Raw genomic sequence first — 55967 nt, 5'->3', positions numbered from 1 at the left:
TGCAAATCATCCGCGTGGCCGATTTCGACAGCGCCATCGACGCCGCCAACAACACTTCGTTCGGCCTGGCCTCGGCGCTGATCTCGAACGACGAAAACCTGTGGAAGATTTTCCAGGTGCGCGCCCGTGCCGGTATCGTCAACTGGAACCGTCCGACCACCGGCGCCGCCAGCAGCGCGCCGTTCGGCGGCGTGGGCCAGTCGGGCAACCATCGTCCAAGCGCCTACTACGCGGCGGACTACTGCGCCTACCCGGTCGCATCGATTGAAAACAACGTACTCGAAATGCCTGCGAAGCTGTCGCCGGGCATGCACTTCTAAGGGCCGCATCCATGTCAGCACGCGAATTCAACTTCGACGGCCTCGTCGGTCCATCGCACAACTACGCCGGCCTGTCGTTCGGTAACGTGGCCTCGTTCAGCAACGTCAAGAGCGCATCCAATCCCAAGCTGGCCGCGCTGCAAGGCCTGGCCAAGATGCGCGCGCTGGCGTCACGCGGCTTCGGCCAGGCGCTCTTGCCGCCGCAGGACCGTCCGAACTTCCGCCTGCTGCGCAGCATCGGCTTTACGGGCACGGATGCCGAGGTGCTGGCCAGGGCCGCGAAAGAGTCGCCGGTGATCCTGGCGTGCGCGTATTCGGCATCGCCGATGTGGACCGCGAATGCGGCCACTGTCAGCCCATCGGCCGACAGCGCCGACGGTCGCCTGCATTTCACCGCGGCGAACCTGAACAACAAGCTGCATCGCGCTTTCGAGCATGAGCAGTCGTCCCGCGCGCTGCGCGCCATCTTCAAGGACGCGAAGCACTTCGCCGTGCACGATGCGCTGCCCGGCACGCCGGCCTTCGGCGATGAGGGCGCGGCCAATCACACGCGTCTGTGCAAGGACCACGGCAGCGCCGGCGTCGAGATGTTCGTCTACGGCCGCATCGAGTTCGACGCCTCCGCAAGCGCGCCGAAAAAATACCCGGCGCGCCAGACGCTGGAAGCATCGCAAGCCGTGGCGCGCCTGCATGGCCTGTCGGCCGAGCGCACCGTCTACATCCAGCAGAACCCCGACGTCATTGACCAGGGTGTGTTCCACAACGACGTGATCGCGGTAGGTAACGCCAATGCCCTGTTCTACCACGAACAGGCGTTCGCCGACGAAGCCGGCGCGCTCGATCAGCTGCGCCGCGCGATGGCCGGCGTGGGCGCGGACCTGAACGCGATCCGCGTCGATACCGCCAGGGTGCCGGTGGCCGATGCGGTGGCGAGCTATCTGTTCAACAGCCAGCTGCTGAGCAAGGACAATGGCAAGATGGCACTGGTGATTCCGCAGGAATGCCAGGAAGTCGCATCCGTGGCATCCTATCTGGATGGCCTGGTGGCCGGCGGTAGTGTTATCGATGAGCTGATTCACTTCGACCTGCGCCAGTCGATGCGCAACGGCGGCGGCCCTGCGTGCCTGCGCTTGCGCGTGGCGCTGACCGATGCCGAAGCGGCGGCCATGCACCAGGGCGTGGTGATGACCGAAGCGCTGTATCACACGCTGGTGGCGTGGGTGGAAAAGCACTACCGCGACCGCCTGGAACCTGCCGATTTGGCAGACCCGCAACTGGCAATAGAAGTGCATAATGCGCTGGAAGAGTTGAGCCGCATTCTTGGCCTGCCGGGACTCTACGATTAACTAGCCGCGCAGCCACAAGCCGGCGCGGCGTTTTGCAACACAAATACCTATAACGTATTGGAGAAGCGAAGATGAAACAAACCCCACAAGACCTGCGCAAACAGGCGCTGGACCTGGTCAATGCAAGCAAGTCGCCTGGCGACGATAGCCAGGTTGCCGCGCTGATCGCCGCCTGGTTGAACTCACTGGACGATGACGATCTGGCCGGCACCGCGCCCGACAGTCTGGCGCCGGTGCTGTGGGGTGGTTTCACACAGACTGCGCTGCGTCGCGGCAGCGGCGCGCAGATCGCCAGGCTGCGCTATGCCGATGGCCGCGGCGGCATGGCCACCGCGCTGCTGATCCTGAACGACGACATGCCGTACCTGGTGGACTCCATCGTGATGGCGATGCGCAAACTGCGCGTCACCGCCAACGGTGTGCTGAACGCCGTGCTGCCGGTGACGCGCGATGCGGATGGCGCGGTAACCGCCGTCGGCGAAGCCGGCGCCAAGCTGGAATCCTACGTGCTGGTGCTGCTGACCGAAGACTTGCCGGAAGCCGAAATCGGCATGCTGGTGGAACGCATCGAGATGGTGTCGCGCGACGCCGCCGTGGTGCGCCGCGACCGCGCCGCGATGCTGGAACACTTCAGCCGCATCGGTGCCGAAGCCGCAGCGCATGGCGAAGAAGGCAAGGAAGTCGCCGCCTTCCTGGAGTGGGCCAAGACCGAAGGCTTCGAGCCGTTCGGCTACGCCTACTACGCCGTCAAGCCTGGCGTGCGTGAACTGGAACGCGATATCCCGAGCCGCATCGGCGTGCTGCAGGATACCTCGCATCCGGTGTACGGCACCTGCCTGGCCAACATCCCTGGCGATTTCGATACGCTGTCCAAGCGCGGTCACACCCTGTCCATCGTCAAGGCCGACGTGGAAGGCACGCTGCACCGCGACCAGCAGCTGGACTTCATCGGCATCCGCCGCACCGACGCGCAAGGCGCGATCCTCGGCGAATACTGCTTCGTCGGCCTGTTCACCCGCGCCGCCACCTCGACCCCGCTGAACCGCCTGCCGTTCGCGCGCGGCCGCGTGGCGCGCGTGCTGAGCATCGCCGGCGTGCGCCAGGAAGGCTTCCGCGCCGAGAAGTTCGTCGAGATCCTCGAATCGCTGCCGCGCACCGAAGCGCTGGAAGCGGACCCTGAATGGCTGGCCGAAGTCTGTGGCGCTGTGGTCTCGCTGTACAAGCAGCCGCGCGCCAAGGTGTTCGCCCGCCGCGACGTCTATGCGCGCCACCTGAATGTGCTGGTCTACCTGCCGCGCGAGCGTTACAGCGCAAGCGTCGCTTCGGCCCTGGCCAAGGCGCTGCAAGCCAGTTCCGGCGCGCAGCACGTCAGTTCGCAAACGCTGGTGGCCGACGGTCCGCTGGCCCGCGTCTACCTGATCGCCCACGGTGCGCGCTACCCGCTGGACCTGGAAACCGATATCCAGCAACCGCTGCTGGCGGTGATGGACGGCTGGCACGATCAATTCTCCGTGCTGGCCGACGCCGTCGCCGACGTGCCGCTGCGCGCCAGCCTGCGCAAGATGTGCGCCATGCTGCCGACCGATTACGTCGCCACCACCACGCCGTCCGCCGCCTTCCACGACCTAGGCGCGATCCTGCGCAATCCCGATCCGTCGCGCGTGAACGTGCGCGTGGAAGCCGACAACGGCCACACCACGATCCGCCTGTACTCGGTCGACCGCGTGCCGTCGCTGTCGACCATCCTGCCGGCGCTGCATAACGCCGGCGTGACCATCGACCGCGAACAGGCGCATTCGCTGCGCGTGAACGGCGAGCGTCACTACGTCACCAGCCTGTCGGTGGATGCGGAAAGCGCGGCCAAGCTGGCCAAGCCGGAAATCGTACCGGTGGCGGAAGAGCTGTTCGCCGCGCTGTTCAACGACGCCGCCGAAGATGGCCGCCTGAACGGCCTGGTGGTCGAAGGTGGCCTGAGCGTGCGCGAAGTGCAGCTGGTGCGCGCCTACATGAGTTACTGGCGCCAGGCCAGCCCGCGCTTCTCGGTGCGCTACATGGCCGAGACGCTGCGCAAGCAGCCGGCCATCGTCAAGGAACTGGTGGACGCCTTCCTGCAACGCTTCGATCTGAAGAACGACGACGCCACCCGCGCCGCCGCGCTGGACAAGGTTGCCGATATCAAGAGCCGCCTGCCGGCCATCAACCACGCCGACAGCGAGGAAGTGCTGGGCGCGATGGCAACGCTGATCAGCGCCACGCTGCGCACCAACTACTTCCAGAACGATCAGCAGGGCGACAAGATCATCTTCAAGTTCGATACCAGCAATCTGCTGCTGGTGCCGGAACCGCGTCCGTTCCGCGAGATCTTCGTGTTCTCGCGCCGCTTCGAAGGCGTGCACCTGCGCGGCGGCCCGGTCGCGCGCGGCGGCCTGCGCTGGTCGGACCGCATGGAAGACTACCGCACCGAAGTCCTGGGCCTGGTGAAGGCGCAGATGGTGAAGAACGCCGTCATCGTGCCGGCCGGCGCCAAGGGTGGTTTCGTGTGCAAGCAGATGCCAAAGGACGCCGTACGCGAAACCATCGCGGCGGAAGGCGAGGCAGTGTACCGCCTGTTCATCGCCAGCCTGCTGGAAGTGACCGACAACCGCGTGCTGGGTAATATCGTACCGCCGGCCGATACCGTGGTCTACGATCCTAACGATCCTTACCTGGTGGTGGCGGCCGACAAGGGCACCGCGACCTTCTCCGACATCGCCAACGGCATCGCCGTGCAACGCGGTTTCTGGCTGGGCGACGCGTTCGCGTCGGGCGGCTCGAACGGCTACGACCACAAGAAGATGGGCATCACCGCCAAGGGCGCGTTCGAAGCGGTCAAGCGCCACTTCTACGAAATGGATCACGACATCCACGTATCGCCGGTGACGATGGTAGGCGTGGGCGATATGTCGGGTGACGTGTTCGGCAACGGCGCACTGTTGTCGCGCAAGCTGAAGATCGTGGCGGCGTTCGATCACCGCCATATTTTCCTCGATCCGAATCCGGACATGGAAGTCTCGTTCAAGGAACGCGAGCGCATGTTCGCGCTGCCGCGCTCCTCGTGGGAAGACTACAACAAGGCACTGATCTCGCAAGGCGGCGGCGTGTTCCCGCGCAGCGCGCGTTCGATCGAACTGTCGCCTGAAATCCGCGCCGTGCTGGATATCGAGGAAACCGCGCTGCCGCCGGAAGAGCTGATGCACCGCATCCTGCTGGCGCCGGTGGACCTGTTCTACAACGGCGGCATCGGCACCTACATCAAGGCCTCGACCGAGACCCACGCGCAAGTGAAGGACCGCGCCAACGACAACATCCGCGTGGACGGCAACCAGCTGCGCTGCAAGGTGGTGACCGAAGGCGGCAACCTGGGGGCGACGCAGGCCGGTCGTATCGAGTTCGCGCTGTCCGGCGGCCGCATCTTCACCGATGCGATCGACAACTCGGCCGGCGTGGATTGCTCGGACCACGAAGTGAATGCGAAGATGTGGCTGGACGTGGAAATGAACGCCGGCCAGTTGAGCGAAGCGGACCGCAACCGCACGCTGAACGACATGACCGACGATATCGAACGCCTGGTCCTGCGCGACAACACGCTGCAAACGCAGTTGCTGGTGCGCGAACTGCAGGCGCAGACCGACGCCGAAGTGCAGGATGGTTATGCGGCGCTGATCGCATCGCTGGAAGAAGAGGGCGCGCTGTCGCGTGAACTGGAGCAGCTGCCGTCGGTGGCGGAACTGGCGCGCCGCAAGGCCGACGGCCGCGGCCTGACCACGCCGGAACTGGCGGTGGTCATCGCCAACGTGAAGAACCGCTACAAGCGCATTCTGTCGGCATTGCCGCTGACCGAGAACAGCTGGGCTGAATCGATGCTGAAGCCGTACTTCCCGGATCTGCTGGTGGCAACGCGTCCAGCGCTGGCGCACCCGCTGGCCAACGCCATCCTGGCGACCGTGCTGGCGAATGAATCGGTGAACCGCTGCGGTCCGCTGATGCTGCGCCAGCTGGCCGGCGAGCATGGCGTGGATGAAGCGGATGTGATCCTGGCGTGGGGCCAGGCATGGTCCGCGCTGAATCTGGCGCCGGTGTACAACGCGCTGGATGCGGATGCGCTGAAAGTGCCGCGTGCGGCGTCGATCAAGGTCGATGCGCATAGCCGCGTGCTGCAGAAGGCGGTCATCGAAGGCGCGCTGTCGGTGCCTGCCGATCAGTTGCGCAATGGCGTCGGCGAGTTGACCGGCCTGTTCGCCAATCCGGAAACGCTGGTGCAGCTGACGCCTGCCAGCGGGCAGTCGGAAGCGGAGCTGACCGCCGGCCTGCCGGTGGAGTTCGTGCGCGCCTGGATGGCGGTCGATGCGATCGAAGCAGTGGCGGCGTTCGTGTTTGCGGCGCTGTCGGTATCGCGTCCGGCGGGCATGGACTTGCCGGCGTTCCTGCAGGTTGGCCTGGCGCTGCGCGCGCAGGTCGGCATCGATACGCTGGAGCGCGGCCTGAAGCTGCCGGCCACCAGCCGTTCGCAGGAACAGCTGCGCAGCTACGCGCAGAACGCGCTGCGCCGCACGCAGCAACGCTTGCTGTCGCAGGTGCTGAAACATGCCACCGGCGATCATTCGGCGCTGGAGGCGGTGGAGGTGGTCGCCAACACGCTGGGTCTGTCCGGCTACGCGCTGGCGACGGACCTGGAGCAGGCGATGCTGGATGTGTGGGCCCTGTCCGAAGCGGTCAACGCCAGCACCACGGCATTGGCGGCGTAACACGATGAGCGATTTGCCGTCAGCTTTGCCGGAGGCCGTGCGCGCGCTCGCGGAGGCGGATTTCAGCGCCGTCGCGCGGCGCTTCACGTCGGCCGGTTTTGCGGTCGCCGAACCGGCGGATGGAATCATCACGATCACCGCCGCCGGCGTGCGCGATGCAGCGCGGCCGGCGGTGCTGATCTCGGTCGGCGTGCATGGCGACGAGACGGGGCCGATTGAGGTCGTGGCTTATCTGCTGGACGCCTTGTCGCATCAGCCCTCCGCGCTGGCGGTGGACCTGATGCTTTGCGTCGGCAATATCGGCGCGATCCGCGCCGGCAAGCGCTTCATCGATGCGGACCTGAACCGCATGTTCCGTGCGCAGCGCGGCACGCTGGAAGGCACGGCCGAAGCGGCGCGCGCGGATGTGATGATCGCGGCCACCACCGCGTTCTTCAAGGATGCGGGGCCGCAGCGCTGGCATCTCGATCTGCACACGGCGATTCGTCCGTCCGTGTATCCGACGTTTGCCATCGTGCCGGAGTTGATACCCGATGCGGCGCGCGGGCAGCTGATTGACTGGCTGGGGCTTGCCGGCATTGGCGCCATCATTATGAATCCGGCATCGGTCGGGACGTACAGCTACTACTCGGCCGAGCATCACGCGGCGGCCGGCACCACGATAGAACTGGGTCGCATCGGCACGCTGGGTCAGAATGACCTGGCGCAGTTCAGGGACGCGTCGCAGGCGCTGGACGATTTGCTGCGCGGCGCGGCCAGGCGCGAGGGCGCGCAGCGGCCGCACATCTTCAACACGGCGCGGCAGATCATCAAGTTGAGCGACCAGTTCCAGATGGCGTTTGGTAAAGAGACGCATAACTTCACCGCCATGAAACAGGGTGAAGAGATTGCGCGCGATGGCGATACGGTCTACACCGTGCAGTATCCGGAGGAGCTGGTGGTGTTTCCGAATCCCGATGTGCGGGTAGGCCTGCGCGCGGGGCTGATGGTGGTGCGTGTCGATTGATCTTTACCCCGCTTTACACTGTGCGGGGTCATGGATACATGGTTTGGTTCGTTAATAGGACAGTGTCCTTAACTACGGAGTAAGAACCATGAGCACAGCAATCAGTAACGTTTCAAGTACGACCACCAGCGCCCCGACCTTCGATCCAGCCAAAGGCGCGGCGCGTCTGGCGACCAAGATGTTCGATGACATGGACACCGATACCGACGGTTCGATCAGCAAGGACGAATTCGTCAAAGGCCTGGAATCCAAAGGCGTATCGAGCGACGACGCGACCAAGCAGTTCGACGCCATCGACAAGCAAGGCACCGGTTCGATCACCAAGGACGACCTGACCTCGGCGATCAAGAGTGGCGATTTCAAACCGCCACGTCCGCAAGGCGGCGGCGAAGGCGGTTCGCAGGGTGTCAGCGGCGCCGGTGGCGCGGGCGGTGCAAAAGGCGCCGGTGGCGCAGGCGGCGCGAGCGCCAGCAGCAGCGCCACCAAGACCTACGAAGCCGCCGACAAAAACGAAGACGGCACCGTGACCCAGCAGGAACAGCTGGTCTACGACATGGCCCAAGCCGCCAAGGCCGCCGCCAATAGCAGCACCAGCAGCACCAGCAGCGCCCAACTCGGCGCCAACATCGACGCCATGGCCTAAGCGCCCATCGCGGCCGCGTGTTCCCGCGCGGCCGTCTGCACGTCATTCCCCCTTGCGCTACACTCACAGTTTTCCAAGGAGCTGATGATGGCGCTATCGATGTATGAACTGACGGTGCCCGTGTTTGTGCGCGGGTTGAAGGTGGTGTCGGCGTTGCTGAAGAAGGCGGAGGCGCATGTCGAGCAGCATGGCTCGGTGCCGGATGCGTTGATTTCGGCGCGGCTGGCCGATGATATGTTGCCGCTGTCGGCGCAGGTGCAGCGCGCCAGCGATACGTCGAAGATGGCGGTGGAGCGCCTCAGCGGCGTGGCGGCGCCCAAGTTCGAAGACAACGAAACGTCATTCGACCAGCTGCAGCAACGCATCGCCAATACCATCGCCTACCTGGAAAGCGTGACCGCCGCGCAACTGGACGGCAATGAGGAGCGCGCCATCAATCTGAATTTCGGCGGCTTCCCGGCGTTCACCGGTCAAAGCTATCTGCTGACGTTCGCGCTGCCGAATTTCTTCTTCCACGTCACCACCGCTCACGACATCCTGCGTAACCAGGGCGTCGCGATCGGCAAGCGTGATTATCTGGGATACGTTTAAGCGCGGACGATCAGGGCGGTCAGGGTAATGGCCAGGCCGACCACGATCATGGCGGCGCCAGTCACGTACGCTGGATGGATGCGGCGGGATACGGTTGGAATCTTTTGAATCGGCATGGCTGGCTCTCCTTCTTGGCTTTGGGTAACACTTGCCTCAAGGGTAACCTGCGGCCTGTTTGCAATCTATACACGCCGCTGTATCAAAAGTAAGCACTTGTAACGCAGGCCATATGGGATAAGGGGCAAAGTTGTATTTGTGGCACAAAATACCTTTAGGATGACGGCGGCGAAGGCCCTATAATCGCTGTGTTTTTGCCCGTACATCATTTCCCACAAGGATAGCCTGTGAACCAAACGCTGGTCCAGAAACTGACCCGTACCAAGCTGGTCGCCCATCAAAACGCAGAAGACGCTTCAAGCAGCAGCAACAGTTTGCACCGCTCTGTCGGCCTGTTTCCCCTGACCATGATCGGTGTCGGCGCCACCATCGGCACCGGCATTTTCTTCACGATGGTGGAGGCCGTTCCCAAGGCCGGCCCGTCCGTGATCCTGTCCTTCCTGATCGCCGCCATCACCGCCGGCCTGACCGCGCTGTGCTACGCCGAGCTGTCGTTCCGCATTCCGGCCTCCGGTTCGTCGTATTCGTTTGCCTACGCCACCGTCGGCGAGTTCCTGGCTTTCATCATGGCCGCCTGCCTGCTGCTGGAGTACGGCCTGGCCGCCAGCGCGGTGGCGATCGGCTGGTCGGACTACCTGAATAACTTCCTGAACAACGCGATCGGCTGGCACATCCCCGAGATGCTGCGCTCGCCGACCATCGTTTCGACGGCCACCGGCATCGAGGTGCATGGCGGCCACATCAACCTGCCGCCGATCATCCTGGTGTGCCTGTGCTGCCTGCTGCTGATCCGCGGCGCCAAGGAATCGGCCACCACCAACGCCATCATGGTGCTGATCAAGCTGGCGATCCTGATCTTCTTCGTGGTGATCGCCTTCAGCGGTTTCGACATCAACAACTTCCACCCGTTCTTCAGCCCGGACGGCGGCGCCCACACCACCGGCATGGCCGGCGTGACGGCGGCGGCGGCAACCGTGTTCTTCTCCTTCATCGGCCTGGACACCGTGGCCACGGCCGGCGAAGAAGTACGCAATCCGACCCGCAACGTGCCGATCGGCATTCTGGCCGCGCTGGGCATCGTCACCGTGTTCTACATGCTGGTGGCCGTGGCCGCGATGGGCGCCCAGCCTGCCGCCAAGTTCGCCGGCCAGGAAGCCGGCCTGGCCGTGATCCTGCAAAACGTCACCGGCCAGACCTGGCCGGCGCTGGTGCTGGCCGCCGGCGCGGTGATTTCCGTGTTCAGCGTGACGCTGGTGACGATCTACGGCCAGACCCGCATCCTGTACGCCATTGCCAAGGACGGCCTGATTTCGCCGGTGTTCCAGAAGGTCAGCCCGCGCACCGGTTCGCCGGTGCAGAACACGCTGATCGTCTGCATCGTGGTGGGACTGGTGGCTGGTTTTGTCGATGCGACCTTCCTGTGGGATATGGTCAGCATGGGCACGCTGACAGCGTTCAGCGTGGTGTCGGTGGCGGTGCCGGTGATGCGCCGCAAGGCTGGCCCGTCGGCGGTGAAGGGCTTCCGCGTGCCGGGCGGCCCGTATCTGGTGCCGGGCCTGAGCATTGCCGCCTGCCTGTATCTGATGTTTGGCCTGTCGATGACGACCTACACCATCTTCGGCATCTGGATTACCGCCACCGTGCTGACCTACTTCCTGTACAGCATGCGCAATTCGCGTCTCAATCGCAAGTAATCCGCGTTACCGACGTTAAAAAGCCCCGGCCGCTTGCGCGTGCCGGGGCTTTTTGCCATTTTGCTCAGTAACTGTACAGCTTACTCTTCGGTGGTTTCTGGCTTGTTGCCCAGGTACAGGCGCAGCACCAGGCCGGACAGAGCGATTGCAGCAGGCAGGTTTTCGATGATGGTCAGCATAGTATTCTCCGTAAAGTAAATTCGATTAACCGCGCGATGCGAAGAAACGCAGCTCGGCAGACAGGTTAGGGGAGTGGCGCTCGCAGTCATTCGCGAGGCTGTTCAGCCACCAGATGGTTTCTTCTTTGTTGCGCTGCGACACAGCCGGCTGTTCTACGGCGAACACCGCAGCGAACAGCTGGCGTACAGCGTTGGCAACATTGGTGAAGTAACCAGTATCAGCGGATTGGGTGAAAGTCGTTGCGCTCATCAGAAGCTCCATAAATATTCGTTTGTTGCGTTGCAGTATGCGCCGCTTTCAGTAATAAGAAAACTTTAGATTTATGATTTCAGCCATAAGTTAAGTATATAACTCAGCATTCCTGCTATGAAAAAGTGCTGCTGAAGGGCAACGTGAAACTGCTATTATTGCTGTCCATATAGCAATAATCTTTTGGAGCCGGAATGTCCTTGCGCACAAAATTCATGCTGGCGTTGCTGTTGACCGGACTGGCGGCGGTGGCGATGGTAGGCGTTCTGGCCTACGCCGGCATGACCAAGCGGGTGGACGGCATCCGGCGCGAGCAGGCGGAGGAACATTTTCATGCGGCCGTCACCGATTACCTGCGACCCTACGGCAGCTGGCAGGCCAGTCCCGGCAAGCAAGGCTTCGACGCCTTCATGGCCGCGCGGCCGCATCCAGGCGACCGGCCGCCGCCGCCGCTGCCGGGAGAGGGCCGCCGTCCGCCGCCGGAACGCCGCGGCGAGCCGCCATTCCATTTCATCCTGGCGGACGCCGACTTCCGCGTGCTGCTGGGCGCCGGCGTGTACCGTCCCGGCGAGCCGCTGCCGGACGCCACCCGCAAGGATGCGCGGCCGGTGATGGTGGCCGGCCGTATCGCCGCCTATGTGTCGCCGGAGGGCGTCATCACGCCAAGCCGGGAGGAACAGCAGTATCTGGCCGCCATGCGCGGCGCGCTGTGGTTCGGCGGCAGCGCGGCGGCGCTGCTGGCGCTGGCGCTCGGCGTGCTGTTGAGTCGTGAACTGGGCCGCAGCCTCGGACATCTGACCAGTGCGGTGCGCGCGATGCACGGCGGCTCGCTGCTGCAACGCGTGCCGGTGGAGGGCACGGACGAAGTGGCGGAACTGGCCGCCGCCTTCAACGCCATGAGCGAGCGGCTGGCCCGCACGCACGAGGAGTTGAGCAAGTCGCACCAGACCATCCTGGCGCAGACGGAGCAGATGCGTGAACTCAGCGTGCGCGATGCGCTGACCAAGCTGCACAACCGCCGCCATTTCGACGAACAGGTTTGTACGCTGTTCAGTCACGCGGCGCGCCACCAGCGGCCCATGAGCGTGGTGATCGGCGATATCGATTTCTTCAAGCGCATCAACGACCAGTTCTCGCACGCCACCGGCGACGCCGTGCTGCGCCAGATCGGCGAAATCCTGCGCAGCCACATGCGCCTGAGCGATCTGGTGGCGCGCTACGGCGGCGAGGAATTCGTCATGGCGCTGCCGGAGACCGAGCTGCCGCAGGCGGCGGCGCTGTGCGACAAGCTGCGCACGCTGATCGAAGCCTTCCCCTGGCACCAGCTGCATCCGGAGTTGAAGGTGACGATCAGCATGGGCGTGTGTGCCGACCTGGCGGCCGGCACGGCGGAGGCGATGCTGCAGAAGGCCGATGGGTTGCTGTACCGCGCCAAGGAGACTGGCCGCAACCGCATCTGCTTCGCCGCCTGATCAGCGCTGGCGGTCCAGCCAGCGGCCGCCGAACATGGTGCACACCAGCGAGCAGACGATCAGCAGCACGCCGGCCCACTGCCAGGCGGTGATGACATCGCCCAGGGCCAGCATGCCGGAAGCGATGCCGACCACCGGCACGCCCAGGCTGAACGGCGCCACGCGATTGACGGGATGGCGCTTGAGCAGCCGCGTCCACATCGCGTAGCCGATGATGGTGGAGATCCAGCCGACATAGGCGACCGCGACCCAGGTGATGAATGGCGCGCCGAGCCACTGCCAGCGCGTGGCCGGATCGTCGAAGGCCAGCGACAGCAGCATGAAGGGCACGACCGGCACGGCGCCGCACCACACGATGAAGCTGATGACGTCGAAGTCCGGCGTCTCCTTCTGCGCGCGGCGCACGACGATATTCGACACCGCCCACATGGCCGCGCCGACCAGGCACAGTACGAAACCGGCGGGCGTGATGTCGCTGCTGCTGACCGATTGCAGCGAACTGGCGCCGAAGCAGGCCAGTCCCAATGCCGCCAGCAGCAGGCCGGTGATGAGCGCGCGGCTGGCCTGCTCCTTCAGCAGCATGAAGCCGAAGATGGCGGTGAAGAATACCTGCGTCTGCAAAATCACCGACGCCAGCGAGGCGGACATGCCGACCTTCAGCGACAGGAACAACAGTCCGAACTGGCCCACGCCCTGGCTCATTCCGTACGCAATCACCCACTTCGGCGCCAGCTTGGGCGGGCGCACGAAGAGGATCAGCGGCAGGATGGCGAAGACGTAGCGCGCGGCGCCCATCTGGAACGGCGTCAGGTTGCGCAGCCCGACCTTCATGGCGACGAAGTTGGTGCCCCAGATGATAACGACGATGAGCGCTGAGATAAGGTCGCGCGTGCTGAAGGTGGGAGGCGATGTTTTCATCGCCCCATGGTATCAGCTTGCGTGCCTTAAAGCTTACCGGCGGCGAGCAATTCCCGCGTGCGCTTCAGCGTGGACAGCAGCGCGGTCTTGTAGCCCTTGTCGCCGCTCATCCAGGCCTGCTCCGCCTGCTCCTCGGCGCCGCCGGGCTGCTTGCCGCGCAGGCCCAGGTAGCAGTAGAAGCGCAGTTGCAGCACGCCTGCTTCATCCTCAAACAACTCGTTGATGATGACGCCTTCGCGCGGGCCGGACGCCTGGAAGAAGGACACCTTGTTCTCCGCCTCGAAGCTGATGATCTCGCGCAGATCATCGCCGGAGATGGTGGCTTCGCGCACGATGTGGGTGGCGCTTTGCTCCACCACGTCGGAGCGGGTGCACAGGCCAGGCGGCAGGAACAGGCGGGCGTCACGGGCCTTGAGCACCAGGCCGCGCCAGACCTGGGCACGCGTCAATGGCGCTTCTCCTTCGGGGTTGACTGGAACGGTGGAGGCTGCATAAATCATGATGTTCTCCTCAAGCTGCGATGGCAGCGGCAAAGTCACGGTAGGCGCGCAGCGGACGGCCCAGCAGCGCGGTCAGGCGTTCCACGTCACCGGCGTCGGGAATCATGCCGTCGATGAGGAAGCGTTCGCCCATCAGGCGCATGTCGTAGGCCATCCAGCCGGGCATGAAGTTGCGCAGGTTTTGTTCGAAGGCGGCCGTGTCGCCGCCGCCGTAGGCGATCGGCCGGCCCAGCACCGACGACCATGCGGCGGCGATGTCGGCGCCGGTCAGCGTGTCGGGGCCGACCAGGTTGATGCGCTCCAGCGGCAGCGGCGTGGCGGACTGGTTGCGGCGGATCAGTTCCAGCGCGGCGATTTCGCCGATGTCGCCCACGTCGATCATGGCCAGGCCCTTGTCACCGACCGGCATCGGGTAGACGCCGTAGCCGAGCACCACGTCCTTGATGGTCAGGTCGTTGTCCATGAAGTAGGCGGGACGCAGGATGGTGGCGCTGAAGCCCATCTGCTCGATCATGCGTTCGACCCCGTATTTGCCGGCGAAGTGCGGCACGTTCACATACAGATCGCTGTGGATCGCCGACAGGTAGACCACGTGCTTGACGCCGGCTTCCCTGGCGACGTTCAGCGCGATCAGCGCCTGGGTGAATTCGTCGGGGGCGACGGCGTTGAGCAGGAACAGCGTGGAGACGCCGGACAGCGCGCCGCGCAGCGAGTCGGGATCGAGCAGGTCGCCCTGGGCGACGCTGACACCGGCGGGGAAACTGGCGCTGGCGGGATTGCGCACCAGTGCGCGCACATCGGCGCCGCGTTTGACGAGTTGTTCGATCACCTGGGTGCCAACTTTACCGGTGGCGCCGGTTACGAGGATAGTCATGGAAGTTCTCCGTTTGTGGTTGATGATGACTCCCATGGTAGGTATTCCAATGACGGTCCGATAGATGGTATATTTGGACTCACTGTCTCATGGGTGAAACACATGGATTTACTTGCACTGGCTGATTTCAACCTCGTTGCGCGTTACGGCGGCTTCGGCAAGGCGGCGCGCGCATCCGAACGGCCCAAGGCCACCTTGTCGCGCCGCGTGGCCGAGCTGGAAAGCAGCCTCGGTCTGCGCCTGTTCGAGCGCGGCGCGCGGGCGCTCAAGCTGACGCAGGAAGGGCAGGCGCTGTACGAGCGCACCGGCGCGCTGCTGTCGGAGATCGATTCGGCGGCGACCGAAATCGCGCTGGGCGGCGGCACGCCGCACGGCAGGCTGCGCGTCAGCGCGCCGCTGCTGTTCTCGCAGACGGCGATGGGCAAGCTGGCCGCCGGCTTTGCGCTGCGCTATCCAGCCGTGCGGCTGGAAGTGACGACGGAAGACCGCAGCGTGGACATGGTCGAGGAAGGCTATGACCTGGTCATCCGCGTGAATCCGGCGGCGGACGCCAACCTGGTGGGACGCATCCTGCTGCGCGACCGCATGGTGGTGGTGGCTGGCCCGCAGCTGACGCGGCCGGCGGATGGCGCAGCGGTGCCGGCGGTGGTGCGCGGCGCCGGCAATGCGTCCGGCGCGTGGCGCGTGAGTACGGCGGACGGCGTGCAGGATATCGCGTTCGATCCGGTGCTGTCGCTGTCGTCAATGATCATGGTGCGGGACGCGGTGCGCGCGGGCGTGGGCGCCGCCTGCCTGCCGGTGTCGCTGGTCAGCCATGACCTGGCGGCCGGAGTGCTGGTGCAGTGGGGAGATGTCGAAGGACCGGAGATTGCGCTGTGGGCGCTGTACCCATCGCGGCGCCTGCTCAGCGCGCGCGTGTCGGCGTTTCTCGCGTACCTGAAGGAGGCGTTTCCGAAAGGCGCGCCGGAGGAGCTGGCGGCCTATCTGGATTGATTGCTCACGCCAGGTCGCGCAGGATGGCTTCGCGGTGGACGATGATCTTGACGGCGTCTGCCTGCAGCAGGCGGATGCGGCGCTGGACCAGCGGCCAGCCGGACCACGGCACGGCATTGCCGTCCTGGGACATCGGCGCCATCTGCACCATGACCGGCTCGATCTCGGCCTTGCCCGGCGCGAGTGCGCGCGTCAGCACCTCCACCACCTGGTCGTGGCTTTCGGTCAGCATGGCGTTCACCGGTTCGGCCGGCAGCTCCTTCACATGCCGGCGCAGGATCGCGCGCAGCGCCGCCACGTGCGCCACCAGCAGGTAGTTCTGCACGATGAACAGATTGATGTCTTCCACCGCGCGCTGCTTGCGCGCCGGCTCGTCCAGCATGCGCACCAGCGCGGAACTCAGCGCGGCCAGGCTGTCCATCAGGCGCTTGCGTTCGATGCGGTAGGCGAAATCGTCCTTGCCTTTGCCTTGCAGCAGATCGAAGCTGGCCTGCATGTAGCGCAGGTTCACGTCCAGCACTTCGCGCACCAGGCGCGGCAGGCTTTGATATTCCCAGTTCGCCAGCACGAAGCTGAACGCCGTCGCCACCGCCGCGCCGATGAAGGTATCGATCAGCCGTTCCGTGATCAGGTCCTGGTTGCCCGGCGCGATCAGGTGCATCTGCAGCAGGATCATGATCGACACCGCGATCGCCGCATAGCGGTAGCGCAGGTAGATGAAGGTGGGCGTGGCCACCGTGGCCAGCACCAGGATGCAGAGGATCAACGCAGGATAGTTGAGGAACTTGATGATCAGCGCCGTGATCACGCAGCCGATGATGGTGCCGATGATGCGGTCGCTGCGCCGCTGCTTGGTCATGCTGAAGCTGGGCTTGAGGATGATCACAATCGTCAGCACGATCCAGTAGCTGTGCGCCGCATACGGCAGGATCGCCGCCACCGCCAGGCCGACCGAAATCGCCATCGCCACCCGCAGCGAGAAGCGGAAGATCGGCGAGTCCAGGCGCAGGTGCGACAGGATCATGCGGAACTCGTACTTCTGCTGCGACAGGAACGGGCCCATGTCGGCGTCGACCCAGAACGGCGTGGTGTCATAGGCCTTCTGGCTGGCCTGGTGCAGTTCGCCGATCATCTTGATGATGGCGCGGATCTTGTTGCGCTGCGCGCGCAGCACGGCCAGCGCTTCGTGCTGCGGCTTGCCCTGGTCGATGCGTTGCTGGATCGCCGCCAGTTCCGCCTCGATGGCGGCCATTTCGGGATCGTAGCTGATCTCCGGGTACGAGGATTTCTTGCGGGTGACGTCGTAGGCCACCGATTCGATATCGCGCGCGGCCTTGTAGGCCAGGTCGTGCAGCGTCTGCATCACCGGCGAATCGGCCAGGTGGGTGCGCAGCAGCGCGTAATCGGTGTGGGTGGAGAGGATCAGCTCATACAGGTCCAGCATGCAGACGTGGACCTGCACCACGATGGCGTCGCGGGCGTTGTTGTGGGCGCGCAGGATCAGGTCGCGCGAGGCTTGCTGGCGGTCGGCCAGCAGGCTTTGGTGGCGTATCAGCTTGTTGAATTGTTCGGTGAGATTGTGGCGCGCGTCGTAGAAGTCGGCCTTGATGTCGATGTAGGCCGCCAGTTCGAACAGCGCTTCCGCCAGCACCTGCTGCTTGATGCGGTGGCGCAGTATCCACGAGATGCCCATCGCATAGGCCAGATAGGCCACCGCGCCGAGCGTGAACAGGCCGGTGTGGATGAAGGACTCGCGCACGGTCATGTCGTGTTCCATCGACATGGTCATGATGAACAGCGTGGCCAGTTGCAGCGGCATCGACTTGCGGCCGTACACCACCATCATGCAGGCAGCGAAGCTGACCAGTACCAGCATCGTCATCAGCAGCCAGTGGTAGGGCGCGCAGAGGCTGATGAGCAGGGTGACGGCGCTGCACAGCAGCACCGAGGCGCTCATCTCGTTGAACTTGTGGCGCAGTGGACTGGGCATGTCCATCAGCGCGGTGCACAGCGCGCCGATGCAGACCGTCATGGCGACCGCCATGTCGGCAAATTGCAGGGTGATCAGCGTGACGCCAACCAGGCCGGCGGCAAAACGCAAGCCGAGATAAAAGTAATGGCTGTAGAAGAAGGTGCGCAGATTGAGTGCGTAGTGCATGGCTATGGCCTTGTGGGCAGCTTGCATGCGCATCCCAGGATCGCCGGAATGCGCATGTGGTAACGCGGGTTTAAATTGTTTAGAAGACGGACAGCACCGGGTAGCGGCGCCATTCCGGTTCCGCATGGCGCTTGCCATTGGCGAAGATGAAGCCGAGCACCGCATCCTGGTCCGACAGCAGCGCCGGATTGGCGGTCTTCCATGCTTCGAACTTCGCTTTCAGTTCCGGTTCGGTTTCCAGCATTTCCAGTGCGAGGTCTTCAAACACGTAATCGGAGTAGGCTTCTTTTTTCTCCAGCACGCTGTTGAAGAATCCCCAGCGGAAGAAGGAGTCGTGGCCTTGCGGCTCCAGCGTTTCGACGGCGTAGCGGGCGTTGGCCTGCTTCAGCGGGATGAACCAGTCGCCCTGCTGCACGGTGAAGCTGGCGGTGCGCGCTTCCAGCTGCACGTCGTCATGGTACATATGGCCTTCGTAGGCGTTGCTGCGCGAGGTCACGGAGGCGATGTGATAGTACTGCGCTTCCACCGTCTGCGCTTCGTCGAAGCGGGCCATCTCCACGCCGTTCCATTGCAGGCGTTCGATGGCTTCGCGCCAGGCCTGCGGCACGATGTAGCCTTTCGGCGCACGCACGGTGGCTGCCGGCACAAAGCTGTTGTAGTAGGCGATGTCCTTTTCCCACGGCTGGCTGCGGTCGTAGGACAGGCGCTGGTAGTTGCCCAGCAGGCTGGCGCTGCGCTGCGCGGCGTAGCCCTTGAAGCGGAAGGTCGATGGATTGGTGTCGTCCATCTTCCAGTTGACGGTCCACTCGGTGGCGTTGGCGGCCTGCTGCTTGGCGTCGGCGCGCAGCTGCTTGATTTGCTCGCCGTACCGGATGGTGAAGTCCATGGTCACGTCCAGCAGGGCGCGCATCGAATCGTAGCGGTCCTTGAAGGGCTTGAGCATGTGCGTCTCCGGCATGAAGCCGATCACGTGGTGCAGGGCGGCGAAGCCGGTCGAGAAGCGCGGCACTTCGAGGAATTCGGCGATGCCGTCGTCCGGCGTGTCCTGCACCGGATTGACGTAGGGGCAGGTCGGCCAGCCCTTGGCGTCCATCTCGCGGTAGATATGCGGCAGCATGGTCTCGCGCAGGAAGGGGCCGAGGCCGTAGCCCAGCTTGTCCGCCTGGGTGTGGATCAGCGTCATGGTGTACGGATAGTCGGCGCCGTTGGAGGTGTGGGTGTCCACCATCACGTCCGGGTCCCAGCTGGTCAAGAGCTGGTTGAACAGTTGGGCGTTATACGTATCGCACTTGATGAAATCGCGGTTCAGGTCCAGGTGGCGGCTGTTGCCGCGGAAACCGAACTGCTCCGGGCCGTCCTGGTTGACGCGCGAGGTGTCGGCGCGGTTCAGTGCGCCGTCAACGTTGTACAGCGGGACGAACAGCAGCACGGTCTTGCCCAGCGCGGCCAGCCTGGCCGGATCGAAGCACAGGTCGCGCACGATGGCCATGCAGGCGTCGACGCCTTCCGGTTCGCCCGGATGGATGCCGTTGTTGTTGAAGAAGACGGTGCGGCCTTCGGCCTTGATCTGGCTGCGGTCGTGCACGCCGTCGGCGCTGACCACGCCGGCATGCACCGGAATGCCGCCGTCCGACAGGCCGATCTGCTCAAAGCGCAGCACGTGCGGGAAGCGCTGTGCCAGCTCTTCGTAGAAAGCGATGCATTCGCTCCACGTGGTGGTTTGGTTTTGATTGCCTTTTTCGTAAGGCGTCAGCATCTCTGCGTGCATAGTTTCTGGATCTCAGCGGGAATAAGGGGAAGGGCGAGATTGTATCATCGTGCCCGTTTTTTGAGCGCCCTCAGGCCGGGCGTTGAGTTGCTGCAAGGTAAATCGAGGCTGCCGGTGATCTACTGGACTTCTGATCATCGAAAGGAGGCGGCGATGCGTAACAATTGTGGCTGGCGGGCGGTGGGCGTGGTGTTGCTGATGGCGCTGGGATGCCGCTGGGGCGTGGCGCAGGTCGGGCCGCGCTATGTGATCGAGCTGAACGGCAATGGCGGCGGCAGCGTGGCGCAGGGGCGCATGCAGCCGGTCGGCAAGGGCATGGTGCTGATCAGCTTCCAGGGCCTGACGGTGCTGACGGTGGATGCCGATGCCGAGGCCTACAGCCAGGACATCGTGAGCAATTGGCCGGCGGCCGACCTGTTGCTGGTGACGCCGGCCACGGCGGGCCGCTATGACGGACTGGCGCCGTTGCAGGCGCTGCGAGACGGCTTGCCGGTGGTGGTGGCTGAACCGAGCGACAGCGGCGTGCCGCCCAGGGCCGGCGGGCCGAAGCTGTATCCGATGCAGCCATGGAATGCGCTGGAGCTGCGCAAGCAGAAAACGCGGCTGCGGGTGACCGCCATGCCGGGCACGTCCGGCACGACGGCGGTGGCCGGCTATCTGCTGGAGATCGGCGACAACCGTGCTTCTTACCGTGTGTATGTCAGCCGCTCCGGCGCTGCGGACGGCGCGCTGCAACTGGCGCAGCGCCTGCCGGGTGCGGATGTGGCCCTGCTGCCGGGACGCGATGGTCCGCACCTGCTGGCGCTGAACCGCGGCGCGCCGCGTGCGTGGGTGCCGGCCACGCTGAAGGAGACCGGCTATGCCTTCACGGCGATCAAACGCTGATTACTTCTTCTTGGCATTGGTCTCGACCCAGGTGGCGTAGGTGTCGATGAATTTCTTCAGGAACTCCTTGGTGCTGTCGTTGTTCAGCTTGCCGTCGTCGCCGAGCAGTTTGGCGCCGCCGCCGATGTAGGCTTCCGGTTGCAGCAGCGTCGGCATGTCGAGGAACACCAGCGACTGGCGCAGGTGGTGGTTGGCGCCGAACGCGCCGGTGGCGCCGGGCGACACGCTGACGATGCCGGCCGGCTTGCCGCTCCAGACGCTGCTGCCGTATGGACGCGAGCCGACGTCCAGCGCGTTCTTCAGCGCGGCTGGCGTGGAGCGGTTGTATTCCGGCGTAAAGAACAGCACGCCGTCGAATTCCTTGATGCGGTCGCGGAACTGCGTCCATGCCTGCGGCGGCGTGACGCCGTTGCCTTCCAGATCCTCGTTGTAGATGGCCAGTTCGCCGATCTCGACGATTTCCAGGCTCAGCGACGCCGGCGCCAGCGCGATGACTTCCTTGGCGAATTTACGGTTGAGCGACTCTTTGCGCAGGCTGCCGATCACAACAGCAATTTTCTTCGCGGACATGGAATCTCCTTCAGTGGTTTTGGACGGGAACAATAATGTAACCCATCCATGAAAAAAGCCACGCCGCTTTACAGGGGCGTGGCTTCTGGCTTAAGGATGAGGCGCTTATTCGGCGTTCATTTCCTTCAGCAGGTTGTCGGCGTGGTCGACGTGTTTCATGTTCCACAGGATGTAGCGCAGGTCGACCTGGATGTCGCGGGTCATCGCCTTGTTGAAGTCCCAGTCGGAGATGATGGAATCCAGCGTGCCGTCGAAGGCCAGGCCGATCCACTCGCCCTTGGCGTTCAGCGCGGCCGAACCGGAGTTGCCGCCGGTGATGTCCAGCGTGGCCAGGTAGGCCACCGGCACCGACTTCAGCTTCGGATCGACGTACTTGCCGAAGTCCTTGTCCTTGATCGCTTTCAGCTGCGCGGCTGGAGCGTTGAACTCGCCCTGGCCGGTGGCCTTGGCGGCGACGCCGGCCACGGTGGTGAAGGCTTTCCAGGTGGTGCCGTCGGCGCCCGGATCGCGGCCGGCGATTTTGCCGAAGGTCACGCGCAGCGTGCTGTTGGCGTCAGGATAAACGGCCTGGCCCTTGCTGTGCATGTAGGCGATCTTGGCCTTCATGTAGTTGGCATAGGCTTGTTGCAGCTTGCCGCCCAGTTCTTCGTCTTCCGCTTCCGATTTCAGGTCCGGCTCGTACAGTGCCACGGCGGCCTTGATGAAGCTGTCGTCGCTGGCCTTGAAGTCGGCAGGCTTGCGCTCCAGCCAGGCTTTACGCTCGGCCAGGTCGCCCAGCTTGCTGCCGGCGTACAGCTTGTCCAGCGCGGCTTGCAGGTCGGCCTTGCTCATGCCGTCCTTGATGCCGACCACCGAGTCGAACGCGGCGTTGCGTTCGGCCGCCGGCTGGGCGGCGTACTTGGCCAGGCTGTTCAGCACCAGCGCCTTGTCGACCTTCTCGTCGTAGTTGCGCACCAGCGCATCGACCGACGATTTCAGGCGCGGCACGTCGCGTACCTGGTAGCCCGACTTGCGGTCGGCGTCCGGCTTGGTGTTTTCGTTGGCCAGGCGGTACAGCATGCGCGCGGTGTTCAGCAGGCGCGGTTTCGACGAACCGAGGTAGTAGTCGCGCTTCAGTTCCGCATCGCGCTGGGCGATCAGTTTTTCCACCAGCTCGATGTCGCTGGCGTACTCGGCCTTGCGCTTGGCGTCGGCGTTGATCCACTGCTTCAGCGCTTCGTGCTCGGCGGTTTTACGCTTCAGCATGTCGCTGCCGGCGTAGGAGTCCAGCATGCCCTGGCGGTTCTTGTAGTAGTTGTTGATGCCGGCCACTTGCGACGCATACTTCAGCGCGGTGTCCTTGTTGTCCTTGGTGGTGTCGGCAATGATGGCCAGGCTTTCGGCCGATTGCTTGACGAAGGCTGGATAGTTCCAGTCGAAGGTGAACGCCACTTCCGACGGCAGGCGGTGACGGTTGGTGCGGCCCGGGTAGCCGAGCACCATGATGAAGTCGCCTTCCTTGACGCCTTCCTTGGCCAGCTTCAGGTAGTGCTGCGGCACGTAAGGAACGTTGTCCTTGCTGTAGTCGGCGGCCTTGCCGTCCTTGCTGACGTAGGCGCGGTAGAAGCCGTAGTCGCCGGTGTGGCGCGGCCACATCCAGTTGTCGGTGTCGCCGCCGAACTTGCCCACGCCTTCAGGCGGCGCGTGCACCAGGCGCACGTCGCGGATTTCCAGCTGCTTGATCAGGTAGTACTCCAGGCCGCCGTAGTAGGCCGCCACGGTGCAGCGGTGGCCGGCGTCTTTTTCGCACTCGGCCTGGATGGTTTTCTGGTTCTTCTCGATCGCGTCGCTGCGCGCCTTGCCGCTCAGCTTGGCCACTTCAGGCGTCACCACCTGCTTGCTGACGTCGGTCACCGCCTTGGTCACCCAGATGCGCGAACCCGGCGCGGCCGGCAGTTCCTCACCCAGGTTGTGGGCCAGGAAGCCGTTGGCCAGCAGATTGCGTTCCGGCGTCGAGTTGTGGGCGACGCTGCCGTACACGCAGTGGTGGTTGGTGGCGACCAGGCCTTGCGGCGACACGAAGGAGGCCGAGCAACCGCCCAGGCTGACGATGGCGCCCATCGGGAACTCGGTCAGCTTGGTGAGGGAGGCCGGGTCCAGCTTGAGGCCGGCGGCTTTCAGTTCTTTGGCTACTTGTGGCAGCTGTTGTGGCATCCACATGCCTTCGTCCGCATAGGCGGCGGTGCTCAGGATGGCGAGCGCGATCAGGGATTTTTTCATTGTCTCTTCTACTGTGGTTGAACGGCCGTAGAAGTATAGCAATACTCCGGGGTCAGGTCCCCCATTTCTACACGGCCTCTGCCGTAGCGTTCGCTACGGCAGAGGCCGTGTAGAAATGGGGGACCTGACCCCGGATTTTAGTCAGCCTTGATGGCTTCGATCTGGATCGCCAGTTTCACTTCCGGCGAGAAGTTGGGCAGGCCGTAGTTGAGGCCGAAGTCGCTGCGCTTGAACTCGGCGCTGGCGTCGGCGCCGCACACTTCGCGCTTCAGGCGCGGGTGCATCACGCACTTGAACTTGTTGACCTTTAGCGCCACCGGCTTGGTCACGCCCAGCAGCGTCAGCTCGCCGTCCACCGCCACCAGCTGCTCGCCTTCAAACTTGAACGATTTGCTGGTGTAGGTGATGGTCGGGAACTTGGCGACGTTGAACATGTCCTCACCCTTGGCGTGGGTGTTCATCTTGTCGAAACCGAAGTCGATCGAGGCGGCGTCGATGTTGATGTCGAGGCCGCCCGTCTTGGCCGCGCGATCCATGGTCACCGTGCCGCTGGTCTTGTCGAACTTGCCGCGCCATACCGACAGACCCATGTGGTCGGCCTCGAAGCTCGGGTAGGTGTGCGTCGGGTCGATGTTGTAGGTGGCGGCGATGGCCGACGTGGCCGAGGCGGCCAGCAGCGTGGCGATCAGGATCTGTGCTTTCATCTTTTAAGGTCTCCGTTGGTGGTCTGTGCTTATTGGCCGGCGACGACGTGGAACTTGATGGCGACATCGTCGGCCACCATGCTGGTGTCCTTCCATTCGCCTTCGCCGATGTTGTAGGTCAGGCGCTTGATCGGCAGCACGCCGTCAAACACCTGGTTCTTGCCGTCGGCCTTGACGGTCAGCGGGAAGCTGACGTCGGTGGCCTTGCCCTTGATGGTCAGCTTGCCGGTGACGGTCAGCTTGCCGGCGCCGGCAGCCTTGATCGACGACGACACGAAGGTCGCTTTCGGGAACTGGGCGGCGTTGAACCATTCTTTCTTGGTCACTTCCTTGTTGTATTCGGCGTCGCCCAGGTCCATGCTGCCGGTCTCGACTTCAACTGTGGCTTTGGCGGCGTCCGGCTTGGCCGCATCGTAGTCGATGGCGGCGGTGAATTTCTTGAACTTGGCGTCGACCGGCACGTTCATTTGCTTGAAGGTGGCGGTGACGGTGCTCTTGGCCGGATCGGTTTTCAGGGCGGCGGCGCTGGCGGCAAAGGCGATCCCCAGCATGGATACGAGGGCGATTTTTTTGATGGTTTTCATGGGTAGGCTCCAGTGGGTGATTACAGCGGCAACATGCGTTTCAGGGTCACGTCGCGGTCGACAAAGTGGTGCTTCAGGGCGGCCAGGGCGTGGGCGACAACTGCGGCGGCCATGGTCATGGTCAAAACATAATGAACAGTTTTTAAAGTTGCCTTAAGTTCAGGATCGGCGGCGATCACGGCCGGCATCTGCCACAGGCCCAGGTAGACCACCGGCACGCCGGCGGCATAGGTGTAGAAGTAGCCGGAAATCGGCACCGCGAAGATCAGGAAGTACAGCAGGAAGTGCATGCCTTCGGCGATCAGGTGCTGCCAGTCGGGAATCGAGCTCAGCTTGGCCGGCGGCTTGTGCGTGACGCGCCACAGCACGCGCAGCACGGCCAGCAACAGCACCGTGACGCCCATCCACTTGTGCCAGGAGAAGTACTTCAGCTTGGTGGGCGAAAAGCCGTGGATGGCGACCATGGACAGGCCGAGGAAGAAGGTGGCAATGATGAGCAAGGCGACCAGCCAGTGCAGCAACATTGCGGTTTTGGTATAGCGTGGCATAAAACGGCTCCGGAGAATTAGTACGTATTAGGACTAAATATACCAAAGAATTGCGGTATGCGCTTGACCGGGTCAAAAAAAAGCCCCGGACAAAGGCGTCGCCGGGGCTAGTGTAGAGCAAATTGCTTTATTACATCAGATGGCTTTTGCCAGAGCTGCGGCGATGCCGGTGTAGTTGGCCGGGGTCATGGCCAGCATCAAATCCTTGGCTTCCTGCGGCACGGCCAGGCCGTTGATGAACTCCTGCAGCGCGACCTTGGAGATGCCTTTGCCGCGGGTCAGCTCTTTCAGCTGCTCGTACGGGTTTTCGATGCCGTAGCGGCGCATCACGGTCTGCACCGGCTCGGCCAGCACTTCCCAGTTGGCGTCGAGGTCGGCTTCCAGGCGGGCTGGATTGACTTCCAGCTTGTTCAGGCCGCGCAGGCAGCTGTCGTAGGCCAGCAGCGTGTAGCCGAGGCCGACGCCGATATTGCGCAGCACGGTCGAATCGGTCAGATCGCGTTGCAGGCGCGAGACCGGCAGCTTTTCCGACAGGTGCTTCAGCACGGCGTTGGCCAGGCCCAGGTTGCCTTCCGAGTTTTCGAAGTCGATCGGGTTGACCTTGTGCGGCATGGTCGACGAACCGATTTCGCCGGCTTTCAGCTTCTGCTTGAAGTAGCCCAGCGAGACATAGCTCCAGATGTCGCGGTTCAGGTCCAGCAGGATGGTGTTGGCGCGCGCGAAGGCGTCGAACAGCTCGGCCATGTAGTCGTGCGGTTCGATCTGGATGGTGTAGGGATTGAACACCAGGCCCAGGCGCTGCTCGATCACCGCCTTGGAGAAGGCCGGCCAGTCGAACGACGGGTAGGCCGACAGGTGGGCGTTGTAGTTGCCGACGGCGCCGTTCATCTTGCCGAGGATTTCCACTTGCTCGATGCGCTTGATGGCGCGCTGCAGGCGGGCCACGACGTTGGCCATTTCCTTGCCCAGGGTGGTCGGGCTGGCGGTCTGGCCGTGGGTGCGCGACAGCATCGGCAGGTCGGCGTTGGCGTGGGCGATGTCGGTCAGCTTGGCGATCACCTTGTTCAGCGATGGCAGCATGACGGTGTCGCGCGCGGCCTTCAGCATCATGCCGTGCGAGGTGTTGTTGATGTCTTCCGAGGTGCAGGCGAAGTGGATGAACTCCGACGCGGCCACCAGTTCCGGCACATCCTTGACCTGCTCCTTCAGCCAGTATTCCACGGCCTTGACGTCGTGGTTGGTGACGGCTTCGATTTCCTTGATGCGGGCAGCGTCTTTTTCGGTGAACTCGCTGGCGATCTTGTCCAGCAGGGCGGTGCCTGCGGCCGAGAATGGCTTGATTTCATCGAAACCGGCCAGCGACAGCGCTTGCAGCCAGGAGATTTCTACTTTGACGCGGTGGTGCATGAAGCCGGATTCGGACAGGATGGGACGCAGCAGGTCGGTTTTACCGGCGTAGCGGCCGTCCAGCGGCGACAGCGCCGACAGCGTGGAGTAAGGAGTAGTGGTCATGATGGAAAGAACGGAAGTTGAAGGAGCGCAAAGCGTGATTTTACCATTGGCCGGGGCCCAAGCCGCCGATGTTATACTGTGAGTTGTTCTTCCTCTATAAGTGTCTATGAAACTCATCGGTTCCCTCGCCAGCCCTTATGTCCGCAAGGTGCGTGTCGTTCTGGCGGAAAAAAAGCTTGATTACCAGTTTGAACTGGAAAATGTGTGGGCGGAGGACACCATCATCAGCCAGTGGAATCCGCTTGGCAAAGTGCCGAGCCTGATCATGGAAGACGGCACGGTGATGATCGATTCGCGCGTGATGGTCGAGTACCTCGACACGCTGACGCCGGTCTGCAAGCTGCTGCCGCCGAACGGCCGCGACCGCGCCGACGTCAAGTGCTGGGAAGCGCTGGCCGACGGCATGGTCGATGCCGCTGTCAGCGTGCGCCTGGAGCGCACCATGCGTCCGCCGGAGCAGCAAAGCGAGGAGTGGATGGCGCGCCAGATGCGCAAGGTGCATCTGAGCATGAAGTCGCTGTCGGAGAAGCTGGGGGAGCAGGCGTATTGCGCCGGCATCCATTATTCGCTGGCCGACGTGGCCGTGGGCTGCGCGCTGGGCTGGCTGGCCTTCCGCTTCCCGGAAATCACCTGGCGCGACGACTACGCCAACCTGGCCAGGCTGTACGACAAGCTGTCCGAACGGCCGTCGTTCAAGGACACTGCGCCACAATAAAAAACGCCATGTGCCGCGGCGCCCAAGAGCGCCGCACGGCCACATGGCGTTCTATTTTTAGTCTTCGACGCTCATCTGGCTTTGCAGGTAGTTCTGGATGCCCACTTTGCCGATCAGGTCCAGCTGGGTTTCCAGCCAGTCGATGTGCTCTTCGGTGTCTTCCAGGATCATCAGCAGCAGGTCGCGCGACACGTAGTCGGCAGCCTTCTCGGCGGCGGCGATGCCTTCCTTGACGGTGATCTGCGCGCCTTTTTCCAGCTTCAGGTCGCAGTTCAGCATTTCTTCGGTGTTCTCGCCGACCATGACCTTGTGCATGGCTTGCAGGTTCGGCAGGCCGTCCAGCATCAGGATGCGGTCGATCAGTTTGTCGGCGTGCTTCATTTCGCCGATCGATTCTTCGTACTCTTTCTTGCCGATCTTTTCCAGGCCCCAGTGCTTGTACATCTTCGCGTGCAGGAAGTACTGGTTGATCGCGGTGAGTTCGTTGGTCAGCTGTGCGTTGAGCAAGCGGATAACTTCTTGGTCGCCCTTCATGGGGATGTCTTTCTGAGATGGTTGCGAATGGCGCCATTGTGCCACGAAATGCCCCTGCGCGTGTAGCGATTGTCTGATAATTTCGGTGAAATACCACCTAAGTTCGGTGATTGAGAGTGTTGGCGCAAATGAAAACCATTAGCATTCTTATAGGGCGCAGTGTGAGGCAACCCACTGTGCCGGCGCGGCCGCGCCGCTACCATGACAGCTCAACTAAAGGAGTGAGCCATGGATTCCATCAACGCCCAACAAGCAGAAACCAATCACCAGGATCTGATCGGTGAAGACGCAGTGCGCAAGATCCGCGAGTTTGTCGACAGCACGCCCGGCTGCTTCTTCTGCACCAGCGACGCCGACGGCGGTCCCGGCGACGCGCGGCCGATGACGGCGCTGCAGGTCGATGCGCTCGGCAATCTGTGGTTCATCAGCGCCAGTGACAGCCTGAAGAACCAGGAGCTGGCGGCCGATCCGTCGGCCACGCTGTACTTCCAGGGTTCGGCCCACTCGGAGTTCATGCATCTGGAAGGCATCGCCACGGTGTCGCGCGATCCGGTCAAGATCAAGGAGCTGTGGAGTTTTACGATGAAGACGTGGTTCACCGGCGGCGAGGACGATCCGCGCGTGACGCTGATCAAGTTTGCGCCGACTTACGGCTACTACTGGGATACCAAGCACGGCAAGGCGGTGGCCAGCGTCAAGATGCTGATCGGCGCCGTGATAGGCAAGACCCTCGATGACTCCATCGAGGGCCGGCTGGACCTGTAGGACTTAGCCGAGCTGGAAGTTGATCGGCACCAGCACGTAGACGGGGACGGCCTTGCCGTCCTCGATGAACGGTTTGTACAGCGCGCGCAGCACCGCCTGGCGGCCGGCTTCGTCCAGATTGGCCGAGCCGGAGGATTTCTGCACGACGACCTGTTCGGCCGTACCCTTTTCACCGATCAGCACGCGCAGCATCACGGTGCCGGTCTCGCCCATGCGGCGGGCGATGCTGGGGTACACCGGCTGCGGTGCGCGCACATATTCCACGCCCGATACGGTCTTCGGCGTCGATGGCGCTGGCGGCGCCGGCGGCGCGGCTTGCGCGGTTGGCGCGGCATGCGATGGCGCCGCTTCGCTCGGACGCGGCTGTGGCGGCGGCAGGGTGATGGTCGGCTCGGTCTGCACGATATTCACGATCGGCAGCGGCGGCACAAAGGTTTGCTTCGGCATCACCAGCGGCACTTCCTTCGGCGCCGGCGCCGGCTTCAGCGGCTCAGGCGAGGCCACGAAGGTGACGTTCACCACCTGCGGCATGATCGCATGCGTCACGCTGCGCAGCATGCCGGAGTAAGCCAGATAAAACACGACAGCGTGACCTACAACAATCGCCGCCAGCGGGGTGAACTTGCGGCTGCGGCGTTTGAATTCCCGGACGAAGCCGGCGTCATCCGCGGACAGCGACGCTGTCCGGCTGTAGGTCATTGTATTCATGATTAGTTGGTGAAGGCTGGGCGTTTCAGCACAGTCTCTTTGAGTTCGGCAGCGGCTTGCGCGGCCAGATGTTCATTGAGGAGTTCTTCAGCGCATGAGAAGCATTGGCCGCAGCAAGTGGCTACGCCGAGATCGCGGCGCAGTTCTTCCATCGACGTAATACCCAACTCCATGGCTTGACGGATTTCGCGATCTGAGATGTTGTTGCAGACACAAACAATCATTTGATGCACCTTCTGGCTAGGCTGAATAACGGCTAAGTTGCGATTAAGTTCTTTATGACATGATTGCTGGTAACTTAATGCGAATCATTATCATTAATCGTATACTGCCGTAAACCGCAGCAGGATGCAAGCTAAATAGAAGTCATTCGCATTACCGTTTATAATGCTAGTATCTTATTCCGGCGAGAACGCAACATTGCAGCCTCGCCGGGCAGCCGCAGCCCTCTTTGCCGGCGGCATCTCGACTGGACTTTGCTCATGACGCACGCTGTTCCCCTGATTACCCTCGATGCCCTGACGGTCGGCGCCACTGCCACCGTGGTGCACGTTTCTCCCGGCGAGGCCGCCGACGGCGGCGTCAGCCTGGCGCGCCGCCTGATGGAGCTGGGCTTTGTGCCCGGCGAAAAAATCCGCATGCTCAAGCGTGGCATGCCGGGCGGCGAGCCGCTGGCGATCAAGGTCGGCCACTCCACGTTTGCGTTGCGCCGCTTTGAAGCCGCGCTGGTCTCGATTCAACCGGAATAAATCATGGGTGCAGTAGAAAAACAGGTGGCGCCAACGCCAGCAGCGGTGTCGCGGACGCCGATGATGGCCTTGCTCGGCAATCCGAATTGCGGCAAGACCGCCTTGTTCAACCGGCTGACCGGCGCGCGCCAGAAGGTGGCCAACTACGCCGGCGTGACCATCGAGCGCAAGGAAGGCGCGTTCACCACCAGCGGCGGCAACAGCTTCCGCGTGCTCGATCTGCCGGGCGCTTATAGTTTGTCGGCCCACACGCCGGACGAGGAAATCACGCGCGACGTGGTGGCCGGCCTGCGCAAGGGCGACGCCGCGCCGGACGTGGTGGTGTGCGTGGTCAACGCCACCAACCTGCGCCTGAACCTGCGCCTGGTGCTGGAGATCAAGCGCCTGGGCCTGCCGATGATCCTGGCGCTGAACATGGTCGACGTCGCCAAGAAGCGCGGCATCGCCATCGACGCCGACGTCCTGTCGCGCGAGCTCGGCATGCCGGTGGTGGAAACCGTGGCGGTGCAGGCCGGCGGCGAAAAGTCGCTGCTGCGCGCGCTGGACCAGATGTGGCCGCTGGCGGCAGGCAAGCCGCATCCGCTGTCGGCCATCGACGCGGTCGGCGTCGAGGAGACGCAGCGCGAAGTGCGCCGCATCCTCGACCTGGCGGTCAGCGCGCCGGCGCAGTCGCATGACGTGCTGAGCGAAAAAATCGACAACGTGGTGCTGCATCCGGTGATCGGCCCGGTCATCCTGGCGGTGCTGATGTTCCTGGTGTTCCAGGCGGTGTTCAGCTGGGCCACGCCGCCGATGGACATGATCAAGGATGGCGTCGACCACCTCGGCAGCCTGGTCAAGGACGCGATGCCGGACGGCATCCTGCGCAGCCTGCTGGTGGAAGGCATCCTGGGCGGCGCCGGCAGCGTGCTGGTGTTCCTGCCGCAGATTCTGATCCTGTTCTTCTTCATCCTGTTCCTGGAAGACTGCGGCTACCTGCCGCGCGCGGCCTTTCTGCTGGACCGCCTGATGGGCGGCGTCGGCCTGTCGGGCCGCGCCTTCATTCCGCTGCTGTCGAGCTTTGCCTGCGCGATTCCGGGCGTGATGGCGGCGCGCACCATCCAGAACCGCCGCGACCGCCTGGTGACCATCATGATCGCGCCGCTGATGACGTGCTCGGCGCGCCTGCCGGTGTATGCGCTGATCATCGCCGCCTTCATTCCGGACCGCGAGGTCGGCGGCATCTTCAATCTGCAGGGGCTGGTGCTGTTCGTGCTGTACTTCGCCGGCATCATTTCGGCGATGGCGGTGGCGTGGGTGATGAAGCGCTTCATGGGCGGCGAAGGCAAGCAGCCGCTGATGATGGAGCTGCCGGCCTACCACTGGCCGCACATGCGCAACCTGGCGCTGGGCCTGTGGGAGCGCGCCAAGATCTTCCTGACCCGCGTCGGCACGGTGATCCTGACGCTGATGATTTTGCTGTGGGTGCTGAGTTCCTTCCCTGGCGCGCCGGAAGGCGCCACCCATCCGGCGATCTATTACAGCCTGGCCGGCATCATCGGCCGCGGCCTGGAATTCATCTTCGCGCCGATCGGCTTCAACTGGCAGATCTGCATCGCGCTGGTGCCGGGCATGGCGGCGCGTGAAGTGGCGGTCGGTGCGCTGGGCACGGTGTATGCGCTGTCGCAGAGCGGCGACGAAGTGGCGCAGACGCTGGCGCCGATTATTTCGTCGAGCTGGACCTTGCCGACCGCGCTGTCGCTGCTGGCCTGGTATGTGTTCGCGCCGCAGTGCATCGCCACGCTGAGTACCGTGCGCCGCGAAACCGGCAGCGCGCGCTATGCGTGGCTGATGGCGGGTTATTTGTTTGCGCTGGCGTATGTGGCGTCGTTCCTGACGTACCGGATCGCGCTGGCTTTCGGAGGCTGATATGTGGCAGCAGATTATTGTCGCGGTGATCGTGTTGGTGGCGCTGGTGCACTTCAGCGCCAAGTACCTGCCGCTGGCCTGGCGCCAGCGCATCGTCTACACGCTGGGCAAGCGCGGCTTCAACGAAGCGCGGCTGGCCAAGCTGTTCAAGACCGGCGGCGGTGGCGGCTGCGGCGATGGCGGCGGCTGCTCCAACTGCGGCCCGTCCTCGTGCGACACGCCGACCGACGCCGCCAGCCACAAGCGCGTCATCAAGCTGCACGTGCAGCGTTAAGCCATCTCCCCTGCTTGCGCCGCCCGGATCGCCGACGGTCACGTTGACGATGGAATTCGACGCGGCAACGATCGATGCGTTCAAACGACAGGGCGAAGACTGGGCGATTCGCAGGGGCTACGTGCCGTTCCCGCATTAACCACAGAACGGATCGAACGACTCCGCCTGCGCCATCGGCCAGTAATGGCCGAACACCGGCGGCAGGCGCGCCAGCTGGCTTGGGTCGAGCAGCTCACCCGGCTCCAGGTAGGGCAGCAGCGCCGACGCCAGCTTGACCTGGTTGTGCGAAATGCGCCGCACCAGGTGGCGCGGGCGCAGCTGCGACGGATGCGTCAGGCCGGCGGCGGCGATCAGCTGGGCCAGCGCCTCCATCGTGTTCTCATGGAAGTTGGCGACGCGCTGGATCTTGTCCGGCACCACCAGCGCGCGCTGGCGCGACGGGTCCTGCGTGGCGACGCCGGTCGGGCAGCGGTCGGTATGGCAGCTTTGCGACTGGATGCAGCCCAGCGCGAACATGAAGCCGCGCGCCGAATTGCACCAGTCCGCTCCCAGCGCCAGCGTGCGCGCGATGTCGAAGGCGGTGATGATCTTGCCCGAGGCGCCGATCTTGATCTTGTCGCGCAGGTTGGCGCCGACCAGCGTGTTATGCACCAGCAGCAGCGCCTCCTGCAACGGCGTGCCGACGTGGTCGGTGAACTCGACCGGCGCCGCGCCGGTGCCGCCTTCGCCGCCATCGACCACGATGAAGTCCGGCACGATGCCGGTCGCCAGCATGGCCTTGACGATGCCGAAGAATTCCCACGGGTGGCCGATCGCCAGCTTGAAGCCGGTCGGCTTGCCGCCCGACAGCGTGCGCAGGCGGTCGATGAACTGCAGCATTTCGATCGGCGTCCTGAAGGCCGAGTGCGACGACGGCGAGATGCAGTCGCGGCCCACCGGCACGCCGCGCGTCTGCGCGATTTCGATGGTGACCTTGGCGCCCGGCAGCACGCCGCCATGGCCCGGCTTGGCGCCCTGCGACATCTTCAGTTCGATCATCTTGACCTGCGGCGCGGTGGCGTTGACGATGAAGTTCGCTTCCGAGAAGGTGCCGTCGTCGTTGCGGCAGCCGAAGTAGCCGGAGCCGATTTCCCACACCAGGTCGCCGCCGTTCTGGCGGTGGTAGGGGCTGATGCTGCCTTCGCCGGTGTCGTGCATGAAGCCGCCCTGTTTGGCGCCGCCGTTCAGCGCCAGGATGGCGTTGGCCGACAGCGCGCCGAAGCTCATCGCCGAGATGTTGAACACGCTGGCCGAGTACGGCTGCGCGCGCGGGCAGTCCGGGTGGTTGCCGATCTCGATGCGGAAGTCGTGCGGCTGTTCGGCCGCCGGCGCGATCGAGTGGTTGATCCATTCGTAGCCGGGCGCGTAGACGTCGAGCTGGGTGCCGAACGGGCGCTTGTCGGTGTCCTTCTTGGCGCGCTGGTAGACGATGCTGCGCTGGTTGCGCGAGAACGGCTCGGCCACCATGTCGTCTTCCAGGAAGTACTGGCGGATCTCGGGGCGGATCGATTCGAAGAAGAAGCGGAAGTGCGCCAGGATCGGGTAGTTGCGGCGCAGCGCGCGCCTGGTTTGCAGCAGGTCGCTGATGCCGACGATGGTCAGCGCGGCGGCGACCGCCGAAATTTCCCACGGTGCCCGCAAGGCCAGCGAAGCCAGTAGCGTAACGATGGAGGCATGGAAGGCGAGGTAGCGTGGGGACAGCAAATTCATGAAGACTCCGGCGGCGGCTGATGAACTGTCGAGTGTACTGCTGTTTCTCGACGGAATCCATATCCGATCCGGGCAGACGCGCGCGGCGGGCAACAATGTTAAGCTAGCGAGGTTGCGGCGCACGGCCGTTCTTTTTTCTCGGGATAAGTCACATGATCGTCGTTCATCACTTGAATAATTCGCGCTCGCAGCGGGTGCTGTGGCTGCTGGAAGAGCTGGGCCTGGAATACGAGATCGTGCGCTACCAGCGCGATCCGAAGACCATGCTGGCGCCGCCGGAGCTGAAGAAGATCCACCCGCTGGGCAAGTCGCCGGTGATCACCGATAACGGCATCGTGGTGGCCGAGTCCGGCGCAATCGCCGAATACCTGATCGACACCTACGGCAACGGCCGTTTGATCCCGCCGGCTGGCACCGAGGAGCGCCGCCGCTGGACGTATTTCCTGCACTATGCCGAAGGCTCGGCGATGGCGCCGCTGCTGATGAAGCTGATCTTCGACCGCGTCGAGACCAGCCCGGCGCCGTTCTTCGTCAAGCCGATCGCGCGCGCCATCGCGGGCAAGGTCAAGGGCAGCTACATCCTGCCGCAGATCGCCATGCACCTGGACTACCTGGAAGGCGAGCTGGGCAAGAGCGAATGGTTCGCCGGCAACGACTTCACCGCCGCCGACATCCAGATGAGCTTCCCGCTGGAAGCCGCCTCCGCGCGCGGCGGCCTGGACGCATCGCGTCCGAAACTGGCGGCCTACCTGAAACGCATCCACAGCCGCCCCGCCTTCCAGCGCGCCCTCGAACGCGGCGGCCCCTACGAGCTGCTGAAGTAAGCGGCTTTGACGCGGCGCATGCCGCCGCGTCGGCCCGGTCGGGTAGAATGGCGGCTTGACCAAAGCCCGGATGAAGTTGAACATGGGTAGACTCCTTGCCATCGACGGCCTCAATATTGTGCGCCGCGTCTACGAAGCCAGTCCCGAACCTGACAGCCCTGAAAAGGCCGACATCGCGCTGCGCCACGCGCTGTCTTCCTTGCGCACCCTCATACACGACCACCAGCCCACGCACCTGCTGCCGGCCTTCGACTTCGGCGGCCGCACCTGGCGCCACGCGCTGTACGGCGGCTACCGCGAAGGCCGCGCGCCGATGCCGTCGCCGCTGCGCGAGGCGCTGCCGGCGTTCTACGACAAGCTGCGCGGCTTCGGCATGCACGTGGTGTCGGTGCCGGAAGTCGAAGCCGACGATGTCATCGGCACCGTGGTGCTGCGCTGGCTGGCCGAGGGCCGCGGCGAAGCCACCGTCGCCACCACCGACAAGGACCTGCACGGCCTGATCGCCCAGGGCGCCCGCGTCTGGGACCACTTCAAGAGCGAATGGCACGACCACGCCTGGGTCGAAAAGAAGTGGGGCGTGCCGCCCGACCAGCTGCCGGACCTGCTGGCGCTGATGGGCGACGTCACCGATTCCATCCCCGGCGTGTCCAAGGTGGGCGTCAAGACCGCCGCCAAACTGTTGCGTACATACGGCAATCTGGACGCCATTATGGCCGGCGCCGGGATTCTTAAAGATTCCTTGGGGGAAACGCTTCGAAAAGAACGCGAAATGCTGTATCTTTCTCGACAACTGGTACAGTTGAAAACGGATGTGAAGGTAGGCGTGAGCTGGAACATGCTGGCCTGGTCCCACTAACAAGGTTTGCAAGATGTTAAAAGCAGTCATTATCGATCCCAGCGCTGTCGCGCGTGGCCTGCTGAATACCGTGCTGCTCGATGGCGGCTACGACGTGGTGGGCCAGACCCACACCTGCGCCAGCGCCATGGTGCTGTTGATCAAGCACCATCCGCACATCGTCTGCATCGCCAAGGAGCAGTTCGAGAGTGATCAGGAATCGGTGCGCGAAATCCGCACCAACTGGCCGAAGACGCTGCTGTTCATGGTTTCCAGCGAAATGAACGCCGCCATCATCCAGGAAGCGCACGCGATCGGCGTGAGCGGTTTCATCGTCAAGCCGTTCAAGGCCGACACCGTGCTGAATACCATCCGTAACGTGGTGATCGCCATGGTCAAGCGCCAGCGCGCGGCGCTGGCCGCCAAGGCGGAAGCGGAAGCCGGCAGCGCAACGCCGCCGGCGGCAGAAGGCGGCGAACCCGCCGCCGGTTGATTTACACGGCGGTCGAGCTGTCGATGATGCCGCCGCCCAGGCACACTTCACCGTCGTACAGCACGGCCGACTGGCCCGGCGTCACCGCCCACTGGGCATCCATGAATTTCAGCGCGAAGTCGGACTGGCCGTCCGGCGCGATTTCGCACGCCACATCGGCCTGGCGGTAGCGGGTCTTGGCCGACATCGGACGCGCTTCCGGCGGCACGCCGGCGATCCAGCTGGCCTGGTCGGCGCGCAGCGTGGCCGACAGCAGCCACGGGTGGTCATGGCCCTGCACGATGTACAGCACGTTGTTGACCACGTCCTTCTTGGCCACGTACCAGGCGTCGTTGCTGCCGTCGGCGTTCTTGTAATCCTTCATGCCGCCGACGCCGATGCCCTTGCGCTGGCCCAGCGTGTAGAACGACAGGCCGACGTGCTCGCCCACCACCTTGCCGTCCGGCGTCATCATCGGGCCCGGCTTGTACGACAGGTAGCGGTTCAGGAACTCGCGGAACGGCCGTTCGCCGATGAAGCAGATGCCGGTCGAATCCTTCTTGGCCGCATTCGGCAGCTGCAGTTTCTCGGCGATCTTGCGCACTTCGGTTTTCGGGATTTCGCCCAGCGGGAACAGCGTCTTCGACAGCTGCGCCTGGTTCAGCCGGTGCAGGAAATAGCTCTGGTCCTTGGTGTGGTCGACCGCCTTCAGCAGTTCGTGGCGGTCGCCGTTCTGGCGCACGCGCGCGTAGTGGCCGGTGGCGATCAGGTCGGCGCCCAGCGACATCGCGTGGTCGAGGAAGGCCTTGAACTTGATCTCGGCGTTGCACAGCACGTCCGGATTCGGCGTGCGGCCGGCCTGGTACTCGCGCAGGAAGTCGGCGAACACGCGGTCCTTGTATTCGCTGGCGAAGTTGACCGCCTCGATATCCACGCCGACCACGTCGGCCACGCTGGCCGCGTCGATCCAGTCCTGGCGGGTGGAGCAGTACTCGGAGTCGTCGTCGTCTTCCCAGTTCTTCATGAACAGGCCGATGACTTCATAGCCCTGTTCTTTCAGCAGCCATGCCGACACCGAGGAGTCTACCCCGCCCGACATGCCGATAACGACGCGTTTCTTACTCATTACTCATCCATTCGCAGTGCTAATCGCTTCCTTGTAGACGGAAGCATGTGTTTGTATCAGTGCCAGCGGAGCGCGGCGGCCCTCCAGGTATTCGTCCACGCATTGCAGCACGGTGGGGCTGCGGTGACGGTCGGCGCAGGCGGCCAGTTCGTCGCGCGTCAGCCACATGGTGCGCAGAATGCCTTCGTCCAGCGGACGGTCGTGCTGCGCGCCCGGGTAGCCGCAGAAAGTGAAGCGTAAATACGTCACTTCCTCGCCGGTGCGGTTGGAGGTGTAGCGCGACATATACATGCCCACCAGCGCGGTTGGCGTAAAGTCGTAGGCGGTTTCCTCCAGGGTTTCGCGGATGACGGCTTGCTCCAGCGATTCATACGGGTCGAGGTGACCGGCAGGCTGGTTGATGCGGATGCCGTCGCTGGTTTCTTCTTCGATCAGCAAGAACTTGCCATCTTTTTCGACGATGGCGGCAACAGTCACAGAGGGTTTCCAGATACGCGGCATGAGTCATCCTTGAAAGAGCCGATATTTTAGCCTGTTCCAGCCTTTTGGTTTGCGCTGGAACAAATTTACGGGGTAATTAATGACAAATAGTAATTCTTGAAATGACGAAACCGATGTTTCGTGGCTTAAAAAAGCGTGATAGATTCTAGTCAGTTTATCAATCATCTGGAGGCACCATGAGAATAAGCGTACCGGCTGAGACAAGGCCGGGGGAGACCCGGGTGGCGGCCACGCCGGAGACCGTCAAAAAGTTGGCAGCCAAGCATCAGATCATTGTGCAATCCGGCGCCGGCCTGCCGGCCTCGGTGACGGACGATGCCTATGTTGCAGCTGGTGCACAAATCGTGCCTGCCAGCGAGGTATGGGCGGCCGACGTGATCCTCAAGGTGCGTGCCCCCAATGCCGAGGAGCGCGCGCAGATCAAGCCGGGCACGGTGGTGATCGGCATGCTCAATCCCTTCGATGCGGACAACAACGCCGCCATGGCCTCGGCCGGGCTGCTGGCGCTGGCGCTGGAAGCCGTGCCGCGCATCACCCGCGCGCAGTCGATGGACGTGCTGTCGTCGCAGGCCAACATCGCCGGCTACAAGGCGGTGATGGTGGCGGCCAATACCTATCAGCGCTTCATGCCGATGCTGATGACGGCGGCCGGCACGGTGAAGGCGGCGCGGGTGCTGATCATGGGCGTCGGCGTGGCCGGCCTGCAGGCCATCGCCACCGCCAAGCGCCTCGGCGCGGTGATCGAGGCCTCCGACGTGCGGCCGCCGGTGAAGGAGCAGGTGGAATCGCTGGGCGCCAAGTTCATCGACGTGCCCTACCTGACCGATGAAGAGAAGGACATCGCCCAGGGCGTGGGCGGCTACGCACGGCCGATGCCGGTCGATTGGATGCGCCGCCAGTCCGAACTGGTGCACGAACGCGCCAAGCTGGCCGACATCATCATCACCACCGCGTTGATACCGGGCCGTCCGGCGCCGGTGCTGATCTCCGAGGAGACGGTGAAGGCGATGAAGCCCGGTTCCGTGATCGTCGACCTGGCCGTATCGCAGGGCGGCAACTGCCCCTTGTCCGAGTTGAACAAGACGGTGATCAGGCACGGCGTGCACATCATCGGCGAGCCGGACCTGGCCACCCACGTGGCGGCCGATGCGTCCGCGCTGTACGCGCGCAACGTACTGGACTTTCTCAAGCTGATCATCGACAAGGAAGACAAGCTGGTGATCGACCGCGAGGACGAAATCATCAAGGCCACGCTGCTGTGCGCCGGCGGCGAACTGCTGCGCAAATAACCGGGGGAGACACCATGGAAATCAGCCACACCATCATCAATCTGATTATTTTTGTTCTGGCCATTTACGTTGGCTACCACGTGGTCTGGACCGTGACGCCGGCGCTGCATACGCCGCTGATGGCGGTGACCAACGCGGTATCGGCCATCATCATCGTCGGCGCCATGCTGGCCGCTTCGCTGACCGAAGGACTGGTCGGGCAGATCGCCGGCACGGTCGCGGTGGCGCTGGCCGCCGTCAATGTGTTCGGCGGGTTCCTGGTCACGCAGCGCATGCTGGAGATGTTCAAGAAGAAGGAACCGAAAGCCAAATCAGGAGATAAAGCATGAACTTTATCTCCATGAACCTGGTGACGATGCTGTATTTGATCGCATCGGTGTGTTTTATCCAGGCGCTGAAAGGCCTGTCGTCGCCGGCGACGGCGCGCGCCGGCAATGCCTTCGGCATGTCGGGCATGGCGATCGCGTTTGTGACGACGGTTGCGCTGATCCTCAAGCTGCGTTCGGAAGCTGCCGTCGGCGGCGCCGGTCTGGGACTGCCGCTGGTGGTGCTGGGCGTGGTGGTCGGCGGCGGCATCGGCGCGGTGCTGGCGAAGAAGGTCGAGATGACCAAGATGCCGGAACTGGTGGCGGCGATGCACTCGCTGATCGGTCTCGCCGCGGTGTGCATCGCGGTGGCGGCGGTGTCGGAGCCGCATGCGTTCGGCATCGCGGCGGTGGGCGAGGCGCTGCCGACCGGGAACCGCATCGAGCTGTTTATCGGCACCTTTGTCGGTGCGATTACCTTCTCCGGTTCGGTGATCGCGTTCGGCAAGCTGTCGGGCAAATACAAGTTCCGCTTGTTCCAGGGCGCGCCGGTCAGCTTCGCGGGCCAGCATTTGCTGAATCTGATACTGGCGATCGTGATGGTGGGCCTGGGCCTGGTGTTCGTGGCGGCGGGCGGCAACGAGCCGGCGTGGGTGCCGTTCCTGATCATGACCGCGATTGCGTTTGTGCTGGGTGTGCTGATCATCATCCCGATCGGCGGCGCGGATATGCCGGTGGTGGTGTCGATGCTGAACTCCTACTCCGGCTGGGCGGCGGCGGGCATTGGCTTCTCGCTGAATAATTCGATGCTGATCATTGCCGGTTCGCTGGTGGGGTCCAGCGGCGCGATCCTGTCGTACATCATGTGCAAGGCGATGAACCGGTCGTTCTTCAATGTGATTCTGGGCGGCTTTGGCGGTGCGCCGGCGGATGCGGGGGCGGGCGGCGCGAAGGAACAGCGTCCGGTCAAATCCGGTTCGGCCGATGATGCGGCCTTCATCATGTCGAATGCGGAGAGCGTGATTATTGTGCCGGGCTACGGCCTGGCGGTGGCGCGCGCGCAGCATTCGCTCAAGGAGCTGGTGGAGAAGCTTACCCACAAGGGTGTCACGGTGAAGTATGCGATTCACCCGGTGGCGGGGCGGATGCCGGGGCATATGAACGTGCTGCTGGCGGAAGCCGAGGTGCCGTATGACCAGGTGTTCGAGATGGAGGATATCAATGGCGAGTTCGGGCAGACCGATGTGGTGCTGATCCTCGGCGCCAATGACGTGGTCAATCCGGCCGCCAAGGATCCGAAATCGCCGATTGCGGGCATGCCGATTCTGGAGGCGTACAAGGCCAAGAGCATCATCGTCAACAAGCGGTCGATGGCTTCAGGGTATGCGGGCCTGGACAATGAGCTGTTCTATCAGGCGAATACCATGATGGTGTTTGGCGATGCGAAGAAGGTCATTGAGGATATGGTCAAGGCGGTCGAGTAACCCGCACGGCCAGGTGGCGTCTGACCCCGTACGGGGTCAGACCCCTAAGTGGTGGCGCTGGCGTATCGCTAAAAGCGTGCGGGGTAGCGGTCAGCGGCGGCCGTACATCATGAGTTCGGCGAGCAACCCGCGTGCAGGGCCGACCATGTCGATGGCGGCCAACGATAGGCCTAGCAGCGCCTGGGCCGGGGTGTCGTTGGCGAAAACCCGCGCCATGGTGTCGGTCAGGCGCACGGTGGTGCTGCGGTCGCGCTGGCGCATGTCGGTATATTGGGCCAGCATCGCCGGCGTCGCGCCCTGCGCCAGCAGGCGCGCCAGCACCGTCACGTCGCGCAGGCCCAGGTTCAGACCCTGGCCCGCCACCGGATGCAGCGTCTGCGCGGCGTTGCCGATGGCGACGGTGCGGGCGGTACTGCCCGGCGCAGCATTCAATCCCAGCGGAAAACCAAGGCGTGGCGTGGCGTGCGTGAACTTGCCGACGCGGTCGCCGAAAGCCCGGCCCAACGCGGACAGGAAATCCTTGTCGTTCAACGCCAGCAGCGCGCCGGCATTTTCCGGACGCACGCACCACACCAGCGAATACTCCTCATCTTGCGGCAGCAGCGCCAGCGGGCCTTGTTCGGTAAAGCGTTCATAGGCGCGGTGCGGTGGCGGCAGGCTGCTGCGCACTTGCGCGATGATGGCGGTCTGCTGGTAGTCGCGGTTGACGGCGCGCACCTGCTGTTCGTTGAACAGGCCTCCTTCGGCCTGCACCACGACGGCGGCGCGCAGCGTTTGCGGTGCGCCGTTGGCGTCCAGGATCAGCGTGACCGCATCGCTTTCCTCATCCATCGCGATCACGCGCGCGGGACGCAGCGAGGCGATGCCGGCGCGTTCGCACACGGCGCCCAGGGCGGTGACGATGTCGCCGTAGCGGGTAACGTAGCCCAGCGCCGGCAAATCGTAGTCCTGGCGGTCGATCAGGCTGCGGCCGAACTGGCCGCGCCGCGAGACGTGGATTTGTTCGATGGCGGTGGCCACCGCCGGCCAGGCGCCGATGTCTTCCAGTATCTGCCGGCTGCCCCACGACAGCGCCAGCGAGCGCGGGTCGTTGCTGGCTTGCGCCAGTGTCTTGGCGTCGATCAGGGCAATGCGGTCGGCGGGCACGCCGCGCTTGACCAGCTGCGCCGCCAGCGCCATGCCGGCGGGACCGGCGCCGCAGATGGCGATGTCGTAGGTGTGTTCTGTCATGGTTGCTGCATCAGTTGTTCGATCTCGGCCACCGTCTTCGGCGCGGCGGCGCTCAGGATGGTGTGGCCGTCGGCGGTGACCAGCACGTCGTCTTCGATGCGGATGCCGATGTTCCAGTATGCCTCCGGCACGCCTTCCGCCGGACGCACGTAGATGCCCGGTTCCACCGTCACCACCATGCCCGGCTGCAGCAGGCGCGATGGCTTGCCGGTCTGCGTCACGTCGCGGTACTGGCCAACGTCGTGCACGTCCATGCCCAGCCAGTGGCCGGTGCCGTGCATGTAGAACTGCGTGTAGCTTTTGTCGGCGATCACCTGGTCCAGCGAACCGCTCAACAGGCCCAGGTCCAGCATGCCCTGCACCAGCACCCGCACCGCCGCTTCGTGCGCGCCGGAGTAGGGCAGGCCGGGCGCGATGGCCTTGAATGCTGCCATCTGCGCCGCCAGTACCAGTTCATACAAGCGCTGTTGCGGCGCAGTGAATTTGCCGTTGACCGGGAAGGTGCGGGTGATGTCGGAGGCATAGCCATCCAGCTCGCAGCCGGCGTCGATCAGCACCAGGTCGCCGTCCTGCGATTGCGCGTTGTTGGCGCTGTAGTGCAGCACGCAGGCATTCGCGCCGGCGGCGACGATGGCGTTGTAGGCTGGCGCTTGTGCACCGTTGCGGCGGAATTCGTACAGCAGTTCCGCTTCCAGTTCGTATTCGTACATGCCGGCGCGGGCGGCGCGCATGGCGCGGATGTGGGCCTGCGCCGAGATGTCCGCGGCGCGCCGCATGGTGGCTTGTTCGGCGTCGTCCTTCAGCAGGCGCATTTCGTCCAGCAGCGGCAGCAGGTCGACCGTGGACGCCGGCGCGGTGACGCCGGTGCGGGCCTTGGCGCGCACGGCGGCCAGCCAGCCGGCCACGCGTTCATCGAGCGCGCCGCCCAGCGCGTAGTACAGCGCCGGTGCGTTCGACAGCAGCGTGGCCATCATCTCGTCCAGCTCTTCGATGGTGCCGGCTTCGTCCACGCCGAACACCACGCGCGCGCCGTCCGGGCCGTGGCGGTAGCCGTCCCAGATTTCGCGGTCGGGATTTTTCGGGCGGCAGAACAGGATGGCGCGCGCCGGTGTCCCGCTGTCGTCGCCCTGGCCGGCGACCAGCACCAGCACCGCTTCCGGCTCGGTGAATCCGGTCAGGTAGTAGAAGTAGCTGTCGTGGCGGTACAGGTATTCGCTGTCGGCGTTGCGCGTGACTTCCGGCGCGGTCGGCAGCACGGCCACCGCGCCGGGCGGCATGTGCGCCAGCAGGCGCGCGCGCCGCGCGGCGTAGCGCGCCACATCGACGGCGACAGCGGCCGGCGTCACTGCACGCCCTTGGCGGCGGGCGCCAGCGCGGCCAGCGGCGCGTTCAGCAGGTCGAGCTGCTGCACGGTGCCGACGTTGTGCCATTCGCCTTCGTAGACTTCGCCGCCGACCTGTTTCTTGTCGGCGTATTCGCGCAGCAGCGGGCCAAGCTTGGCGTACTCGCCGGCGGCGATGCGGTCGAACATCTCCATGCGGTAGACGCCGATGTTGCCGAAGGTCCATTTCGGCGCGCCGTCGTTGGTCAGCGTGTACATGGTCATGCCGAAGTCGCCGTCCGGATGCCAGTCGGGATTCGGCACCATGTACAGCCAGCACATGTCGCGCTTGTCGGCCGGGTAGGGATTACCCCACATGTCCTTGTCGTGCAACACGTCCTTGACCTGTTCGAAGTCGAAGTAGGGCGTGTAGATGTCGCCCGACACGGCGACGAACGGTTCCTCGCCCAGCAGCGCGCGCGCCTTGGCGATGCCGCCCGCCGTTTCCAGCGCTTTTTCCTCGCGCGAGTAGAACAGCTTGGCGCCGAACTGGCTGCCGTCGCCGAGCGCCGCTTCAATCTGGTCGCCCAGGTGGGCGTGATTGATGACGATCTCGGTGATGCTGGCCTTGACCAGGTTGAGGATGTGCCAGACGATCAGCGGCCGCCCGCGTACCTTGAGCAGCGGCTTGGGCGTGGCATCGGTCAGCGGGCGCATGCGCTCGCCGCGGCCGGCGGCGAAAATCATCGCTTTCATGCGCCGGCCTTAGAAGGTGTAGCCGACTTGCGGCTTGGTGTCTTCCAGCAGATCCAGCAGGCGGATCAGCGGTTTCAGATCCTTGTAGCGGCCGGCCGTCTTGCGCACGTATTCCATCACGGTCGGCAGGTCGTCCAGGTATTGCGCCTTGCCGTCGCGGTAGTTCAGGCGGCAGAACAGGCCCAGGATCTTCAGGTGGCGCTGCAGCGACATGTACTCGAAGTCCTTGTAGAAGGCGTCGATGTCCTTGTTGACCGGCAGGCCCAGCGACTTGGCGTGCTGCCAGTAGCGGATGGCCCAGTCCAGCACCAGTTCCTCGTCCCACTGCACGTAGGCGTCGCGCAGCAGCGAGGCCAGGTCGTAGGTCATCGGGCCGTACAGCGCGTCCTGGAAATCCAGCACGCCCGGATTGCCGGCGTCGACCACCATCAGGTTGCGCGAGTGGAAATCGCGGTGCACATACACCTGCGCCTGGGCGGTGACGTTGGCCAGGATGGCGTCGAACACGCCCTGCAGCTCGGCCGTTTGTTTCTCGGTCAGCGTGGCGTTCAGGTGCTTGCCGATGTACCACTCGGGGAACAGGCTCATTTCGCGCTGCAGGAAGGCGCGGTCGTATTCCGGCAGCACGCCGGGACGGCTGGTGACCTGGAACTTGACCAGCGCTTCGAGCGCCTCGGCGTACATGGTCGAGGCGTTGTCGTGGTTCAGCGCCGACAGGAAGGTGGTGTTGCCCAGATCGGACAGCAGCATGAAGCCGGCTTCGTAGTCGGTGGCGACGATGCGCGGCACGGTGACGCCGGCATGGGTGAGCATTTCGTCAACCTTGACAAAGCCCAGCACGTTTTCGCGTTCCGGCGGCGCGTCCATGACGATCAGGGTCAGGCCCAGCGCCGTTTGCTGTTCCGGCAAAACGTTAACACGGAAATAACGGCGGAAGCTGGCGTCGGCCGAGGCGGGACGAATACTGTCCACATCGACCACATTCAGGGTGCGCAGCCAGGCGGCCAGCTGTGCCAGCCGGGTATCGGAGGTTAAATTCTGTAATAAAGACATTGAAGCATGCCGAGGAAACCGGCGTCAGGTGAAGATTCCCATATAATAAGGGATTCAAATTAAAAAATCGCCTTTCATGGTGCTTGGTCCCCTCTTTTCATGATTCGCATGCCCAAACCGAAGCGCTTGGCGTATGCCCTGTCCGCTATTTTTACCGTATCGGTGTTGCCTTCCTACGCCTATGCCCAGAGCGCGCCGCCCAAGCAGCGTCCGCCGCGCGTGGAAGACAAGAACGCCGAGACCATCGTCAAGGCCGAGGACATCAGCGGCCGTCCCGAGCGGGAAGTCATCCTGGAGCGCGATGCCGAGGTGATCAAGGACAAGACCAAGGTCAACGCCGACAGCGCCTGTTACCGCCAGGTCGAGGATGAAATCGAGGCCAAGAGCAACGTCAAGATCTGGCGTTTCGGCGACTATTTCACCGGCGACGAGCTGAAGCTGAACATGGACACGGGCAAGGGCTATATGCTCAACCCGACCTACAAGCTGGAAGCCAACCACGCGCAGGGCAAGGCCGAGCGCATCAACTTCGTCAACGAGGACGAGGCGGTGGTGGTCAACGGCACCTACAGCACCTGCCAGAGCCTGAGCCCGGACTGGTATCTGCGCTCGGACACGATGAACCTCGATTCCGGCCGCGACGTCGGCACCGCCGGCAAGACGCTGATTTACTTCAAGGACGTGCCGATCCTGGGCACGCCGGCGATGTCGTTCTCGCTGTCGGGCGCGCGCCGTTCGGGCTGGCTGTCGCCGACGCCGGGCTTCGGCTCGAAGAACGGCGCCGAGCTGGTGGTGCCGTACTACGTCAACATCGCGCCCAACCGCGACCTGACCTTGTACCCGAAAATCATCGCCAACCGCGGCATCCAGATCGGCGCGCAAGCCCGCTACCTGGGCGAGACCGACGGCGGCCTGTACAAGGGCGAGACCTATGTCGAGTTCATGCCGCACGACCGCGAGTACGCCCAGGCCAACCCGGACGAGAAGAGCGACCGCTGGATGGTGCGCTCGACCCACGCCCAGGACATCACCAAGCAGTGGGAATTCAGCTGGAACTTCAACGCCGCCTCGGACGACAACTATCCGAATGACTTCTCCAAGACGGTGTCGAGCTCGACCGACCGCCAGCTGCTGCGCGAACTGCGCACCGACTACCACGGCGATTTCTGGACCCTGACCGCGCGCGTGCAGAAGTACCAGGTGCTGCAGGATCCGGAATCGGTGGTCGATCCGTCGCTGTTCGTGTCGCGCCCGTACGACCGCCTGCCGGCGATCAACTTCAACGCCGCGCAGTACGACGTGGCCGGCGGCTTCGACTGGGCCTTCAACTCCGAGCTGACCCGCTTCTACCACCCGACCCTGATCAACGGCACGCGCTTGGTGGCGATTCCGCAGGTGAGCTATCCGATCATCGGACCGAGCTACTTCATCACGCCCAAGGTCATGGTCAACATGGCGACCTACCAGCTCGACGCCTACCAGGGCGCGTCCAGCGAGAACCTGTCGCGCGCGGTGCCGACCTTCTCGCTCGACTCCGGCCTGGTGTTCGAGCGCGACATCAAGTGGGGCGGCAAGAGCATGACGCAGACGCTGGAGCCGCGCCTGTTCTATGTGAATACCCCGTACCGCGACCAGAGCAAGTTCCCGATCTTCGACACCGACGCGGCCACCTTCAACTTCAGCCAGATCTTCAGCGAAAACCGCTTCGTCGGCTCGGACCGCATCGGCGACGCCAACCAGCTGACCGCCGCGCTGACCTCGCGCTTCCTCGACGCCAACGGCGCCGAGGCGCTGCGCCTGGCGTTCGGCCAGCGCTTCTACTTCCGCGACCAGCGGGTCCAGCTGGACGCCTCGACGCCGGTGGTCGACGCCCACTCCGACATCCTGCTGGCCGCCACCGGCCGCATCTCGGACACCTGGGCCTTCGACAGCGCCGTGCAGTACAACCCGAGCCAGAGCCGCATCGTCTCGGAAAGCTATACCGCGCAATGGGTGCCGGGATCGAAGAAGGTGCTGAACCTGGGCTACCGCTACCTGCGCGACAGCTTCAAGAATATCGAGCTGTCGAGCCAGTGGCCGATCTTCCAGCGCTGGTACGGCGTCGGCCGCATCAGCTACTCGGTGCAGGACAAGAAAATCCTGGAAAGCCTGGTTGGCCTCGAATACAACGCCGACTGCTGGGTGTTCCGCACCGGCGCGCAGCGTTTCGTGACCACCTCGACCAAGGCATCGACCCAGATCTTCTTCCAGCTGGAACTGAACGGCCTGTCGCACCTGGGCGTCGGCAGCCCGCTGGAGGCGATGAAGAACAGTATTCCCGGTTACCAGCGCCTGAATGAGGGCTATGGCCGCTAACTCCATGTACACTTGGCGTCCGCCGCGCAAAAAACGCGTCGGCGCCTTTTGCCTTTTTTACACCTGACTCTTGAGCGTTCTACCATGCGTAATGCCAGTAAGTACCAGATGAAACTCCTCGCAGTCCTGTTGTGCACGGCCGCCCTGAGCGGTTGCAGCCTGTTCTCGTCGAAGAAGAAAGCCGAGCCGGAACCAGCGCCGGCCGCCGCACCAGCCGCCGCGCCGGCCGCCGCCGCGCCAGCCGCCAAGAAAGACGGCGCCGGCTTCCTGCCGCCGGGCGAATCGGGCAATGTCGCGATCGACGGCATCGTCGTGGTGGTCAACGACGACGTCATCACCCAGCGCGAACTGGACAACCGCATCCGTACCGTGACCCTGCGCATGAAGGCGCAGAACGTGCAGATGCCGGACCCTGCCGACCTGCGTCGCCAGCTGCTGGAACGCATGATCGTCGAACGTTCGCAGCTGCAGCTGGCCAAGGAAATGGGCGTGCGCGTGGACGACCTGCAACTCGACCGCGCCATCCAGCGCATCGCCGAGGCGCAGAAGCTGAGCGTGCAGGACTTGCGCAACCAGATGGAAAAGGATGGCACGCCGTTCGCCTCGTTCCGCGAAGAGATCCGCGAAGAGATCATCATGCAGCGCCTGCGCGAGCATGAGGTCGACAGCAAGATCCAGATTTCCGACGCCGAGGTGGACAGCTTCGTGGCCGCCGAAAAGGCCGCCGCCGCCGAGCAGTTCGAGATCAACATCTCGCAGATCATGGTGCGCATTCCGGACAACGCCACCGCCGAAGTGATCGCCCAGCGCCGCGCGCGCGCCGAGGAAGTGATGCGCCAGCTGCGCACCGGCGCCGACTTCGCCAAGATGGCCGCCACCTACTCGGACGCCAGCGACGCCCTGCAAGGCGGCGTGGTCGGCTGGCGCCAGCCGGAACGCCTGCCGCCGATCTTCGCCGAAGCGCTGTCCAAGCTGAAGCCTGGCCAGGTGACGCCGATCATCAAGAGCACCGGCGCCTTCCACATCCTGAAGGCGGTGGACCGCCGCAGCCTGGCCGACGCCGCCGCCGTGGCCGCCGTGCAGCAGACGCATGCGCGCCACATCCTGATCAAGGTCACGCCGACCATGAGCGCGGCCGACGCCAAGCGCAAGCTGCTGGAGCTGAAGGAACGCCTGGACAACAACGCCGCCAAGTTCGAAGACCTGGCGCGCCTGGTGTCGAACGACGGTTCGGCCTCCAAGGGCGGCGACCTGGGCTGGCTGATGCCGGGCGACACCATGCCGGAATTCGAAGCGGCGATGAACAACCTGAAGATCGGCGAAGTGAGCGAACCGGTGGAAACCAGCTTCGGTATCCACCTGATCCAGGTGCTGGAGCGCAAGACCGACGACGTCTCCAAGGAACGCGAACGCACCAACGCCCGCCAGGCGCTGCGCGACCGCAAGCTGGAGGAAGCCACCGAAAGCTGGCAGCGTGAAGTGCGCGACCGCGCTTACGTCGAGTACCGCAACGACGACGACAAGGCCGCCAACAGCGCCGCCAACAAGTAAGCAGAAAGGGGAGCACGAGTGAGCGCCACTTCATCCAAACGGCGCCCGGGAGTGCGCCCCGCCATTGCCGTGACGGTCGGCGAGCCGGCCGGCATCGGTCCGGAAATCTCCATCCGCGCGGCGTGGGCGCGGCGGCACGAAGTCAATTGCGTGCTGCTGGGCGACGCCGCCTTCCTGGCCATGACGGCCGCCGACATCGATCCTGACATCCGCCTGTCCTCGCTGTCGCTGATGGCGGTGCGCAACGGCGGCCTGCCGCACTTCGGCGCCGACCGCATCAGCGTGATCGACGTGCCGCTCAGCGCCCACGTCGTGGCAGGCAAGCTGGACAAGGAAAACGGCCGCGCCGTGCTGGCCACGCTGGACGCAGCCATCGAAGGCGTGCAGGCCGGCTGGTTCGAGGCGGTGGTCACCGCGCCGCTGCAAAAGAGCACCATCAACGACGCCGGCGTCAAGTTCTCCGGCCACACCGAATACTTTGCCGACCAGACCCACACGCCGCAGGTAGTAATGATGCTGGCCGGCCCGCAGCAACTGAGCGGCCCGCTGCACGGCGCGCCGCTGCGCGTGGCGCTGGCCACCACCCACCTGCCGCTGAAGGACGTGGCGGCCGCGCTGAGCCAGGACGGCCTGGCGCGCATCCTGGACATCATCGACCACGACTTGCGCAGCAAGTTCGGCATCGCCGCGCCGCGCATCCTGGTGTGCGGCCTGAACCCGCACGCCGGCGAGGGCGGCTACCTGGGCCGCGAGGAAATCGAGGTCATCACGCCGGCCGTGCTGGCGGCGCAGGCGCGCGGCATCGACGCGCGCGGCCCGTATCCGGCCGACACGCTGTTCCAGCCGAAATACCTGCAGGACGCCGACTGCGTGCTGGCCATGTACCACGACCAGGGCTTGCCGGTGCTGAAGTACGCCACCTTCGGCAACGGCGTCAACATCACACTGGGCCTGCCGCTGATCCGCACCTCGGTCGATCACGGCACGGCGCTGGACCTGGCCGCGCAAGGCCCGGGCAAGGCCGACTGCGGCAGCATGGATCAGGCGATCAGCAGCGCGCTGGCGATGGCCAACGCGGTGGACGCCGCCACTTAATTATTTGGACTAGAAAAACATGAAACACGTAGCCCGCAAACGCTTCGGCCAGAACTTCCTGCACGACCAGCACGTACTGGGCAGCATTACCGACGCCATCGACCCGGCGCCAGGCGACGCCATGGTCGAAATCGGCCCCGGCCTGGCGGCCATGACCGACCAGCTGCTGCGCACCCTGGCGCATATGCACGTGGTCGAGCTGGACCGCGACCTGGTGGCGCGGCTGGAAAAAGCCTATCCGCGCAACAAGCTGACCGTGCATTCCGGCGACGCGCTGAAATTCGACTTCAGCACCATCCCGGTGCCGGAAGGACAGAAGCTGCGCATCGTCGGCAACCTGCCGTACAACATCTCCAGCCCGCTGCTGTTCCACCTGGCGACCTTCGCGCCGCTGGTGCAGGACCAGCACTTCATGCTGCAAAAAGAGGTGGTGGAGCGCATGGTGGCCGAGCCCGGCAGCAAGGTCTACGGACGCCTGTCGGTGATGCTGCAATGGCGCTACGACATGTCGCTGCTGTTCGTGGTGCCGCCGGAAGCCTTCGATCCGCCGCCGCGCGTGGATTCGGCCATCGTGCGCATGATCCCGGTCGCCAATCCGCTGCCGTGCGACGGCCCGACGCTGGAAGCGGTGGTGCAGAAAGCCTTCTCGCAACGCCGCAAGGTGATCCGCAACTGCCTGGCTGGCATGTTCACCGAAGAGCAGATCGTCGCCGCCGGCATCAACCCGACCGACCGGCCGGAAGCGGTGGGCCTGGCCCAGTACGTCGCGCTGGCCAACCTGCTGGCGCAATAGGCGAAAAAAAAGCCCGCTAAAGCTAGCGGGCTTAAATCCAATTCCTTTGCAAGAAGTGGAGGAGACAAGTGCAGTATGCTGCGTCGCGACATATCACGCCACTTTATTTTCCGAATACCAATTATTCTGATATCGAATAACTCTCCCTTCTTTGCTGCACTGTGCCGCCGCAGCGGCACAGTTTCTTCCCTTATTGGCAGGTGACCAGCAGGTTGCTGACGTTGGCATCGTGCATGACGCCGGTGCCGTTGGCGATCGTGCAGGTCAGGCCGTTGGTCGGCGGCACCACGGTCACGCCGTAAGCCTGGCCGTCCGGCACCGAGCTGCTGAGCAGGAAGTCGCCGCTGGTGGTCAGGGTGGTGGCGCTGGTGCCGCTGGACAGGGTTGCCGTGCCGCCGGTCGAGCCGTTGATCAGGGTGACGGTGCGCGCGGTGCCATCGGCAGCCGGGGTCACGCCGGTGTACTGGCCGCCCAGGGTGTAGACGTTCTGCGAGCAGCTGACCAGCGCCTGGATGGCGACGTTGTAGCCAGCCGAGCCGGTGCCGGCCGACACCACGCAGGTCATGTGGTCAGGCTGCTTCTGGATGGTGATGTTGTAGTCGGTGCCGTAACTGATCTGCTTGCTGAAGGCGAAGCTGGTGGCGCCGGACGGCACGGTCAGCTGTTCGCCGCCGTTGAGCAGCACCAGGCCGTTGTTGTTCAGATTGCTGACCACACCTTGCACCACGAACTGCTGCTTGCCGCCGCAACCGGCCAGGACGGCCACTGCGGCCAGCGCCGCTGCGGCGCCTACGAACGAAAATTTCATGTATTTCTCCAAAAATGAGGTGCGGGCGGCTTATTTGCAGTTGACGATCAGGCCCAGCTGGTCCGACGAGGCTGGCATGGTGCCTGGATTCAGCGCGCTGTCCACCGTGCAGGTCTGGCCAGCTGGCTGGGTCAGGATGCTGACGCCGTACTGGGCGTTATTGGCAACCTTGGTCGGGAAGGTGAACTTGACGTCGGCGCCGCCATTCGGCAGCACGGCGGTGGTGTCGGCGCCATTGGCCAGCACCAGGCCGGTGCCGGTCAGGCCCTTGACGGTGCCGCCCAGTACGTATGGGTTGGCGGTGCAGGTGAAGCCCAGATAGTAGACGGTATAAACGCTGGCGGTGCCGGTGTTGGCCGTGGCGGAGATCGCTTTGCAATCGGCGCCGGCTGGCTGGGTCGCCACCTGGACGTCGAATTTCTCGTCAACCGCGAGCAGTTTGGTGAAGATGAAGCTGGTGGCGCCCGCTTCAATGGTGATTTTCTCGCCGTTGCCGTTGTTGACCAGCACCAGGCCCGTCAGGCTCGCGCTAGTCGGGACATAGCCGATGGTGCCGGACAGCGCCAGGCTGCCGTTATTGCCGCCGCAGGCGCTCAGAATGACAGCACACAGCAGGGCGGTAACCGCACGCAGATACGAACTTTTCATAAACTCTTTCTCCAAAACGAATAGGGCCCGGCAGCGCGCACGGGAGGCAGCATATTACACGTGTGGGGCGTATTTTAGTGCATTTGGTAATTCCATCCCTGCAAATGGATGTAACAGCGTGTGTCCCTGCCTAGTTGACCTGGGCCACGTCGCATACCGACCTGCGTCCGGCCAATTCGCAGCGGTTGCGGATTTTTCCTTGTAAATCATGCACTTCGATCCGCCAGCGGTCGGCGTCCAGGCGTTCCATGGTCATGAAGCCGAAACCGTCCACCCACGAGCTGAAGTGTTCGACCACGGCGCCCGGCGCCGGCGGTGGGCTGGGCGGCAGCGCGGCCGGCAGCGGCACGATGTCTTCCGAGGTGCCGGCGAAACCGGCGACGAACTGGCTCGGATGGCCGCTGGCGAAGCTCAGCTGCTGCCACAGGTGGATGTGGCCGGACAGCATGGCCTGTATCGCCGGCGGGAACAGCTGCGGATTGAGCGAACCGAAACTGGCCTGCAGGCCGGCGTCGCCTGGCAGCAGCACGATGCGGCCGTCGGCCTTGCGTTCGGCGCCGATGCCCAGCAGCGGATGGTGGCTGACGCCGAGGTTGCGCGGCGCCTGCTGCGCCAGCGCGTCCAGCTTGCGGTATAAATCCTGGTATTTGGCGTAGCCGGTGTCGCCCGGCTTCAGGCCTTTCCAGGTGGTGTTGGCGGTGTCCAGCACCAGCAACTGGGTCGACTGGCCGAGCGGCACCGCGTACGGATCGCTGTAGTTGCCGATGTCGTCATCGGCGGCCGCGTTGCAGTCGCGGCCCTTGAGCAGCGGGCGCGGATCGAGGAAGCGCCAGTAGCCCTGGCCGCCGCGCAGGCAGTTTTCGTGGTTGCCGCGCGCCATGATCCACGGCGCCGCGTCGAACAGCCTGGCGCCGGGCGCGAAGAAATCGTCGTCCCAGGCATCCCAGCCATAGCCCCACGGACTGCCGGCGCAACCGGCGTTGCCTTCGGGGCAAGGGTTTTCGCGGTAATGGTAGTCGCCGACGTGGATCACCAGGTCCGGCTTCCACGCGGCGGCCTGGGCGGCGACGGTGGCGAACGGGTACTGGGCGATGTCGTTGCAGGCCTGGTAGCTGTTGCTGCTCTTTTGCAGCCGGCAGCCGGTGTCGCCGATGACGACGATGCGTCTGGGTTCGGCCTTGGGTAGCGGCAGCGTCCGGCCCAGCACGCGGGCGCTGGTGGTGCCCGCCGGCAGCGCCGCCTCGCAGGTCAGCAGCGGGAACTCGGCCGGCTTGGAATCGGCCGGCGCCGACGGCGTGCTGCGCAGCGGAATGGTTTCGGCCGGCGCGCGCAGCGTCATCGGCTGGCTGCGCTGGTTGAGCTCGATCGCGGGGCAGGCCGGGGCGTCGATCAGCACTCGCGCGACGGCGGCGCCGGCTTCGCCCAGCACCACGTAGGAGGTGAAATCAGGCGACGGCGATGGATTGGTGGCGGCGCAGCCAGTCAGCAACAGGAGCGGCGTCCAGTGTTTCAGGAGAGAGATCATCCCGGTAATTTACCATGGCCTTACAATAGGCTTGTTTGCCAACCTTTGTGATCGATCATGACGCCACGCCGCCCGCTTGCCCTGTTGTTTGACCTGGACGATACCCTGTGGCCGATCGGCCCGGTGATCATGGCCGCCGAAGTGAGCTGGCACGCCTGGCTGGCCGAGCACGCGCCGCGCGTGGCCGAGGCCTTCAGCGTGGCCGAACTGCGGGTGCGCCGCATGGCGCTGCTGGAGCGCCGCCCTGAGTTGGTGGCCGACCTGTACCAGCTGCGGCGCGAGGCGCTGGCCGAGGTGTTTGCCGAAACCGGCGAAGACCCGGCGCATATCGAAGGCTCGATGCGGCACTTCGCCGTGCAGCGCAACCTGGTCACGCCGTATGACGATGTGCTGCCGGTGTTGCCGCTGCTGCAGGGCATGCTGCGGCTGGGCGTGATTACCAACGGCAACGCCGACCTTGAAGTCATCGGCATGGACCACCATTTCGAGTATGCGCTGTCGTCGTCGCAGTTCGGCAGCGCCAAGCCGGACCCGGCCATCTTCCACAGCGCCTGCGCGGCGATGGGCGTGGCGCCGCAGGACGCGGTCTACGTCGGCGACGACCTGCGGCTGGATGTGCAGGGCGCCCAGGCCGCCGGCCTGCGCGCGGTCTGGATGAACCGTCACGGCAGCACCGCCCATCTGGCGGCCGGCGTCACGCCGGACGCCATTTGCGCCACTTTTGACGAACTACTGGCCTGGATACGTGGGCAGATGCAGCATTGAAGTGCATAATAATAGATAGAACATTTTCACCGGCAACCACTGATATTTAGCATGCAACTCGACAACCGCGCACAAACCCTGCTCAAAGCCCTGGTGGAACGCTATATCGCGGACGGCCAGCCGGTAGGCTCGCGCGCGCTGTCCAAGATCTCCGGCCTGGAGCTGTCGCCGGCCACCATCCGCAACATCATGGCGGACCTGGAAGAGCTGGGCTATGTGGCCAGCCCGCATACCTCGGCCGGCCGGGTGCCGACGCCGCGCGGCTACCGCATCTTTGTCGACACGCTGCTGACGGTGCAGCACATGGACGAGCACGCGATGGACGCGCGCATGCGCCTGCAGGCGCCGCAGCCGCAGAAGATGATCTCGAACGCGGCGCAGATGCTGTCGTCGCTGTCGCAGTTCGCCGGCGTGGTGCTGAGCCCGCGCCGCGAGTCGGTGTTCCAGCAGATCGAATTCCTGCGCCTGGGCGAAAAGCGCATCCTGCTGGTGATCGTGGCGCCCAACGGCGACGTGCAGAACCGACTGCTGCTGACCGACGTGGACTACAGCCCGGCGCAGCTGGTGCAGTCGGCCAACTACATCAACCAGAATTACGGCGGCCTGGCCTTCGACGAAGTGCACACGCGCCTGCAGACCGAGCTGCGCCAGCTGCGCGACGACATGGGCCGCCTGATGCAGGTGGCGGTCGAGGCGGGCAGCGAGGCGATGAACGACGATACCGGCAATATGGTGATTTCCGGCGAGCGCAACCTGCTGTCGGTCAGCGACCTGTCGTCCAACATGACGTCGCTGCGGCAGATGTTCGACATGTTCGAGCAGAAGACCGGGCTGATGCAGCTGCTCGACGTGTCGGCCAAGGCCAGCGGCGTGCAGATCTACATTGGCGGGGAATCGAGCCTGGTGCCGATGGACGAGATGAGCGTGGTCACCGCGCCGTACACGGCCAACGGCAAGATCGTCGGCACGCTGGGCGTGATCGGCCCGACGCGGATGGCTTACGAACGGGTGATACCGATCGTCGACATCACGGCCAAGCTGCTATCGAACGCCCTCAGCCAAAATTAACCCGGGGTCAGTTCTGCCAATCGGACACGAGCCCTGCCGTAGCGGCCGCTACGGCAGGGCTCGTGTCCGATTGGCAGAACTGACCC

Annotated in this window: 52 protein-coding genes (1 of these 52 running past the window's edge); 27 read left to right on the top strand and 25 right to left on the bottom strand. The window is 64.1% G+C overall.

Annotated features, from left to right (window positions below):
* The 7 genes from astD to GJ698_RS23055 all read left to right on the top strand — a co-directional run.
* Positions 1–320, top strand: the end of a protein-coding gene (gene astD / locus GJ698_RS23085) for a succinylglutamate-semialdehyde dehydrogenase (protein ID WP_154360216.1). The gene continues 1162 nt to the left of window position 1, outside the view; the window shows 320 of its 1482 coding nt (coding positions 1163–1482); its start codon lies off the left edge, out of view; its stop codon occupies positions 318–320.
* A gap of 11 nt (positions 321–331) precedes the next feature.
* A complete protein-coding gene (astB, locus tag GJ698_RS23080; RefSeq protein WP_154360215.1) occupies positions 332–1666 on the top strand; it encodes an N-succinylarginine dihydrolase in 1335 nt (444 codons plus the stop codon).
* A 71-nt stretch (positions 1667–1737) separates the two neighbouring features.
* Entirely contained in the window at positions 1738–6450 is a 4713-nt protein-coding gene (locus GJ698_RS23075) for an NAD-glutamate dehydrogenase domain-containing protein (protein WP_154360214.1), read from the top strand.
* Positions 6451–6454: 4 nt separating this feature from the next.
* Positions 6455–7456 carry a succinylglutamate desuccinylase gene (locus GJ698_RS23070; RefSeq protein WP_154360213.1) on the top strand — a complete coding sequence of 334 codons (1002 nt, stop codon included), beginning with the start codon at positions 6455–6457 and terminating at the stop codon, positions 7454–7456.
* A gap of 88 nt (positions 7457–7544) precedes the next feature.
* The gene (locus GJ698_RS23065; protein WP_154360212.1) at positions 7545–8099 is read left to right on the top strand and encodes an EF-hand domain-containing protein; all 555 of its coding nucleotides are present in this window, start codon (positions 7545–7547) and stop codon (positions 8097–8099) included.
* 87 nt (positions 8100–8186) lie between these two features.
* Positions 8187–8690: a DUF1993 domain-containing protein gene (locus GJ698_RS23060; RefSeq protein ID WP_154360257.1), complete on the top strand. Its 504-nt coding sequence runs from the start codon at positions 8187–8189 to the stop codon at positions 8688–8690.
* Positions 8691–9034: 344 nt separating this feature from the next.
* Positions 9035–10501, top strand: coding sequence for an APC family permease (locus GJ698_RS23055; RefSeq protein ID WP_371865422.1), 1467 nt, complete (start codon positions 9035–9037; stop codon positions 10499–10501).
* Positions 10502–10705: 204 nt separating this feature from the next.
* Here the strand turns inward: GJ698_RS23055 and GJ698_RS23050 are convergent, their stop codons facing one another.
* Positions 10706–10930, bottom strand: a complete 225-nt coding sequence (locus GJ698_RS23050) for a hypothetical protein (RefSeq protein ID WP_154360211.1) — start codon at positions 10928–10930, stop codon at positions 10706–10708.
* 194 nt (positions 10931–11124) lie between these two features.
* On the opposite strand from GJ698_RS23050, the gene GJ698_RS23045 reads away from it, so the two are divergent.
* Positions 11125–12402: a GGDEF domain-containing protein gene (locus tag GJ698_RS23045; RefSeq protein WP_154360210.1), complete on the top strand. Its 1278-nt coding sequence runs from the start codon at positions 11125–11127 to the stop codon at positions 12400–12402.
* On the opposite strand, the gene GJ698_RS23040 is transcribed toward GJ698_RS23045, so the two are convergent.
* The 3 genes from GJ698_RS23040 to GJ698_RS23030 are packed head-to-tail and all read right to left on the bottom strand — an operon-like array spanning position 12403 to position 14694.
* A complete protein-coding gene (locus GJ698_RS23040; RefSeq protein WP_154360209.1) occupies positions 12403–13320 on the bottom strand; it encodes an EamA family transporter in 918 nt (305 codons plus the stop codon).
* A 26-nt stretch (positions 13321–13346) separates the two neighbouring features.
* Positions 13347–13820, bottom strand: coding sequence for an AtaL-like protein (locus tag GJ698_RS23035; protein WP_154360208.1), 474 nt, complete (start codon positions 13818–13820; stop codon positions 13347–13349).
* 10 nt (positions 13821–13830) lie between these two features.
* A complete protein-coding gene (locus GJ698_RS23030; protein ID WP_154360207.1) occupies positions 13831–14694 on the bottom strand; it encodes an SDR family oxidoreductase in 864 nt (287 codons plus the stop codon).
* A 102-nt stretch (positions 14695–14796) separates the two neighbouring features.
* Here GJ698_RS23030 and GJ698_RS23025 point away from each other — a divergent pair, with 102 nt between their 5' ends.
* Positions 14797–15687, top strand: coding sequence for a LysR family transcriptional regulator (locus tag GJ698_RS23025; RefSeq protein ID WP_154360206.1), 891 nt, complete (start codon positions 14797–14799; stop codon positions 15685–15687).
* A 4-nt stretch (positions 15688–15691) separates the two neighbouring features.
* Here GJ698_RS23025 and GJ698_RS23020 read toward each other — a convergent pair whose 3' ends face one another.
* Both GJ698_RS23020 and GJ698_RS23015 read right to left on the bottom strand, forming a co-directional pair.
* The gene (locus GJ698_RS23020; RefSeq protein ID WP_154360205.1) at positions 15692–17845 is read right to left on the bottom strand and encodes an FUSC family protein; all 2154 of its coding nucleotides are present in this window, start codon (positions 17843–17845) and stop codon (positions 15692–15694) included.
* Positions 17846–17924: 79 nt separating this feature from the next.
* Positions 17925–19601, bottom strand: a complete 1677-nt coding sequence (locus GJ698_RS23015) for a M14 family zinc carboxypeptidase (protein ID WP_371865421.1) — start codon at positions 19599–19601, stop codon at positions 17925–17927.
* A 165-nt stretch (positions 19602–19766) separates the two neighbouring features.
* Here GJ698_RS23015 and GJ698_RS23010 point away from each other — a divergent pair, with 165 nt between their 5' ends.
* On the top strand, positions 19767–20498 hold the full coding sequence (locus GJ698_RS23010) for a hypothetical protein (RefSeq protein WP_154360203.1): 732 nt from the start codon (positions 19767–19769) through the stop codon (positions 20496–20498).
* On the opposite strand, the gene GJ698_RS23005 is transcribed toward GJ698_RS23010, so the two are convergent.
* From GJ698_RS23005 to purB, 6 genes are all read right to left on the bottom strand, one after another.
* Positions 20499–21068, bottom strand: coding sequence for an NADPH-dependent FMN reductase (locus GJ698_RS23005; protein WP_154360202.1), 570 nt, complete (start codon positions 21066–21068; stop codon positions 20499–20501).
* A 105-nt stretch (positions 21069–21173) separates the two neighbouring features.
* Complete coding sequence (locus GJ698_RS23000; RefSeq protein ID WP_154360201.1) at positions 21174–23327, bottom strand: S46 family peptidase; 2154 nt, start codon at positions 23325–23327, stop codon at positions 21174–21176.
* A 137-nt stretch (positions 23328–23464) separates the two neighbouring features.
* Complete coding sequence (locus GJ698_RS22995; protein ID WP_154360200.1) at positions 23465–24031, bottom strand: YceI family protein; 567 nt, start codon at positions 24029–24031, stop codon at positions 23465–23467.
* A gap of 29 nt (positions 24032–24060) precedes the next feature.
* On the bottom strand, positions 24061–24615 hold the full coding sequence (locus GJ698_RS22990; protein ID WP_154360199.1) for a YceI family protein: 555 nt from the start codon (positions 24613–24615) through the stop codon (positions 24061–24063).
* 20 nt (positions 24616–24635) lie between these two features.
* The gene (locus GJ698_RS22985) at positions 24636–25163 is read right to left on the bottom strand and encodes a cytochrome b (protein ID WP_154360198.1); all 528 of its coding nucleotides are present in this window, start codon (positions 25161–25163) and stop codon (positions 24636–24638) included.
* 135 nt (positions 25164–25298) lie between these two features.
* Positions 25299–26675 (bottom strand): adenylosuccinate lyase, encoded by a 1377-nt coding sequence (purB, locus tag GJ698_RS22980; protein WP_154360197.1) that lies wholly within the window; start codon positions 26673–26675, stop codon positions 25299–25301.
* A gap of 106 nt (positions 26676–26781) precedes the next feature.
* On the opposite strand from purB, the gene GJ698_RS22975 reads away from it, so the two are divergent.
* Positions 26782–27390, top strand: a complete 609-nt coding sequence (locus tag GJ698_RS22975) for a glutathione S-transferase N-terminal domain-containing protein (protein ID WP_154360196.1) — start codon at positions 26782–26784, stop codon at positions 27388–27390.
* A gap of 57 nt (positions 27391–27447) precedes the next feature.
* On the opposite strand, the gene bfr is transcribed toward GJ698_RS22975, so the two are convergent.
* Entirely contained in the window at positions 27448–27924 is a 477-nt protein-coding gene (gene bfr / locus GJ698_RS22970; RefSeq protein ID WP_154360195.1) for a bacterioferritin, read from the bottom strand.
* 228 nt (positions 27925–28152) lie between these two features.
* Here bfr and GJ698_RS22965 point away from each other — a divergent pair, with 228 nt between their 5' ends.
* Positions 28153–28689, top strand: coding sequence for a pyridoxamine 5'-phosphate oxidase family protein (locus tag GJ698_RS22965; protein WP_154360194.1), 537 nt, complete (start codon positions 28153–28155; stop codon positions 28687–28689).
* A gap of 3 nt (positions 28690–28692) precedes the next feature.
* On the opposite strand, the gene GJ698_RS22960 is transcribed toward GJ698_RS22965, so the two are convergent.
* Both GJ698_RS22960 and GJ698_RS22955 read right to left on the bottom strand, forming a co-directional pair.
* A complete protein-coding gene (locus GJ698_RS22960; RefSeq protein WP_154360193.1) occupies positions 28693–29397 on the bottom strand; it encodes an energy transducer TonB in 705 nt (234 codons plus the stop codon).
* A gap of 2 nt (positions 29398–29399) precedes the next feature.
* The gene (locus GJ698_RS22955) at positions 29400–29621 is read right to left on the bottom strand and encodes a (2Fe-2S)-binding protein (protein ID WP_154360192.1); all 222 of its coding nucleotides are present in this window, start codon (positions 29619–29621) and stop codon (positions 29400–29402) included.
* A gap of 258 nt (positions 29622–29879) precedes the next feature.
* Here GJ698_RS22955 and GJ698_RS22950 point away from each other — a divergent pair, with 258 nt between their 5' ends.
* From GJ698_RS22950 to GJ698_RS22940, 3 genes are read left to right on the top strand one after another with little or no spacing between them, the layout of a single operon-like run.
* The gene (locus tag GJ698_RS22950) at positions 29880–30146 is read left to right on the top strand and encodes a FeoA family protein (RefSeq protein ID WP_154360191.1); all 267 of its coding nucleotides are present in this window, start codon (positions 29880–29882) and stop codon (positions 30144–30146) included.
* 3 nt (positions 30147–30149) lie between these two features.
* Positions 30150–32054: a ferrous iron transporter B gene (gene feoB / locus GJ698_RS22945; protein WP_154360190.1), complete on the top strand. Its 1905-nt coding sequence runs from the start codon at positions 30150–30152 to the stop codon at positions 32052–32054.
* Between the two features lies 1 nt (position 32055).
* On the top strand, positions 32056–32328 hold the full coding sequence (locus GJ698_RS22940; RefSeq protein ID WP_154360189.1) for a hypothetical protein: 273 nt from the start codon (positions 32056–32058) through the stop codon (positions 32326–32328).
* 135 nt (positions 32329–32463) lie between these two features.
* On the opposite strand, the gene GJ698_RS22935 is transcribed toward GJ698_RS22940, so the two are convergent.
* On the bottom strand, positions 32464–34071 hold the full coding sequence (locus GJ698_RS22935) for an FMN-binding glutamate synthase family protein (RefSeq protein WP_154360255.1): 1608 nt from the start codon (positions 34069–34071) through the stop codon (positions 32464–32466).
* 158 nt (positions 34072–34229) lie between these two features.
* Between GJ698_RS22935 and GJ698_RS22930 the strand changes: the two genes are divergently transcribed.
* From GJ698_RS22930 to GJ698_RS22920, 3 genes are all read left to right on the top strand, one after another.
* Positions 34230–34901 (top strand): glutathione S-transferase, encoded by a 672-nt coding sequence (locus tag GJ698_RS22930; RefSeq protein ID WP_154360188.1) that lies wholly within the window; start codon positions 34230–34232, stop codon positions 34899–34901.
* Positions 34902–34983: 82 nt separating this feature from the next.
* Positions 34984–35757, top strand: a complete 774-nt coding sequence (locus GJ698_RS22925; protein WP_154360187.1) for a 5'-3' exonuclease — start codon at positions 34984–34986, stop codon at positions 35755–35757.
* 13 nt (positions 35758–35770) lie between these two features.
* On the top strand, positions 35771–36229 hold the full coding sequence (locus GJ698_RS22920) for a response regulator (protein WP_154360186.1): 459 nt from the start codon (positions 35771–35773) through the stop codon (positions 36227–36229).
* 1 nt (position 36230) lies between these two features.
* Here GJ698_RS22920 and mnmA read toward each other — a convergent pair whose 3' ends face one another.
* Together mnmA and GJ698_RS22910 are read right to left on the bottom strand one after the other, a co-directional pair.
* Positions 36231–37334 carry a tRNA 2-thiouridine(34) synthase MnmA gene (gene mnmA, locus GJ698_RS22915; RefSeq protein WP_154360185.1) on the bottom strand — a complete coding sequence of 368 codons (1104 nt, stop codon included), beginning with the start codon at positions 37332–37334 and terminating at the stop codon, positions 36231–36233.
* A 3-nt stretch (positions 37335–37337) separates the two neighbouring features.
* Positions 37338–37835 (bottom strand): NUDIX hydrolase, encoded by a 498-nt coding sequence (locus GJ698_RS22910; RefSeq protein ID WP_154360184.1) that lies wholly within the window; start codon positions 37833–37835, stop codon positions 37338–37340.
* A gap of 176 nt (positions 37836–38011) precedes the next feature.
* On the opposite strand from GJ698_RS22910, the gene GJ698_RS22905 reads away from it, so the two are divergent.
* The 3 genes from GJ698_RS22905 to GJ698_RS22895 are packed head-to-tail and all read left to right on the top strand — an operon-like array spanning position 38012 to position 40913.
* Positions 38012–39124, top strand: a complete 1113-nt coding sequence (locus GJ698_RS22905; protein WP_154360183.1) for a Re/Si-specific NAD(P)(+) transhydrogenase subunit alpha — start codon at positions 38012–38014, stop codon at positions 39122–39124.
* Positions 39125–39138: 14 nt separating this feature from the next.
* Complete coding sequence (locus tag GJ698_RS22900; protein ID WP_154360182.1) at positions 39139–39453, top strand: NAD(P) transhydrogenase subunit alpha part 2; 315 nt, start codon at positions 39139–39141, stop codon at positions 39451–39453.
* Positions 39450–40913: an NAD(P)(+) transhydrogenase (Re/Si-specific) subunit beta gene (locus GJ698_RS22895; RefSeq protein ID WP_154360181.1), complete on the top strand. Its 1464-nt coding sequence runs from the start codon at positions 39450–39452 to the stop codon at positions 40911–40913. The genes GJ698_RS22900 and GJ698_RS22895 overlap by 4 nt, the downstream gene beginning before the upstream one ends.
* Positions 40914–41003: 90 nt before the next feature.
* On the opposite strand, the gene GJ698_RS22890 is transcribed toward GJ698_RS22895, so the two are convergent.
* Genes GJ698_RS22890 through GJ698_RS22875 form a run of 4 tightly spaced genes read right to left on the bottom strand, consistent with a single transcriptional unit; the run spans position 41004 to position 45273 of the window.
* Entirely contained in the window at positions 41004–42143 is a 1140-nt protein-coding gene (locus GJ698_RS22890) for a UbiH/UbiF/VisC/COQ6 family ubiquinone biosynthesis hydroxylase (RefSeq protein WP_154360180.1), read from the bottom strand.
* Positions 42140–43573 carry a Xaa-Pro aminopeptidase gene (pepP, locus tag GJ698_RS22885; protein WP_154360179.1) on the bottom strand — a complete coding sequence of 478 codons (1434 nt, stop codon included), beginning with the start codon at positions 43571–43573 and terminating at the stop codon, positions 42140–42142. The genes GJ698_RS22890 and pepP overlap by 4 nt, the downstream gene beginning before the upstream one ends.
* Positions 43486–44220, bottom strand: a complete 735-nt coding sequence (gene murU / locus GJ698_RS22880) for an N-acetylmuramate alpha-1-phosphate uridylyltransferase MurU (RefSeq protein WP_154360178.1) — start codon at positions 44218–44220, stop codon at positions 43486–43488. The genes pepP and murU overlap by 88 nt, the downstream gene beginning before the upstream one ends.
* Before the next feature lie 9 nt (positions 44221–44229).
* The gene (locus tag GJ698_RS22875) at positions 44230–45273 is read right to left on the bottom strand and encodes an aminoglycoside phosphotransferase family protein (RefSeq protein ID WP_154360177.1); all 1044 of its coding nucleotides are present in this window, start codon (positions 45271–45273) and stop codon (positions 44230–44232) included.
* A gap of 108 nt (positions 45274–45381) precedes the next feature.
* On the opposite strand from GJ698_RS22875, the gene GJ698_RS22870 reads away from it, so the two are divergent.
* The 4 genes from GJ698_RS22870 to rsmA all read left to right on the top strand — a co-directional run bounded on the left by GJ698_RS22870 (position 45382) and on the right by rsmA (position 51067).
* Complete coding sequence (locus GJ698_RS22870; protein WP_229260131.1) at positions 45382–47628, top strand: LPS-assembly protein LptD; 2247 nt, start codon at positions 45382–45384, stop codon at positions 47626–47628.
* Between the two features lie 84 nt (positions 47629–47712).
* Positions 47713–49179: a peptidylprolyl isomerase gene (locus GJ698_RS22865; protein WP_229260130.1), complete on the top strand. Its 1467-nt coding sequence runs from the start codon at positions 47713–47715 to the stop codon at positions 49177–49179.
* A 51-nt stretch (positions 49180–49230) separates the two neighbouring features.
* Positions 49231–50274: a 4-hydroxythreonine-4-phosphate dehydrogenase PdxA gene (pdxA, locus tag GJ698_RS22860; RefSeq protein WP_371865420.1), complete on the top strand. Its 1044-nt coding sequence runs from the start codon at positions 49231–49233 to the stop codon at positions 50272–50274.
* Between the two features lie 19 nt (positions 50275–50293).
* The gene (rsmA, locus tag GJ698_RS22855) at positions 50294–51067 is read left to right on the top strand and encodes a 16S rRNA (adenine(1518)-N(6)/adenine(1519)-N(6))-dimethyltransferase RsmA (RefSeq protein WP_154360174.1); all 774 of its coding nucleotides are present in this window, start codon (positions 50294–50296) and stop codon (positions 51065–51067) included.
* A 190-nt stretch (positions 51068–51257) separates the two neighbouring features.
* On the opposite strand, the gene GJ698_RS22850 is transcribed toward rsmA, so the two are convergent.
* The 3 genes from GJ698_RS22850 to GJ698_RS22840 form a co-directional block, all read right to left on the bottom strand.
* Positions 51258–51875 (bottom strand): hypothetical protein, encoded by a 618-nt coding sequence (locus tag GJ698_RS22850; protein WP_154360173.1) that lies wholly within the window; start codon positions 51873–51875, stop codon positions 51258–51260.
* A 30-nt stretch (positions 51876–51905) separates the two neighbouring features.
* Positions 51906–52523, bottom strand: a complete 618-nt coding sequence (locus tag GJ698_RS22845) for a hypothetical protein (RefSeq protein ID WP_154360172.1) — start codon at positions 52521–52523, stop codon at positions 51906–51908.
* A 130-nt stretch (positions 52524–52653) separates the two neighbouring features.
* Positions 52654–54048 carry a metallophosphoesterase family protein gene (locus GJ698_RS22840; protein WP_154360171.1) on the bottom strand — a complete coding sequence of 465 codons (1395 nt, stop codon included), beginning with the start codon at positions 54046–54048 and terminating at the stop codon, positions 52654–52656.
* Between the two features lie 57 nt (positions 54049–54105).
* Between GJ698_RS22840 and GJ698_RS22835 the strand changes: the two genes are divergently transcribed.
* Together GJ698_RS22835 and hrcA are read left to right on the top strand one after the other, a co-directional pair.
* Positions 54106–54813: an HAD family hydrolase gene (locus tag GJ698_RS22835; protein ID WP_154360170.1), complete on the top strand. Its 708-nt coding sequence runs from the start codon at positions 54106–54108 to the stop codon at positions 54811–54813.
* Between the two features lie 51 nt (positions 54814–54864).
* Positions 54865–55881: a heat-inducible transcriptional repressor HrcA gene (gene hrcA / locus GJ698_RS22830; RefSeq protein ID WP_154360169.1), complete on the top strand. Its 1017-nt coding sequence runs from the start codon at positions 54865–54867 to the stop codon at positions 55879–55881.
* Positions 55882–55967 lie beyond the last annotated feature (86 nt).

It is taken from the genome of Duganella aquatilis (assembly GCF_009674565.1).
GTDB classification, from domain to species: domain Bacteria; phylum Pseudomonadota; class Gammaproteobacteria; order Burkholderiales; family Burkholderiaceae_D; genus Rugamonas; species Rugamonas aquatilis.
This window is presented reverse-complemented; position numbering and strand designations above follow the sequence as displayed.

Excerpts from the sequence above, each read along its gene's own strand:
- GJ698_RS22900 (WP_154360182.1), top strand. The coding sequence starts at position 39,139 with ATGGAAATCAGCCACACCATCATCAATCTGATTATTTTTGTTCTGGCC.
- GJ698_RS23020 (WP_154360205.1), bottom strand. The coding sequence starts at position 17,845 with ATGCACTACGCACTCAATCTGCGCACCTTCTTCTACAGCCATTACTTT.
- purB (WP_154360197.1), bottom strand. The coding sequence starts at position 26,675 with ATGACCACTACTCCTTACTCCACGCTGTCGGCGCTGTCGCCGCTGGAC.
- GJ698_RS23040 (WP_154360209.1), bottom strand. The coding sequence starts at position 13,320 with ATGAAAACATCGCCTCCCACCTTCAGCACGCGCGACCTTATCTCAGCG.
- GJ698_RS22985 (WP_154360198.1), bottom strand. The coding sequence starts at position 25,163 with ATGCCACGCTATACCAAAACCGCAATGTTGCTGCACTGGCTGGTCGCC.
- GJ698_RS23035 (WP_154360208.1), bottom strand. The coding sequence starts at position 13,820 with ATGATTTATGCAGCCTCCACCGTTCCAGTCAACCCCGAAGGAGAAGCG.
- GJ698_RS22975 (WP_154360196.1), top strand. The coding sequence starts at position 26,782 with ATGAAACTCATCGGTTCCCTCGCCAGCCCTTATGTCCGCAAGGTGCGT.
- GJ698_RS22865 (WP_229260130.1), top strand. The coding sequence starts at position 47,713 with ATGCGTAATGCCAGTAAGTACCAGATGAAACTCCTCGCAGTCCTGTTG.
- GJ698_RS22870 (WP_229260131.1), top strand. The coding sequence starts at position 45,382 with ATGCCCAAACCGAAGCGCTTGGCGTATGCCCTGTCCGCTATTTTTACC.
- GJ698_RS23065 (WP_154360212.1), top strand. The coding sequence starts at position 7,545 with ATGAGCACAGCAATCAGTAACGTTTCAAGTACGACCACCAGCGCCCCG.
- GJ698_RS23050 (WP_154360211.1), bottom strand. The coding sequence starts at position 10,930 with ATGAGCGCAACGACTTTCACCCAATCCGCTGATACTGGTTACTTCACC.
- GJ698_RS22895 (WP_154360181.1), top strand. The coding sequence starts at position 39,450 with ATGAACTTTATCTCCATGAACCTGGTGACGATGCTGTATTTGATCGCA.
- GJ698_RS22875 (WP_154360177.1), bottom strand. The coding sequence starts at position 45,273 with ATGTCTTTATTACAGAATTTAACCTCCGATACCCGGCTGGCACAGCTG.
- GJ698_RS22955 (WP_154360192.1), bottom strand. The coding sequence starts at position 29,621 with ATGATTGTTTGTGTCTGCAACAACATCTCAGATCGCGAAATCCGTCAA.
- GJ698_RS22995 (WP_154360200.1), bottom strand. The coding sequence starts at position 24,031 with ATGAAAGCACAGATCCTGATCGCCACGCTGCTGGCCGCCTCGGCCACG.
- GJ698_RS23010 (WP_154360203.1), top strand. The coding sequence starts at position 19,767 with ATGCGTAACAATTGTGGCTGGCGGGCGGTGGGCGTGGTGTTGCTGATG.
- rsmA (WP_154360174.1), top strand. The coding sequence starts at position 50,294 with ATGAAACACGTAGCCCGCAAACGCTTCGGCCAGAACTTCCTGCACGAC.
- GJ698_RS22930 (WP_154360188.1), top strand. The coding sequence starts at position 34,230 with ATGATCGTCGTTCATCACTTGAATAATTCGCGCTCGCAGCGGGTGCTG.
- GJ698_RS23005 (WP_154360202.1), bottom strand. The coding sequence starts at position 21,068 with ATGTCCGCGAAGAAAATTGCTGTTGTGATCGGCAGCCTGCGCAAAGAG.
- GJ698_RS23025 (WP_154360206.1), top strand. The coding sequence starts at position 14,797 with ATGGATTTACTTGCACTGGCTGATTTCAACCTCGTTGCGCGTTACGGC.
- GJ698_RS22960 (WP_154360193.1), bottom strand. The coding sequence starts at position 29,397 with ATGAATACAATGACCTACAGCCGGACAGCGTCGCTGTCCGCGGATGAC.
- hrcA (WP_154360169.1), top strand. The coding sequence starts at position 54,865 with ATGCAACTCGACAACCGCGCACAAACCCTGCTCAAAGCCCTGGTGGAA.
- GJ698_RS22920 (WP_154360186.1), top strand. The coding sequence starts at position 35,771 with ATGTTAAAAGCAGTCATTATCGATCCCAGCGCTGTCGCGCGTGGCCTG.
- GJ698_RS23045 (WP_154360210.1), top strand. The coding sequence starts at position 11,125 with ATGTCCTTGCGCACAAAATTCATGCTGGCGTTGCTGTTGACCGGACTG.
- GJ698_RS22890 (WP_154360180.1), bottom strand. The coding sequence starts at position 42,143 with ATGACAGAACACACCTACGACATCGCCATCTGCGGCGCCGGTCCCGCC.
- GJ698_RS23015 (WP_371865421.1), bottom strand. The coding sequence starts at position 19,601 with ATGCTGACGCCTTACGAAAAAGGCAATCAAAACCAAACCACCACGTGG.
- feoB (WP_154360190.1), top strand. The coding sequence starts at position 30,150 with ATGGGTGCAGTAGAAAAACAGGTGGCGCCAACGCCAGCAGCGGTGTCG.
- GJ698_RS23030 (WP_154360207.1), bottom strand. The coding sequence starts at position 14,694 with ATGACTATCCTCGTAACCGGCGCCACCGGTAAAGTTGGCACCCAGGTG.
- bfr (WP_154360195.1), bottom strand. The coding sequence starts at position 27,924 with ATGAAGGGCGACCAAGAAGTTATCCGCTTGCTCAACGCACAGCTGACC.
- GJ698_RS22965 (WP_154360194.1), top strand. The coding sequence starts at position 28,153 with ATGGATTCCATCAACGCCCAACAAGCAGAAACCAATCACCAGGATCTG.
- GJ698_RS22850 (WP_154360173.1), bottom strand. The coding sequence starts at position 51,875 with ATGAAATTTTCGTTCGTAGGCGCCGCAGCGGCGCTGGCCGCAGTGGCC.
- GJ698_RS22950 (WP_154360191.1), top strand. The coding sequence starts at position 29,880 with ATGACGCACGCTGTTCCCCTGATTACCCTCGATGCCCTGACGGTCGGC.
- pepP (WP_154360179.1), bottom strand. The coding sequence starts at position 43,573 with ATGGCACAACGTCGGCACCGTGCAGCAGCTCGACCTGCTGAACGCGCC.
- GJ698_RS22835 (WP_154360170.1), top strand. The coding sequence starts at position 54,106 with ATGACGCCACGCCGCCCGCTTGCCCTGTTGTTTGACCTGGACGATACC.
- GJ698_RS23075 (WP_154360214.1), top strand. The coding sequence starts at position 1,738 with ATGAAACAAACCCCACAAGACCTGCGCAAACAGGCGCTGGACCTGGTC.
- GJ698_RS23070 (WP_154360213.1), top strand. The coding sequence starts at position 6,455 with ATGAGCGATTTGCCGTCAGCTTTGCCGGAGGCCGTGCGCGCGCTCGCG.
- GJ698_RS22840 (WP_154360171.1), bottom strand. The coding sequence starts at position 54,048 with ATGATCTCTCTCCTGAAACACTGGACGCCGCTCCTGTTGCTGACTGGC.
- GJ698_RS22845 (WP_154360172.1), bottom strand. The coding sequence starts at position 52,523 with ATGAAAAGTTCGTATCTGCGTGCGGTTACCGCCCTGCTGTGTGCTGTC.
- GJ698_RS22940 (WP_154360189.1), top strand. The coding sequence starts at position 32,056 with ATGTGGCAGCAGATTATTGTCGCGGTGATCGTGTTGGTGGCGCTGGTG.
- GJ698_RS23060 (WP_154360257.1), top strand. The coding sequence starts at position 8,187 with ATGGCGCTATCGATGTATGAACTGACGGTGCCCGTGTTTGTGCGCGGG.
- astB (WP_154360215.1), top strand. The coding sequence starts at position 332 with ATGTCAGCACGCGAATTCAACTTCGACGGCCTCGTCGGTCCATCGCAC.
- GJ698_RS22925 (WP_154360187.1), top strand. The coding sequence starts at position 34,984 with ATGGGTAGACTCCTTGCCATCGACGGCCTCAATATTGTGCGCCGCGTC.
- mnmA (WP_154360185.1), bottom strand. The coding sequence starts at position 37,334 with ATGAGTAAGAAACGCGTCGTTATCGGCATGTCGGGCGGGGTAGACTCC.
- GJ698_RS23000 (WP_154360201.1), bottom strand. The coding sequence starts at position 23,327 with ATGAAAAAATCCCTGATCGCGCTCGCCATCCTGAGCACCGCCGCCTAT.
- GJ698_RS22910 (WP_154360184.1), bottom strand. The coding sequence starts at position 37,835 with ATGCCGCGTATCTGGAAACCCTCTGTGACTGTTGCCGCCATCGTCGAA.
- GJ698_RS22905 (WP_154360183.1), top strand. The coding sequence starts at position 38,012 with ATGAGAATAAGCGTACCGGCTGAGACAAGGCCGGGGGAGACCCGGGTG.
- murU (WP_154360178.1), bottom strand. The coding sequence starts at position 44,220 with ATGAAAGCGATGATTTTCGCCGCCGGCCGCGGCGAGCGCATGCGCCCG.
- GJ698_RS22990 (WP_154360199.1), bottom strand. The coding sequence starts at position 24,615 with ATGAAAACCATCAAAAAAATCGCCCTCGTATCCATGCTGGGGATCGCC.